50 protein-coding genes (1 of these 50 running past the window's edge) are annotated in these 56,705 nt (G+C 74.0%); 32 read left to right on the top strand and 18 right to left on the bottom strand.

Features of this window, described 5'->3' with window-relative positions; all coding sequences use genetic code 11:
- The 9 genes in view from dapA to ABT093_RS25150 are tightly spaced (at most 59 nt apart) and all read left to right on the top strand, a layout consistent with a single transcriptional unit that may run on beyond the window.
- Positions 1 to 691 carry the 3' portion of a 4-hydroxy-tetrahydrodipicolinate synthase gene (gene dapA, locus ABT093_RS25190; protein ID WP_350568328.1) on the top strand. 209 nt of this gene lie to the left of the window's left edge, so 691 of the gene's 900 nt are visible here — the last part of the coding sequence; its start codon lies beyond the left edge, outside the window; the stop codon is at positions 689 to 691.
- A 23-nt stretch (positions 692 to 714) separates the two neighbouring features.
- Positions 715 to 1,092, top strand: a complete 378-nt coding sequence (locus ABT093_RS25185; protein ID WP_350568325.1) for a cupin domain-containing protein — start codon at positions 715 to 717, stop codon at positions 1,090 to 1,092.
- A 5-nt stretch (positions 1,093 to 1,097) separates the two neighbouring features.
- Positions 1,098 to 2,345, top strand: coding sequence for a hypothetical protein (locus ABT093_RS25180; protein ID WP_350568323.1), 1,248 nt, complete (start codon positions 1,098 to 1,100; stop codon positions 2,343 to 2,345).
- Positions 2,345 to 2,854 (top strand): VOC family protein, encoded by a 510-nt coding sequence (locus tag ABT093_RS25175; protein ID WP_350568321.1) that lies wholly within the window; start codon positions 2,345 to 2,347, stop codon positions 2,852 to 2,854. Before ABT093_RS25180 ends, ABT093_RS25175 begins: the two co-directional genes overlap by 1 nt.
- Positions 2,851 to 4,032: a hypothetical protein gene (locus tag ABT093_RS25170; RefSeq protein WP_350568319.1), complete on the top strand. Its 1,182-nt coding sequence runs from the start codon at positions 2,851 to 2,853 to the stop codon at positions 4,030 to 4,032. Before ABT093_RS25175 ends, ABT093_RS25170 begins: the two co-directional genes overlap by 4 nt.
- 27 nt (positions 4,033 to 4,059) lie before the next feature.
- Positions 4,060 to 4,422, top strand: coding sequence for a putative quinol monooxygenase (locus tag ABT093_RS25165; protein WP_350568316.1), 363 nt, complete (start codon positions 4,060 to 4,062; stop codon positions 4,420 to 4,422).
- The gene (locus ABT093_RS25160; RefSeq protein WP_350568314.1) at positions 4,419 to 4,874 is read left to right on the top strand and encodes a VOC family protein; all 456 of its coding nucleotides are present in this window, start codon (positions 4,419 to 4,421) and stop codon (positions 4,872 to 4,874) included. The genes ABT093_RS25165 and ABT093_RS25160 overlap by 4 nt, the downstream gene beginning before the upstream one ends.
- A gap of 14 nt (positions 4,875 to 4,888) precedes the next feature.
- A complete protein-coding gene (locus ABT093_RS25155) occupies positions 4,889 to 5,443 on the top strand; it encodes a thioredoxin family protein (protein WP_350568312.1) in 555 nt (184 codons plus the stop codon).
- Between the two features lie 59 nt (positions 5,444 to 5,502).
- Positions 5,503 to 6,972, top strand: a complete 1,470-nt coding sequence (locus ABT093_RS25150) for an MFS transporter (RefSeq protein ID WP_350568309.1) — start codon at positions 5,503 to 5,505, stop codon at positions 6,970 to 6,972.
- On the opposite strand, the gene ABT093_RS25145 is transcribed toward ABT093_RS25150, so the two are convergent.
- Positions 6,956 to 7,267: an AzlD domain-containing protein gene (locus tag ABT093_RS25145; protein WP_350568306.1), complete on the bottom strand. Its 312-nt coding sequence runs from the start codon at positions 7,265 to 7,267 to the stop codon at positions 6,956 to 6,958. The genes ABT093_RS25150 and ABT093_RS25145 overlap by 17 nt on opposite strands.
- On the bottom strand, positions 7,264 to 8,070 hold the full coding sequence (locus tag ABT093_RS25140) for an AzlC family ABC transporter permease (RefSeq protein WP_350568304.1): 807 nt from the start codon (positions 8,068 to 8,070) through the stop codon (positions 7,264 to 7,266). Before ABT093_RS25140 ends, ABT093_RS25145 begins: the two co-directional genes overlap by 4 nt.
- Positions 8,071 to 8,182: 112 nt before the next feature.
- Here ABT093_RS25140 and ABT093_RS25135 point away from each other — a divergent pair, with 112 nt between their 5' ends.
- The 8 genes from ABT093_RS25135 (at position 8,183) to ABT093_RS25100 (ending at position 17,280) form a co-directional block, all read left to right on the top strand.
- On the top strand, positions 8,183 to 8,857 hold the full coding sequence (locus ABT093_RS25135; RefSeq protein WP_350568302.1) for a class I SAM-dependent methyltransferase: 675 nt from the start codon (positions 8,183 to 8,185) through the stop codon (positions 8,855 to 8,857).
- Positions 8,858 to 8,905: 48 nt separating this feature from the next.
- Positions 8,906 to 9,919: a pyridoxal-phosphate dependent enzyme gene (locus ABT093_RS25130; RefSeq protein WP_350568300.1), complete on the top strand. Its 1,014-nt coding sequence runs from the start codon at positions 8,906 to 8,908 to the stop codon at positions 9,917 to 9,919.
- Between the two features lie 54 nt (positions 9,920 to 9,973).
- Positions 9,974 to 11,731, top strand: a complete 1,758-nt coding sequence (locus tag ABT093_RS25125) for a hypothetical protein (RefSeq protein WP_350568298.1) — start codon at positions 9,974 to 9,976, stop codon at positions 11,729 to 11,731.
- 58 nt (positions 11,732 to 11,789) lie between these two features.
- Positions 11,790 to 12,260 carry a DUF2000 domain-containing protein gene (locus ABT093_RS25120; protein WP_350568296.1) on the top strand — a complete coding sequence of 157 codons (471 nt, stop codon included), beginning with the start codon at positions 11,790 to 11,792 and terminating at the stop codon, positions 12,258 to 12,260.
- An 87-nt stretch (positions 12,261 to 12,347) separates the two neighbouring features.
- A complete protein-coding gene (locus tag ABT093_RS25115; RefSeq protein ID WP_350568294.1) occupies positions 12,348 to 13,382 on the top strand; it encodes a 2,3-diaminopropionate biosynthesis protein SbnB in 1,035 nt (344 codons plus the stop codon).
- Between the two features lie 139 nt (positions 13,383 to 13,521).
- Entirely contained in the window at positions 13,522 to 13,848 is a 327-nt protein-coding gene (locus tag ABT093_RS25110) for a putative quinol monooxygenase (protein WP_350568292.1), read from the top strand.
- Positions 13,849 to 14,063: 215 nt separating this feature from the next.
- The gene (locus ABT093_RS25105) at positions 14,064 to 15,575 is read left to right on the top strand and encodes a purine-cytosine permease family protein (RefSeq protein ID WP_350568289.1); all 1,512 of its coding nucleotides are present in this window, start codon (positions 14,064 to 14,066) and stop codon (positions 15,573 to 15,575) included.
- Between the two features lie 259 nt (positions 15,576 to 15,834).
- Entirely contained in the window at positions 15,835 to 17,280 is a 1,446-nt protein-coding gene (locus ABT093_RS25100) for a glucose/sorbosone family PQQ-dependent dehydrogenase (RefSeq protein ID WP_350568286.1), read from the top strand.
- A 94-nt stretch (positions 17,281 to 17,374) separates the two neighbouring features.
- Here ABT093_RS25100 and ABT093_RS25095 read toward each other — a convergent pair whose 3' ends face one another.
- Entirely contained in the window at positions 17,375 to 18,640 is a 1,266-nt protein-coding gene (locus ABT093_RS25095; protein WP_350568283.1) for an MFS transporter, read from the bottom strand.
- A gap of 50 nt (positions 18,641 to 18,690) precedes the next feature.
- On the bottom strand, positions 18,691 to 19,377 hold the full coding sequence (locus ABT093_RS25090; protein ID WP_350568281.1) for an ArsR/SmtB family transcription factor: 687 nt from the start codon (positions 19,375 to 19,377) through the stop codon (positions 18,691 to 18,693).
- Positions 19,378 to 19,461: 84 nt separating this feature from the next.
- Between ABT093_RS25090 and ABT093_RS25085 the strand changes: the two genes are divergently transcribed.
- Positions 19,462 to 20,811, top strand: coding sequence for an MFS transporter (locus ABT093_RS25085; RefSeq protein WP_350568279.1), 1,350 nt, complete (start codon positions 19,462 to 19,464; stop codon positions 20,809 to 20,811).
- A 236-nt stretch (positions 20,812 to 21,047) separates the two neighbouring features.
- Here the strand turns inward: ABT093_RS25085 and ABT093_RS25080 are convergent, their stop codons facing one another.
- The 9 genes from ABT093_RS25080 to ABT093_RS25040 form a co-directional block, all read right to left on the bottom strand.
- Entirely contained in the window at positions 21,048 to 22,364 is a 1,317-nt protein-coding gene (locus ABT093_RS25080; protein WP_350568276.1) for an MFS transporter, read from the bottom strand.
- The gene (locus tag ABT093_RS25075) at positions 22,357 to 23,556 is read right to left on the bottom strand and encodes a cytochrome P450 family protein (RefSeq protein WP_350568274.1); all 1,200 of its coding nucleotides are present in this window, start codon (positions 23,554 to 23,556) and stop codon (positions 22,357 to 22,359) included. The genes ABT093_RS25080 and ABT093_RS25075 overlap by 8 nt, the downstream gene beginning before the upstream one ends.
- Positions 23,557 to 23,603: 47 nt before the next feature.
- The gene (locus ABT093_RS25070) at positions 23,604 to 24,275 is read right to left on the bottom strand and encodes a DUF5825 family protein (protein WP_350568271.1); all 672 of its coding nucleotides are present in this window, start codon (positions 24,273 to 24,275) and stop codon (positions 23,604 to 23,606) included.
- Positions 24,256 to 26,172 (bottom strand): RiPP maturation radical SAM C-methyltransferase, encoded by a 1,917-nt coding sequence (locus ABT093_RS25065; RefSeq protein ID WP_350568270.1) that lies wholly within the window; start codon positions 26,170 to 26,172, stop codon positions 24,256 to 24,258. The genes ABT093_RS25070 and ABT093_RS25065 overlap by 20 nt, the downstream gene beginning before the upstream one ends.
- A gap of 79 nt (positions 26,173 to 26,251) precedes the next feature.
- Positions 26,252 to 26,410: a hypothetical protein gene (locus ABT093_RS25060; protein WP_350568267.1), complete on the bottom strand. Its 159-nt coding sequence runs from the start codon at positions 26,408 to 26,410 to the stop codon at positions 26,252 to 26,254.
- Entirely contained in the window at positions 26,407 to 28,314 is a 1,908-nt protein-coding gene (locus ABT093_RS25055) for an alpha/beta hydrolase family protein (RefSeq protein ID WP_350568265.1), read from the bottom strand. Before ABT093_RS25055 ends, ABT093_RS25060 begins: the two co-directional genes overlap by 4 nt.
- Before the next feature lie 280 nt (positions 28,315 to 28,594).
- Positions 28,595 to 28,930 carry a hypothetical protein gene (locus tag ABT093_RS25050; protein ID WP_350568263.1) on the bottom strand — a complete coding sequence of 112 codons (336 nt, stop codon included), beginning with the start codon at positions 28,928 to 28,930 and terminating at the stop codon, positions 28,595 to 28,597.
- Positions 28,931 to 29,049: 119 nt separating this feature from the next.
- Positions 29,050 to 29,907: a thermonuclease family protein gene (locus ABT093_RS25045; protein ID WP_350568261.1), complete on the bottom strand. Its 858-nt coding sequence runs from the start codon at positions 29,905 to 29,907 to the stop codon at positions 29,050 to 29,052.
- 146 nt (positions 29,908 to 30,053) lie between these two features.
- Positions 30,054 to 31,118, bottom strand: a complete 1,065-nt coding sequence (locus tag ABT093_RS25040) for a class I SAM-dependent methyltransferase (protein ID WP_350568259.1) — start codon at positions 31,116 to 31,118, stop codon at positions 30,054 to 30,056.
- Between the two features lie 271 nt (positions 31,119 to 31,389).
- Between ABT093_RS25040 and ABT093_RS25035 the strand changes: the two genes are divergently transcribed.
- The gene (locus tag ABT093_RS25035; protein ID WP_350568257.1) at positions 31,390 to 32,439 is read left to right on the top strand and encodes an alcohol dehydrogenase catalytic domain-containing protein; all 1,050 of its coding nucleotides are present in this window, start codon (positions 31,390 to 31,392) and stop codon (positions 32,437 to 32,439) included.
- Positions 32,440 to 32,517: 78 nt separating this feature from the next.
- On the opposite strand, the gene ABT093_RS25030 is transcribed toward ABT093_RS25035, so the two are convergent.
- From ABT093_RS25030 to ABT093_RS25020, 3 genes are all read right to left on the bottom strand, one after another.
- Complete coding sequence (locus tag ABT093_RS25030; protein ID WP_350568254.1) at positions 32,518 to 34,977, bottom strand: glycoside hydrolase family 3 C-terminal domain-containing protein; 2,460 nt, start codon at positions 34,975 to 34,977, stop codon at positions 32,518 to 32,520.
- A gap of 81 nt (positions 34,978 to 35,058) precedes the next feature.
- Positions 35,059 to 36,366, bottom strand: coding sequence for an MFS transporter (locus ABT093_RS25025; RefSeq protein ID WP_350568251.1), 1,308 nt, complete (start codon positions 36,364 to 36,366; stop codon positions 35,059 to 35,061).
- Positions 36,367 to 36,391: 25 nt separating this feature from the next.
- On the bottom strand, positions 36,392 to 37,645 hold the full coding sequence (locus ABT093_RS25020) for a glycoside hydrolase family 1 protein (RefSeq protein ID WP_350568248.1): 1,254 nt from the start codon (positions 37,643 to 37,645) through the stop codon (positions 36,392 to 36,394).
- Between the two features lie 97 nt (positions 37,646 to 37,742).
- Between ABT093_RS25020 and ABT093_RS25015 the strand changes: the two genes are divergently transcribed.
- Positions 37,743 to 38,945: a TetR/AcrR family transcriptional regulator gene (locus tag ABT093_RS25015; RefSeq protein WP_350568246.1), complete on the top strand. Its 1,203-nt coding sequence runs from the start codon at positions 37,743 to 37,745 to the stop codon at positions 38,943 to 38,945.
- A 49-nt stretch (positions 38,946 to 38,994) separates the two neighbouring features.
- On the opposite strand, the gene ABT093_RS25010 is transcribed toward ABT093_RS25015, so the two are convergent.
- Positions 38,995 to 39,651, bottom strand: a complete 657-nt coding sequence (locus ABT093_RS25010) for a hypothetical protein (RefSeq protein ID WP_350568243.1) — start codon at positions 39,649 to 39,651, stop codon at positions 38,995 to 38,997.
- A gap of 184 nt (positions 39,652 to 39,835) precedes the next feature.
- On the opposite strand from ABT093_RS25010, the gene ABT093_RS25005 reads away from it, so the two are divergent.
- From ABT093_RS25005 to ABT093_RS24970, 8 genes are all read left to right on the top strand, one after another.
- Entirely contained in the window at positions 39,836 to 40,648 is an 813-nt protein-coding gene (locus ABT093_RS25005) for an LmbU family transcriptional regulator (RefSeq protein ID WP_350568366.1), read from the top strand.
- A 254-nt stretch (positions 40,649 to 40,902) separates the two neighbouring features.
- Positions 40,903 to 41,694: a phytanoyl-CoA dioxygenase family protein gene (locus tag ABT093_RS25000; RefSeq protein WP_350568241.1), complete on the top strand. Its 792-nt coding sequence runs from the start codon at positions 40,903 to 40,905 to the stop codon at positions 41,692 to 41,694.
- Between the two features lie 45 nt (positions 41,695 to 41,739).
- A complete protein-coding gene (locus tag ABT093_RS24995; RefSeq protein WP_350568238.1) occupies positions 41,740 to 43,632 on the top strand; it encodes an NAD-dependent epimerase/dehydratase family protein in 1,893 nt (630 codons plus the stop codon).
- A 101-nt stretch (positions 43,633 to 43,733) separates the two neighbouring features.
- Complete coding sequence (gene asnB / locus ABT093_RS24990) at positions 43,734 to 45,569, top strand: asparagine synthase (glutamine-hydrolyzing) (RefSeq protein WP_350568235.1); 1,836 nt, start codon at positions 43,734 to 43,736, stop codon at positions 45,567 to 45,569.
- 65 nt (positions 45,570 to 45,634) lie between these two features.
- Positions 45,635 to 46,858 (top strand): MFS transporter, encoded by a 1,224-nt coding sequence (locus ABT093_RS24985; RefSeq protein WP_350568232.1) that lies wholly within the window; start codon positions 45,635 to 45,637, stop codon positions 46,856 to 46,858.
- 68 nt (positions 46,859 to 46,926) lie between these two features.
- Entirely contained in the window at positions 46,927 to 48,240 is a 1,314-nt protein-coding gene (locus ABT093_RS24980) for a UDP-glucose dehydrogenase family protein (protein WP_350568229.1), read from the top strand.
- Positions 48,241 to 48,380: 140 nt separating this feature from the next.
- Positions 48,381 to 49,664 (top strand): esterase/lipase family protein, encoded by a 1,284-nt coding sequence (locus ABT093_RS24975; RefSeq protein WP_350568226.1) that lies wholly within the window; start codon positions 48,381 to 48,383, stop codon positions 49,662 to 49,664.
- 11 nt (positions 49,665 to 49,675) lie between these two features.
- Positions 49,676 to 50,704, top strand: a complete 1,029-nt coding sequence (locus tag ABT093_RS24970; RefSeq protein ID WP_350568224.1) for an alpha/beta fold hydrolase — start codon at positions 49,676 to 49,678, stop codon at positions 50,702 to 50,704.
- Between the two features lie 247 nt (positions 50,705 to 50,951).
- On the opposite strand, the gene ABT093_RS24965 is transcribed toward ABT093_RS24970, so the two are convergent.
- Positions 50,952 to 51,533 (bottom strand): transglutaminase-like domain-containing protein, encoded by a 582-nt coding sequence (locus tag ABT093_RS24965; RefSeq protein WP_350568221.1) that lies wholly within the window; start codon positions 51,531 to 51,533, stop codon positions 50,952 to 50,954.
- A gap of 207 nt (positions 51,534 to 51,740) precedes the next feature.
- Between ABT093_RS24965 and ABT093_RS24960 the strand changes: the two genes are divergently transcribed.
- The 4 genes from ABT093_RS24960 (at position 51,741) to ABT093_RS24945 (ending at position 56,362) form a co-directional block, all read left to right on the top strand.
- Positions 51,741 to 53,555, top strand: a complete 1,815-nt coding sequence (locus ABT093_RS24960) for a CocE/NonD family hydrolase (RefSeq protein WP_350568218.1) — start codon at positions 51,741 to 51,743, stop codon at positions 53,553 to 53,555.
- A 134-nt stretch (positions 53,556 to 53,689) separates the two neighbouring features.
- Positions 53,690 to 54,844, top strand: coding sequence for an inorganic phosphate transporter (locus tag ABT093_RS24955; protein WP_350568216.1), 1,155 nt, complete (start codon positions 53,690 to 53,692; stop codon positions 54,842 to 54,844).
- On the top strand, positions 54,841 to 55,107 hold the full coding sequence (locus tag ABT093_RS24950) for a hypothetical protein (RefSeq protein WP_350568214.1): 267 nt from the start codon (positions 54,841 to 54,843) through the stop codon (positions 55,105 to 55,107). Before ABT093_RS24955 ends, ABT093_RS24950 begins: the two co-directional genes overlap by 4 nt.
- Before the next feature lie 436 nt (positions 55,108 to 55,543).
- On the top strand, positions 55,544 to 56,362 hold the full coding sequence (locus ABT093_RS24945) for an SDR family NAD(P)-dependent oxidoreductase (RefSeq protein ID WP_350568211.1): 819 nt from the start codon (positions 55,544 to 55,546) through the stop codon (positions 56,360 to 56,362).
- The last annotated feature ends 343 nt before the right edge of the window (positions 56,363 to 56,705 follow it).

Raw genomic sequence — 56,705 nt, 5'->3', positions numbered from 1 at the left:
CGTCGAGCAGGCCGCCGGCCGCGCCCTGGTGCTGCCCGACATGGGCACCGAGAACCTCACCCGCACGCTCGAACTCGCCAAGGAGGCCGAGCGGCTGGGGGCCGACGCGGTGCTCGCCTTCACCCCCTACCTCGACCCGCCGACCGACCGGGGCCTGGTCGCCTACTACCGCACCCTGGCCGACGCGATCTCGGTGCCGCTGCTGATGCACAACCTCCCCGGCCGCACCACCGTCGACATCAGCCCAGCCCAGGTCGCCGAACTCGCCCAGCACCCCAACATCGCGGGCATCAAGGAGGGCAACCAGGACATCGTCCGGATGCGCCGGATGCTCCACCTCGTCCGGGACTCCGACTTCGTGGTGCTCTGCGGCAACGACTTCACCGCGCTGCCCACCCTGCTGCTCGGCGGCCACGGCCACATCTCGGTGGCCGCCAACGTGATGCCCCGCCAGAGCCGGTCCATCGTGGACGCCGCCCTCGCCGGCGACTTCACCACCGCCCGCGACCTCTACCTGAAGTTCGCCGAGTTCTACCGCGCGATCTACTTCGCGACCAACCCGATCGCCCTCAAGAAGGCGTTCTCGATCGCCCACTTCGACGTCGGCGACCCGCGCCTGCCGCTCACCCCGCTGGCCGAGGACAAGGTCGGCGAACTCGAACAGATCATGAAGACCTGCGAGCTGATCTGACGACCGGAACCGAGGAGAGTCCGATGGATCCCATGATCGACGTCGCGGCGGTCACCCAGCCGGTCTACGGCGGTGACGTCGTCAGGTCGCTGCTCTTCGCCGCGGCCGACCACCCCGACCAGCGCGTCGTCCGGGTCGCGATGGCCAGCGCCGAACCCGGCCGCGGCGGCCAGCTGCACCACCACCCGGAGACCGACGAGTACTACTTCATCATCGCCGGCCGGGCCCGCCTGCACCTCGACGGCCAGGAGTACGGGCTCGAACCCGAGCACTGCGTCCGCATCCCGCGCGGCTCGAAGCACCGCATCGAGTCGGTCGGCACCGAGCGGCTGCGCTACCTCGCGTTCCACGTCGGCGCCGCCGACAACGACCGCCCGGTCGAGCACGTGAAGGCCGGGTAGCGCCGATGGACATCGTCGTCGTCGGCGCCGGCAAGGCGGGCTCGCTGCACTACCGGGCCTACTCCCGGCTCGCCCGCGCCGGCCGGCTCGACCTGGCACGCATCCAGTTCGTCGACCGCACCGGCCTGCCCGGCGCCGAACTCGACCGGCTGCTGCGGGCGGACGGGCTGACCGCGCCGATCGCCCGCGAGCGGGCCCTCGCCGTCCCGACCGCGCCCGCGGACACCATCGTCGACCTGTGCCTGCCGAGCCGCAGCCTGGCCCCCGAGCTGATCGAGTGGTGGCAGGCCGGCTACCGCCGGTTCGTCGTGGAGAAGCCCTTCCTGGTCGCCCCCGAGCTGCGCGAGGAGGTCGGCCGGGTGCTCGCCGGCTCCCGGGTCGTCCTGGTGCGCAACTACCTGCACTCCAAGGTGCACCGCACCGTGCGCCAACTCGTCGAGCAGTACGAGCTGGACCCCTCGCTGTGCGTCACCAACTTCTCCAAGGACCGCCGGGCGGACAGCCTGCGCGGCCGGGGCGCCTCCGGGACCACCTCGCCGACCGTGTTCGAGGTCGAGCTGCCGCACCAGCTGTACATCGGCGCCGACCTGCTCGGCGAGCCGGTCTCCGTCGAGCACGCCGAGGACCTCGACCCGATGGGGAGCGGCGAGCACCCGATGCGCCTCGGCGAGGGCGTGGTCGTGGGCCGGGCGGCGGGCGGCGCCGCCTTCGTCCACTACTCCGACCTCCAGCACCCGACGACGGTGCGCACCCTCGACCTGCTCTGCCGCGAGCGGCTCTCCGTGCACGCCACCTACGCCCCGATCTGCGAGGAACTCACCGACATCAAGGCCGGGGTGTTCCTCTGCCGGGGCGAGACCGTCCTCGCCAAGAGCCTGTTCACGGTGGACGACAACATGCTGGCGATGATCTCGGCGGCGCACGCCGCGCTCACCTCGGACACCCCGGGGCCGCAGTCGCGGGTCGACCTGGACGAGGTGCTCCGGCCCTCGGAGCTGATCCACGCGGCGATCGCCGGACGCGCCGGCACCGCCCCGCCGGCGGCCCGTCCCGGCACGGTGCGCAGCGACATCCTCCAGGAGTGGGTGGTCGACGCGTTCCGCCAGGGCCTCGCCACCGGCGCCGGCCGGGCCTTCCTGGCCTTCCTCGAACAGCGCCGGCGCGACCGGATGACCCGGCTGCTGCCCGCGCTCGACCCGGCCTTCGACGCGCTCGCCCGGGCCGGAGCCACCGGAGAGGCGGTGGCGGTCTGATGGCGATCCGCACCGAAGCCCTGCTGCACGTCGCCGTCGTCACCCGGGACGTCGAACGCCTGTCCGCCTTCTACCAGGAGGTCCTCGGCGCCCAGCTGCTCAAGCGGCTGGAACTGCGCTCGCCCCGGTTCGCGGCCGGCGTGGGCGTCCCGGGCGCCGAGGCCGTCACCGTCCACCTGCGCGTCCCCGGCGCGGACACGGTCGTCGAGCTGACCGAGTACCGCCGGGGCGAGGACGGCACGCCGAAGGCGCCGGCCAACGCCGAGGGATGGCGCCACATCGCCTTCCGGGTGCCCGACCTGGCCGCCGCCGCCGAGGAGCTGCGCCGGCTGGGCCTGCCGATCGAGGGTGAGGGCCCGGTCGTGGTCGACCTGCCCGTCGAGGCCGCCGGCACCGGCTTCCTGTACTTCCGCGACCCGGACGGCAACATCATCGAGCTCATCGAGCCGCCGGGGCCGGGCACCTCCCGCACACCACCGCCACCGCACGCAGAAGGAGTTCACGCATGAGGCTCGGAAACGTCGAGCGCGTCACCACCGACGGCTCGGTGGAGCTGTCCGTCACCGTGACGAGCGAGGACGGCGCGTCGGCCGACCGCCTCTGGTACCGCTTCCCGCAGCGGTTCACCGACCGGGTGACCGACGTCCTCGACCCGTTCGTCATCGCCGCCCTGTTCGCCTCGATCCGCCGCGGCGAGGACCTGCACGCCGCCGGGCCGGTCTCCGCCACCCTGCTGGACAACCTGGAGGAGTTCCAGGCGGCCTGGGCCCAGTGGCGGCCGGGCCGCTACGCCCCGATCCGGGTCACCGCCGACGAGGAGGTGCCCGACCGCGAGGGCCCCGACGACCGCTCGGCGATCCAGACCTTCTCCGGCGGTGTCGACAGCGCCTTCACCACCGTGCGCCACGCCCGCCGCACGGCCGGCCGCTCCGCCCTGAACCTGACCGGCGCGGTCATGGTGCACGGCTTCGACATCCCGCTCGCCGACACCGAGGCGTACGACTCGCTGCAGCGCCGCAGCACCCCGCTGCTGGCCACGGTCGGCGTCGACCTGATCCCGGTGGCCACCAACTTCCGCGAGCTGTGGCACAGCGACCTCGCCGACTGGGAGGACGCCTTCGGCACCGGCATGGTCTCGGTGCTCACCCTGTTCAGCGGCTGGTACCGGCACGGCCTGATCGCCAGCTCGGAGCCGTACGGCTCGCTGCTGCTGCCCTGGGGCTCCAACCCGATGTCCGACTGGATGCTCTCCGGCGGGCGGCTGCGGGTGCACCACGACGCGGCCGGCGTGGACCGCAGCGACAAGGTCGCCGGGCTGTCCGTGGCCTGGCCGGAGGGCGCCGACAACCTGCGGGTCTGCTGGCAGGGCGAGCACAAGGACCGCAACTGCGGGCGCTGCGAGAAGTGCATCCGGACGATCCTCAACTTCCGGGTGGCCGGCCGGCCGCTGCCCAGGGCGTTCGGCCAGGACGTGACCGACGAGCAGATCCGCAGCCTGCGCGGCCTGTCCGAGGCGCACATCAACCCGCTGCGCCAGATCCTCGCCACCGCCCGGGAGAAGGGCGTCAAGGAGGACTGGACCCTCGCCCTGGAGGAGGCCGTCCGGGCGAACGAGGACGAGCTGGCCCGGGGCGTCTCCTACGCGGGCGGGTTCCCCCAGCTCGCGACCGGCCCCACCGCCGCGTAACCCGCCCCGCGACCGAGGAGGACGACCGTGTACGCAGTCGTGGCCCGCTTCGACCTGACGCCGGAGGGCGTGGAGGGGTTCGACGCCCTCGCCGCCTGGCGGATCTCGGAGGCCGCGCACGAGCCCGGCCTGGTCGGCTACGCGGTGCACCGCGTGGACGACGAGCCGCTGGCCCGGGTCTTCTACGAGATCTACCGCGACCGGGCGGCGTTCCTGGAGCACCGGGCGACCGCCCAGACCGCGGAGTTCGGCGCCCGCTACGGCCGGTACGCCCAGGGCCCGCCGCGCATCGAGTTCCTGGACGTCCTCCACTCCGCCGCCGGCCTCTCCGCCCCCGGGGCGGCCGGCGGCCCCGCCCAGCCCACCACCCTCCCGGGAGATGACCGATGACCATCAGGTTCGTTCCGCACCACACCGCGCTGACCGTCGGGGACCTCGACGCGTCGAAGTCCTTCTACGGCTGGTTCGGCTTCCGGCTGATCGCCGAGTGGACGAAGGCCGACAAGTCGCTGACCATCGCGCACCTGCAGCTCGACGAGGGCTGGGTGCTGGAGCTGTTCCACTACGCCGGCGACGGCAGCCAGGAGCCGCCGACCTTCACCCCCGGCAACAACCTGCCCGTCACGGGCGTCAAGCACATCGCCTTCACCGTGGACGACCTCGCGGCGGCCCGCGCCGAGATCGTCGCGGCCGGCATCGGCGAGGTGACCGAGATCGCCCGCGGGCGCACCCTGGTCTCCTACTTCTTCGTCCGCGACCCCGACGGCATGTACGTCGAGTTCGTCAACGACGCCCGGGGCGCCGACGCGGACAACCCGCTGATCCTCAACGAAGCCGGCTAGGAAGGCCCGTACCGATGCCCGTCTCCTCCCACATGGTGCCGATCGGCACCCCCGCCCCCGAGTTCGCGCTGCCGTCGGTGGACGGCAAGACCGTGCGCACCGGCGACTTCGCCGCCGCGCCCGCGCTGCTGGTGGCCTTCCTGTCCAACCACTGCCCGTTCGTCCGGCACATCGAGGCCGGCATCGGGGAGCTCGCCCGGGACCTCCCGCGGCTGGCCGTGGTCGCCGTCTGCAGCAACGACACCGGCGTCGCCCCGGACGACGGCCTCGACGGCCTGCGCGGCCAGCTCGACCGCACCGGCTGGACGTTCCCGTACCTGGTGGACGCCGACCAGTCGGTGGCCCGGGCCTACCGGGCGGCCTGCACCCCGGACTTCTTCCTCTACGACGCGCAGCGCCGGCTCGCCTACCGGGGGGCCCTGGACGCCTCCCGGCCGGGCAACGAGGAGCCGGTGGAGGGCGCGCTGCTGCGCGCCGCGGTGGCCGAGGTGCTGGCCGGCCGGCCCGTCCCCGAGCCGCACCGCGCCAGCATCGGCTGCTCGATCAAGTGGGCGCCCGGTACCGAGTAGGGCTTGTCCCGGACAAGCCCCGGCCCGCGCCGCGGACCGGATCCCCGAGGAGTCAACCCGTGACCCTGACCGGCTCGATCCAGGACGCGCAGAGCGAGATCGCCGAGCGCATGAACCGCCTCCCGCTGACCCGCACGCACCGCCGCGTGGTCCTGGTCGTGGGTGTCGCGCTGTTCTTCGACATGTTCGAGATCTTCATGTCGGGGGTGCTCGGCACCGTCATGCGGGAGGAGTACCACCTCAGCCGCACCGAGGTGTCGGCGGTCATCGCCTCGGTGTTCGTCGGCATGTTCATCGGCGTGCTGGCGATGGGCCGGCTCGCCGACCGGCTGGGCCGCCGCCGGGCCCTGATGGTGTCCGTCGCCGTGTACACGGTGTTCTCCGCGCTGGGCGGGCTGAGCCAGGGGATGGCCATGCTGGTGGCGACCCGGCTGCTGGCGGGGCTGGGCATCGGCCCGGTGCTGCCGCTGGCCGACGCCTACCTCAGCGACCTGCTGCCCGCCCGGCTGCGGGGCCGCTGGACGGCGGTGGCGTACACCATCGCCTTCCTCGGGGTGCCCGCGGTCGGTCTGACGGCGCGCTGGCTGGTGCCGCTCAGTCCGCTCGGGGTGGACGGCTGGCGCTGGCTGTTCCTGACCGGCGCGGTGGGCGGCTGCGGGGTCATGATGGCCCGCCGCCTGTTCATCGAGTCGCCGCGCTGGCTGGAGTCGGCGGGGCGGACGGCCGAGGCGGACGCGATCCTCGCCCGGCTGGAGCGGGAGGCCGGCCAGGCCGCCCCGACGGCCGCCCCGGCGGCCTCCGCACGGATCCCGGAGCCCGCCGGGGCGCCGGAGCCGGGCGGCGGCGGGCACGTCGAGGCCGGTCACGGCGGCACCGGTCACGGCGACCCGGAGGCCGGCCGCGCCAGACCGTCCCTGGGGGCGGTGCACCGAAGACGCGTCACGATGATGACGATCTTCCACCTGCTGCAGGCCTTCGGCGGCTACGGCTTCGGCACGATGGCACCGCTGGTGCTCTCGGCCAAGGGCTACTCGGTGGTCAACTCGCTGCTCTTCAGCGCGGTCTCGTTCGCCGGCTATCCGCTCGGCTCGCTGTTCTCCGTGCCGCTCATCGAACGGGTGGAACGCAAGTACCTGATCGTCGGCTCCTCGCTGGCGATGGCCTCCTTCGGGCTGCTCTTCGGCTACGCCTCCGACAACACCGCGATCGTGCTGGCCGGCGTCGCCTACACGGCCGTCAGCAACGTCTTCTCCAACGCCTACCACGTGTACCAGGTCGAGATCTTCCCGACCACGCACCGGGTGGCGGCGGTGAGCTGGACGTACTCGCTGTCCCGGATCGCCACCGCCGCCATGCCCTTCGTCCTGGTCCCGCTGCTCTCCCGGTACGGCCCCAACGCGCTGTTCGCCGTGGTGGCGGCGACGCTGGTGGCCATCGCCGTGGACATCGGGGTGCTCGGCCCGCGTTCCAACGGCTCGACGCTGGAGGACCTCAACGAGCGGCTCGCGCCGGTCAGGAGGCCAGGTTGAGCCAGCGCAGCAGGGCCGCGACCGCCGCCGCGCCGAGCACCACGACCAGGAACGGCGCCCGCACCCGCAGCAGGACGGCCGCCGCCAGCAGTCCGGCCAACCGGGCGTCGACGACCACCCGGTGGTCGCTGACGAAGGTCTGGGTGGCGATCAGCGCCGCCAGCAGCGCCACCGGGATGGCGTCCGACACCCGGGCGACCGCCGGGGCGGCCAGCACCCGGGCGGGAATGAGCAGACCGGCCAGCTTCAGCACGAAGCAGGCCGCGGCCGCGAGGAAGATCCAGGTCCAGCTCACTGGTGCTCTCCTTGCTTCTCGCTACGGACGGACCGCTGCCCGGTCCGCTCGGGTCGGCCCCCGGCCGTGTCGTCCTGGTGGTCCGGACCGGGTGGGGCGGCCCGGCCGCGCCCGGTGGGCAGGAACAGCACCCCGAGCGCGGTCAGCCCGGCCAGGACGACCGGCAGTCCGGAGCCGGCCACCACCGAGCAGCCCACGGCGACCAGACCGGCCGCCAGGAACACCGCCTGGTTGCCGCGCTCGCGCAGCCGCGGGGCGACCAGGGCGAGGAACGCCGCGGACGAGGCCGCGTCCAGGCCGAGCGCGGCCGGATCGTCCAGCACGGAGCCGACCAGGGCCCCGATCAGGGTCGCGGCGTTCCAGCAGAGGAACACCGCCACCCCGGTCGCCCAGTAGGCGTAGCGGGCCGTCTCCGGTGTGCGGCGGCCGGTCGCCATGGCCGCGCTCTCGTCGCTCATCAGGTGGGCCATCGGCAGCAGCGCCCGGCGCCGGGGGCGCAGCATCCTGGCCATGCTGACGCCGTAGAAGAGATTGCGGACGCCGAGCAGCGCGGCGGTGGTCCCGGCGGCCGCGCCGGTACCGCCGGAGGCGAGCACCCCGACCAGCGCGAGCTGGGAGGACCCGCCGTACATCAGCAGGGACAGCGCCTGGGCCTGCCAGACGGAGAGCCCCGCCGCGGTGGCGAGGGCGCCGTAGGACAGGCCGTAGGCGCCGACGGCCAGCGCTATGCCGCCGGCGGCCCGGAGCACGGCCGGCCTGTCCTCCTCTGCGGTTGCTCGTGGTGACGGACTGTCAGTGGCCATGGCTGGATTCCACCCTTCCCGGAGCAGGTGCGGGGACCACATGGCGAGATGCCCTTGCCATGTCAATTGGAACGCCTAAGATGCTAGTCGTAAGTCAACTAAGGGAGTCAAGATGACAAGCTCAGAGACCTACAAGGACCTCCAGTACGGCTGGGAGAAGGCCTACCAGGAGCAGAGCGAGGGCCCGCTCTGGCAGGAGGACCCGATCCCCGTCATCCCCGCCGCCGTCGAGGCGCTGCGCAAGCGGGAGATCGGCACCGTGGTCGACCTCGGCTGCGGCGACGGACGCAACCTCGCGGCGCTCGCCGCGGCCGGCTTCAACGCCCTCGGCGTGGACATCGCGCCGACCGGTCTCGCCCACGCCCGCCGGATCATCGAGCGCCGCTCGTTCCTGCTGCGCGCCGACGCCACCACCCTCCCGCTGATCGACTCCTCGGTCGACGCGGTCACCTGCTTCGACGTCTTCGGGCAGATCCAGGACCCGACCGACCTCGTCGCCGAGGCCCGGCGGATCGTCACTCCGGGCGGGCTCTTCGTCACCAACGCCTTCACCACCACCGACGGCACCTACGGCGAGGGCGAGGAGATCGGCAAGCACACCTTCGCCTACAAGGACACCCTCTTCCGCTACTACGAGGAGGACGACATCCGGGCCCTGTTCACGGACTGGACGATCCTCGAACTGGACCGCGTCTCCTGGGACGACCCGCCGCACGGCGACTTCCGTCCCTACCCGCACACCCACGACAACTGGGTCGTGTACGCCACCGTCGACAAGTCTGCGTGACGGCGTCCCCGTGAGACCGTGATGGAACGCACCGGGAGTACCCCTGCGATGCTCTTCCGACAACACCTCGACCGCTTCCAGACGTTACTCGGACTCACCCCGGTCAAGACGGTGACCATCGAGGTCGACGGCCGGCCCCGGAGGATCCACCTCAAGCTGGAGGGCCACAACCTCACCGGCTCCGTCAAGGCCCGTACCGCGTACGGCCTGGTGCGCGGGCTGGCCGAGGAGGGCCGGCTCCGGCCCGGGGTGGAACTCCTGGAGTCGACGTCCGGGAACCTCGGGGTGGCACTCGCGAGCATGGCGCGCTACCTGGGCGTCGGCTTCTCGGCCGTGGTCGATCCCATGATCACGGCCGAGTGCCGGGACCGGCTCGCCGAACTCGGGGCCACCGTCATCGAGGTCGACCGGCCGGACCCGGTCGGCGGCTACCTGCTCTCCCGGCTCGCCCGGGTCGAGGAGCTCCTGGCCGGCGACGACCGCTACGTCTGGGCCAACCAGTACGAGAACCGGCGCAACCCGGAGATCCACCGGACCATGACGGGCCCGGAGATCCTCGGCCAGTTCGGCGCCAACCCGCCCGACGCGCTGTTCGCCGCCGTCTCCACCGGCGGCACCTTCGCCGGCCTCGCCGAGTGCTTCCGCGAGCACAGTCCGAGGACCAGCCTGGTGGCCGTCGACATCAAGGGATCGGTCGCCCTCGGCGGCACACCCGGCACCCGGCACCTGTCGGGCATCGGTGCCAGCCGCCACACGTCCTTCGTGGAACCGCACATGATCGACCACGTGACGTACGCCGACATCGGCGAGGCGGCCTACTACTGCCGGCTCGTGCTGCGCGAGGCGGGCATCCACCTCGGCGGCTCCTCCGGCGCGGTGGTCGCCGCCTGCGTGCGGCACCTCGCCGAACACCCCGAAATCACCGACCCGTTGTGCATCTGCGCCGACGGCGGGGAGAAGTACCAGAGCACCATCTACAACGACGCATGGCTCGACTCCATCGGCGAATCGGTCACGCCGCTGAGCGTGTGCCGGCCGTACTGCACGGCCGGTATGGGATAGACAGTGGTCGGCCTCCCCGCAGGAGGACCGGAACCAGCCGATGAGGAAGACCAGATGCACGTACTGCCCGAGATCTACCGAGCGCTCGAAGCCTACGCCGACGGCAACGGTCCCCGCCCCGCCCTGGACGAGCTCGGCCGCCTGTCCGGCCCGGGGCTCGTCCAGTCGGACGAGCACGCGGTGGCCCGCACCCTGCTGCTGGCGGCCCTGTGCGGCCGGCTCGACGGCAACGGCTCGGTCGCCGACGGGTTGCTCAACGTGGCCCGGACCTACGAGGAGAACTCCTTCCTCCACACCGGCCGGATCATGCCGCGGTTCAAGGAGCTGATCGGGCTCCTCGACCGCGCCGTGGACGACCGCGATCCGCGGACGCTCGTGGAGGTCGCGGACCACCTCAGCCAGGGGTGGTCCGCCTACCCCGCTTCGGTGTTCCCCGCGGCCCTCGCCCGGCTGGCGGCCGAACTCGGCTTCGCCGGCGGCGAGGAGCCGTTCACCACGAGCTCCTTCAGCGTCTGGTGCGAGGCCCTCGACACGGCCGCCGACGACCGGGCCGAGCAGGCCGAGCCGCTGTTCCGGGACTCCCTCGCCCGTTACCGCGCCTACCGCTACCACGCCGACGCCGCCTGGCTGTTCACCGACATCGTGATAGTCCAGCTGACCCTGGGTCGGGACGACGAGGCAGCCGCGACCGTCGAGGAGCAGCGCCAGTACATCACCGAGGTGCTCGCGCGGTACCCGGTGGCCGAGGACGGCGAACCGGTGTTCCAGCTCGGCGACGTCCAGAGCGGCGTCTACAGCACCTTCGTCGAGTCGGTCACGCTCTGGCCGAAGGCCCTCGCCGAGCAGGACCGCACGATACTCCAGCGCTACCTGCGCACCAGCGAACTGCTGCTCTCCGCCTGCAAGTACCGCGCCCGGCGGGACTTCGTCGCCGCGCTGGACCTCTTCTCCTTCGGCTGGATGTCCTTCCCCGCCTCGCCCTACCCGTACATCTTCCAGCTGCTCGCCCGCCGCCTCGGCAGCCTGTCCCGCGACTGGAACGCCCAGCTCACCGCGTACGCCGGCTGGCACCGGATGCTGCGCGCCAGCCCGGTCGGCCCCACCTCACAGCACCTCATCGGCGCCGCGCTGGACCTGCACGACCGGCTCGGGCACTCCGGCCTCGGCCGGCAGGGCGACATCGCGCTGCTGGACGCCGCGATCATCCACGCCCGGCTGCACGGCAGGGCCGCGACGGTGGAGTGGATCGGCCGCTACACCAAGCAGTTGCGCAGCAAGGTCCCCGACCTCCTGAGGGCCGCGGTGGACTGCCTGCAGAGCGGCGGCGACGAACCGGCGCCGGCCGACGAGGCGGCGCGCCGCGCGCTCGCCCACTACATGGGTCTGCGTTCGCGCTACGCGGTGCCCGCGCCGATCCTGGAGCGCCCGCTCGCGAAGCTGCCGGACCAGCCCGTCCATGTCGAAGTGGCGCTCTACGGAAGGCTGCTGTCGATCGAGGGGATCACCGTCTACGAGCAGACGCCCGATCCGCTGACCGACATCCTGGACGTCCTGGGCGAGGAGTTCACCCGCTGCCGGACCGAGGGCCGCGACGTGCCGCTGCTGTCCGCGGCCGAGCTGTCCGCGCGCACCGGGCGGACCTCGGCCGCCCTGGCGCAGAGCGTGCGGCGCTTCCGGGGCGTCGCCCAGGAGCGCTTCCGGCAGGCCACCACGTTCACCTTCGACCCCAGCACGGTCATCCAGGGCCGGCCCGGCTACCGGATCAACCCGGCGGCCGTGGAGTCCTTCCTGCGCTACCCGGCGGCCCGTTGACCGACCGTCCCCGTCCTTCCTGTCCCACCCGTACCACCGATAGAGAAAGCGCACCGTCATGCACCAGCTCGACTCCCTCCTCGTGGACCCCTCCGCGGTCGACACCCGCTACAAGTTCGTGGTCGCGCTCAAGGCCAAGCTGCCCCCGGGCGTCGCCGCCAACGCCGCCTCGCACATGTGCCTGGCGCTCGCCGCCCGGGCCGCCGCCGAACGGCCGGAGCTGCTCGCCGACATGTCGTTCCTCGCCTACACCGATGGCGACGGCGGCCGGCACGCGCCGGTCTCCGGACTGTCCCTGGTGGTCCTGGAGGGGCGGCCCGCCTGGCTGCGGAAGCTGCGCGAGGAGTCCGCCGCGGCCGGGCTGCTGCACACCGACTTCACCGGCGAGATGACCGGTGGCGACTTCGCCGACCAGCTGGAGCGCATGAAGGCCACCCCCGAGGAGTCGCTCGACTACTACGGGGTCGCGCTGTTCGGGCCGCGCGAGCTGATCGACCCGCTGACCAAGAAGTTCTCGCTGCTGCGCTGATCCGCCCCCGGGCCGGCCGGTGACCACCGGCCGGCCCGTCCCCGCACGTCACCGCCCCCGTCCGTCCGCCGTCACCGAGGAGCACCGTTGAACGCCATACCGCCGAACGCCGAGCCGGACCCCGCCCACGAGCTGAGCGTGCTGCCGCGTGCCGTGGTGGACGCCGCGCTCGCCGGCCTCGCCCGGGAGTCCCGGGCCGTGGTCGAGCAGGTGTACGTCCACGCCGCCGAGGGGCGGCTGGTCAACCCGGACAGCCTCTTCCTGCGCCCCGACCCGGACCCGGCGCGCCGCGAGCGGATCATCGCGCTGCCCGCGTACGTCCCGGGGGAGAACCCGGCGATGGGCATCAAGTGGATCTCCAGCTTCCCCGGCAACCACGACCTCGGCCTGCCCCGGGCCTCCGCGCTGATCGTGCTCAACGACCTGCGCACCGGCTTCCCGACCGCCGTCATCGAGGGTGCCCGGATCAGCGGCTACCGCACGGCGCTGTCCGCGGTGGTCGGTGCGCACGCGCTGACCGGTGGTGAGCGCACGGCCGGGCGGCTCGCGGTGGTCGGCACCGGCTACATCGCCGAGACCACGGTGCGGGAACTGCTCGCCGACGGCTGGAAGTTCGACTCGATCGCGGTCCACGACCTGCTCCCCGAGCGGGCCGCCTCGTTCGCCGCCGCCTTCGCCGACCGGGCCGGCGAGGTGCTCGCCGTCGACAGCACCCGCGAGGCGCTGGCCGGCGCCGACCTCGTCCTGCTCGCCACCACGGCCGTGCAGCCGCACCTCGCCGATCCGGCCTGGTTCACCCCCGGCGCGGTGGTGCTCCACATGTCGCTGCGCGACCTGACCGCCGAGGCGATGGCGGGCGCCGTGCACGTCGTCGACGAGGTGTCGCACGCGCTGCGCGAGCGGACCTCGCTGGGCCTGGCCGTCGACGCGGGCCTGGTGGAACGCGCGGAGATCCGCCCGGTCGGCGACTACCTGCTCGGCCGGGCCCGGCCGGACCGCGGCCGGATCGCCGTCTACTCGCCCTTCGGCCTCGGCTCGCTGGACATCGCCGTCGCCCGCCTGGTCCTGGACCGCACCCGGGGCGGGGAGGGCGTCACCGTCGTCCCCGGCTTCACCGGCTGACGGCGGGCAGGCGGCGCGCTCCAGGGTGACCCGGACGCCTCCGTGGTGCGACCCGTGTCGCAGACAGGCCTCCTGACCTGCGACGATTGCTCCACCCAACCGCACCGCCACGTGTGAACGTGGAACGGAAGGAAGTCCCATGATCTTCATCACGGTCAAGTTCGCCGTCCGCCCCGAGCGCGCCGACGACTGGCTCGCCCTCGTCGACGACTTCACCCAGGCCACCCGCAACGAGCCCGGCAACCTCTTCTTCGAGTGGTCCCGCAGCGTCGAGGATCCCCACGAGTTCGTCCTGGTCGAGGCGTTCCGGGACGGCGACGCGGGCAAGGAGCACGTGGAGTCCGCGCACTTCGTGAAGGCCATGGACGACCTGTCCTACGCGGTGGCCGCCAAGCCGCGGATCGTCTCGATCGAGATCCCCGGCATGGACGGCTGGGGCGAGATGGGCGAGATCACCCCCCGCTGACCTCGGCGTCACCGGAGCACGGCCGGCAGGTCCACGGGACCCGCCGGCCGTTCCCGTTCCCGGGGCGCCCGGCGCCCGCTCCCGGCAGCAGCGGCTCAAACCGGTCACATCGTGAGCAAGTAGGATGACTCGACCGGAGCGCTACGCGCGAAGAGTTCCCTATAGATCCTTTTTGTCCGATCTATCGCCCGCTTGACCTGCACGGAGCCACCCTCATGGACAACCCGTCCACCGCCGACACCGACAGCGCGATAGAGACCCGCGGGATCGAGCCCGTCCCGGACCACGAGCGCCGGGGCAGAGTCCGTGAGCTCTTCCCGACCTGGGTCGCGGCGAACATCAGCGTCCTGCTGCTCACCATGGGTGCGGCCCTGGTGGTGTTCAACCGGCTGAGCTTCTGGCAGGTCCTGATCGTCGCCGCGTGCGCCGCGCTCGTCTCCTTCGGCATGGTCGGCCTGGTGTCGGTCTCCGGGAAGTGGGGCGGGGCCCCGGGGGCCACGCTCTCCCGGGCCACCTTCGGCGTGCGCGGCAACCTCTTCCCCGGCGCGGTGCTCTGGGTGGCCCGGTTCGGCTGGGAGACGATCAACGCCGTCACCGGCGCCTACGCCGTGCTGACCGTGCTCGACCTGGTCTTCGGCGTCAAGAGCAACACCGCGCTGATCGTGATCACGCTCTTCCTCTTCGTCGGCTGCACCTTCCTGGTCTCCGGGATGGGCCGCAAGGCGCTGAACGTCTGCAACACCTGGTCGACGTACCTCTTCGGTGTCTTCAGCGTCCTGGTGCTGGGCTACCTGATCGCGACCATCCACTGGAGCGAGGTCTTCGCGAAGCCCGCCGGCACCACCGCGATGATGATCGCCGGCATCGGGACCATCGCGGCCGGCGGCATCAGCTGGGTCCCCACCGGTCCGGACTTCGCCCGCTACCTGCCGCACGCCGCCTCCGGCCGGAGCATCGTCGGCGTGACGGTCTCCGGCGCCGGCCTGGTGGTGGTGCCCATGGTGCTGATGGGCGCCGTGATGGCGGTGGCCTCGCCCGGCCTGGCCGATGCCGCCGACCCGGTCTCCTTCCTCGGCGACCTGCTGCCGACCTGGCTGGCCGTGCCCTACCTGCTGACCGCCGTCGTGGGCATGCTGCTGATCAACAGCCTCTCCATGTACTCGGCCGGCTTCACCGCCCAGACCATGGGCGTGAAGCTGCCGCGCGCCCTCGCCGTCAGCATCAACGCCGTGATCTCGCTGGTCGGCGGCCTGCTGCTGATGCTGGTCGCCAAGAGCTTCCTGGGCTCCTTCATCACCTTCCTGACCCTGCTCGCGGTCTCCTTCTCGGCCTGGATCGGCGTCTACGCGGTGGACATGTTCCGGCGCCGGTCGCGTGCGGTGCGGTACGACGCGGCCGCGCTGATGGACACCGGCCGGAGCAGCCGCTACTGGTACGCGGGCGGCTTCTGCTGGCAGGCCATGGTGTCCTGGGTGCTCGCGCTGCTGACCGGGCTCGCCTTCACCAGGTGCGACTGGTTCGCCGGCCCGCTCTCCGACACCCCCGTCGGCCGCTACGGGCTCGCCTGGGCGGCGACGATCGTGATCTCCGCCGTGATCATGGCCGTGCTTCCCGCGCCCCGGGAGAACACCTCCGCCACCGCCGAGCAGAACGCCGAGCAGAACGCCGGGCAGAACGCCGGGCAGTCCGGCCTCCCGGCGGAGCACACCGAGCGGGTCACCGTCTGACGGAGCCGGACGCCGCTGGAGGCGGCCACCGGGCCGCCGTCGGCCGACCCGATCCGCACGAGGTGGCCGGGCCGGTCGGCTGCGGCGACCCGGGGCACGACGGAGAGCACCTCGGTCGGCCACGCCTCCGGTTCAGTGAGGGATGCGGACGCGAGAATGGCGACCTACGGTGATGGCGGGACGCCGGACGGTGATCGAGCCGCCGGATCCGGTCATTCGGAAACCATGACACCCGTCGTCACGGCGGGTGGGAGGTGCCATGAGAAGGCTCCCGGTCGCGCTGGCCCTGATCCCCGCCGCCGTGCTGGTCACGTCGGGCTCCGGCGGCGGGGGAGAGGCGTTCGGCGGCAGGACCGTCGCGCAGCGGAGTCCGCAGACCCGGGTGAGGGTGGTGACGGAGGGGTTGGGCGACCCGTTCGAGCTCGCCTACGCCCCCGACGGACAGCTGTGGGTCAGCGAGAAGTCCGGGCTCAAGGTCACCCGGGTCGACCCGCGGAGCGGTGCCAGGGCCACCGCCCTCGACCTCACGGGGAAGGCCTTCCACAGTCAGGGCGGGCAGGACGGCGTACTGGGATTCACGCTGCACCCCGACTTCGGCAAGGGCAAGCACAGCGACTACCTCTACCTCGCCTACACCTACAAGAACGGCGGCGCCTCGGCGACGAAGATCGTCCGCTATACGGCGAAGGACGGTGTGCTCTCCGACGAGCGGCCCGTCCTGACGGGGCTGCCGGGGCACAACGATCACCAGTCGGCCCGGCTCCGGTACGGGCCGGACGGCAAGCTCTACTACTCGATCGGCGACCAGGGCCACAACTACCTGGCCAACTACTGCCGGCCGAACCTCGCGCAGGAGCTGCCGACCGCCGAGCAGATCGCCGCGTCGGACTGGTCGCTCTACCAGGGCAAGGTCCTGCGCATCGACCCGGACGGCTCCGTCCCCGAGGACAACCCCGAGCTGAACGGTGTCCGCAGCCACATCTACGCCTACGGCATGCGCAACCCGGACGGCATGGACTTCGGCGGCACCACGCTCTACACGGCCGAGAACGGACCGCTCACCGACGACGAGTTCAACCGCATCGAGGAGGGCGGCAACTACGGCTGGCCGAACGTCGCGGGGTGGAAGGACGACCGGGCGTACGTCTACTCCAACTGGTCGCAGGCCGTCGGCGGCTGCCAGAACATCCCCTTCGACGCCGACCCGGGCTCGCCGCCGGCCCAGGTGCCGACGACGAAGGAGAGCGACTTCACCAGGGAGACGGTCTCCCCGCTCAGCACGTTCGGGACGACCGTCGACAGCGGGCACGACTTCGGTCCGACACCGGTCTGCCCCGATGCGGCGTCCGCCTACATGTGCTGGCCGACCATCGCCCCCGGCGGGCTCAAGGTGTACGGGGACGACGTGCTCGTCGCCTCGATGAAGAACGGCACCGTCTTCAAGCTCTCCAGGGACGGCAAGCACTACCGGGAGCTCTACCGGACGGTCAACCGCTACCGCGACATCACCCTCAGCCCGGACGGCAAGACGCTGTACATCGCCACCGACAGCGAGGGCCGGCACATGGTCCGCGGCGAGGGCGGCACCCCGACCACCCACCTGACGAATCCGGGTGCGATCCTCGCCGTCCCCTACGGCCAGGACCAGGGCCAGACCGGGAGCCCGACCCAGGATCAGACGCAGAACCAGACCCGGAACCAGTGACGTTCCGGCACGGAGGCAGGACCGGCGCCCGGTCTCGCCGCCCGGCAGGACGCGGACGCCGTCCTGCCGGGCTTCCGCGCGAGGTCCGGGGGATTCACCGGCGGTAGGCGGTGGCCGCGACGGCGGGCAGCAGGGCGAGGGCGAGGGCGCCGCCGGTGAGGGCGAGGGCGGGGTAACTGGTCGCGGCGACCACGAGGCCGGAGGCCATGCCGCCGGTGGCGCCGGCGATCGCGATCGAGACGTCGACCAGCCCCTGGGTCCTGGCGCGGGTGGCGAGCGGCACGGTGTCGGTGATGATCGCGGTGCCGGAGACGAGGCCGAAGTTCCAGCCCAGCCCCAGCAGGGCCAGGGCGAGCGCGAGCAGCGCGACGGAGCCGCCGGGCGCGGCGGCCGCGAGGAGGCCGGCCGCCAGCAGGGTGATCCCGGAGGCGGCGGCGACCGTCATCCGGCCGTAGCGGTCGACCAGCCAGCCGGTCAGCGGGGAGGGCAGGTACATGGCGCCGATGTGGACGGCGATGACGGCTCCGGAGGCGGCGGTGCCGTGGCCGTGGTCGTGCATGTGGACCGGCGTCATGGTCATGATCGCCACCATGACGAGCTGGGTGAGGACCATGACCAGCGCGCCGAGGAGCACGCCGCCGCGGCCCTCGCCGGTGCCGGCGGCACCGGAGCCGGCCGGGTGGGCCGCGGCGCCGGCCTGCTCGGCCCGGGCGACGGTGCGGGCCAGCAGCAGTGGGTCGGGGCGCAGCCGGAGGGTGAGCACGAGCGCGGCCAGCGCGTAGGCGGCGCCGGCGAGGATGAAGGGGCCGGCGAGGTTCGGGATGCCGAGTCGCTCGGCGAGGTGGCCGGTGGGCGCGGCGAGGTTCGGTCCGGCCACGCCGCCGAGGGTGGTCGCGACCAGGACGGTGGAGACGGCGCGGGCGCGGTGGCCGGGCGCGGCGAGGTCGGCTCCGGCGTAGCGGGCCTGGAGGTTGGTGGCCGTCCCCGCGCCGTAGACGAACAGGGCGAGGAACAGCAGGACGGGGTTGTCCAGAACGGCGGCGACGATGACGCCGGCCGAGCCGACGGCGCCGGTGAGGTAGCCGGCGGCGAGCCCGGGGCGGCGGCCGCGGGCCTGCGAGATGCGGCCGACCGCGACGGCGGCGAGCGCGGATCCGCCGGTGAACACGGCGCTGGGCAGTCCGGCGAGACCGGTGGAGCCGAGCATGTCCTGGGCCAGGAGGGCGCCGACGGTGACGCCCGCCGCGAGCCCCGCGCCGCTGAGGACCTGGGAGGCGACCAGGACGCGCAGGATCCGGGGCTGGGCGTCGGCGGGGTCGGGTACGGAGGCCCTCGTGCGGGTGGGCGCGGTGCTGGTCATGGTCTCTCTCGGAGCGGTGGTGAGCGGTGGGGGAGCGGTGGGGAGGGCTCCTACGCCTGGTCGGAGGCGTCGACGGGCAGCTCCGAGAGCCGCCACTCGAGCATGCCGTCGTCGAGCCGGATCGCGCGGCGGCCGAGGTCGGTCAGCAGCCGTACGGCGTCGTAGGCCAGGACGCAGTACTCGCCGCGGCAGTAGACGACGATCTCCGGGCCCTCGGGCAGCTCGCCGATCCGGTCGGCGAGCTCCTCGACCGGGATGGAGAGCGCGCCGGGGATGTGCCCGGCCCGGTACTCCTCGGCCGGCCGCACGTCGAGCAGGACGACGTCCCCGGCGGCGATGCGCAGCCGCAGTTCCTCACGGCTGACCTCGGCGGCGGCGTCCTCGCCGAGGTAGGCGTCCCGCGCGGCGGGCACGGCGGCCTGGTGGGCCTCGGCGACCTTGCGCAGCAGTGCGAACAGCTGGGCGACGTCGTCCCCGGCCAGCCGGTAGTGGATGCGCACGCCCTCGCGGCGGGTCGCGACGAAGCCGGCCTGCTTGAGCGTCTGCAGATGCGCGGACGCGGTGGTCAGGTTCAGCCCGGCCGCCTTCGCCAGCGCGTCGACGGTGCGCTCGCCCTGGGCCAGCAGATCCAGCAGCTCCAGACGCTTTCCGCTGGCCAGCGCCTTTCCGCTGGCCGCGAACGCGTCGTACAGCCGCGCCTTCGTCGCGCTCTTCGCGTTTCCCGTGTTCTCCGGCAAGGCATCCTCCATAAATCCATGGATTATCGTAGGGGAGTCTGGTGGAGGTGACCAGCACCCCGCTCCCGGATCCTGGAGGACGCCGTGGGCCTCGCGCCCGTGACCACCCCGCCCGCCGCCACCCCGCCCGCCATCACCGCGAGCGACGCCGCCGCGAGTGACGCCGCCGGGCGGACCGTGCGGCTCGGCCTGCGGGAGAACCGGCTGCAGTTCACCCTGCTGGTCATCGTCAACGTCTGCGTCGGCGGGCTGGTCGGCCTGGAACGCACCACCGTCCCGCTGATCGGCTCCGAGACGTTCGGCCTGACCAGCGCTCCGGCCGTCTTCTCCTTCATCATCGCCTTCGGCCTGACCAAGGCGTTGACCAACCTCGCGGCCGGGGCGCTCACCGCCCGCTTCCGCCGCAAGCGGCTGCTGGTAACCGGCTGGCTGATCGGCGTCCCCGTCCCCTTCGCGCTCGCCTGGGCGCCGTCCTGGGGCTGGATCGTCGCGGCCAACGTCCTGCTCGGCCTCAACCAGGGCCTGACCTGGTCGATGACGGTCACCATGAAGATCGACCTCGTCGGCCCCGCCCGCCGGGGGCTCGCCACCGGCCTGAACGAGGCCGCCGGCTACACCGCCGTCGGCACCACCGCGCTGATCACCGGCTACCTCGCCACCGGCTACGGCCTGCGCCCCGTCCCCGAGCTCATCGGCGTCGTCTTCGTCGTCGCCGGCCTCGCCCTGGCCCTGGTCGTCCGCGACACCGCCGCCCATGTCGCGCTGGAACTGGCCCACCACACCGAGCCCCTGCCGTCCGGTGAGGACACCGGTCTGAAGGCCACCTTCACCCGCACCTCCTGGCGGAACCGCTCGCTGCGCGGTGCGAGCCAGGCCGGCCTGGTCAACAACCTCAACGACGGCCTGACCTGGGGAGTCTTCCCGCTGCTCTTCACCGACCACGGACTCGGCCTGGCCGCCGTCGGCCTCATCAAGGGCCTCTACCCCATCCTGTGGGGCCTCGGGCAGATTCCCACCGGCCACCTCGCCGACCGCGTCGGCCGCAAACCGCTCATCGTCCACGGCATGCTCGTCCAGGCCGCCGGCCTCCTCCTCGCCCTCGCCCTGCTCGACCGCCCGCTGCTCGCGGGCATCCTCTCCGCCGTCCTCCTCGGCCTGGGGACGGCCATGGTCTACCCGGCGCTGATCGCCTCCGTCTCCGACCACGCGCACCCGGCCTGGCGGGCCAATGCCCTGGGGACGTACCGGTTCTGGCGCGACATCGGCTACGCCGCCGGAGCCCTGGTCGCGGGTGTCCTCGCCGACGCCCTCGGCCTGAACGCCACCGTCATCGCCGCGGCCGGCCTCACCGCCGTCTCCGGCCTCCTCGCCGCCCGCTGGATCACCGAGCACCGGCCCGAGGGGCAGGGCCGCCGGTTGCCCCGCGCGGGCTGAAGCGTTGCGCCGTCCCGGTGCACCGGCCGTCACCCGTGCTTGTCACCGGTGGCCCGGCGGGAATTGCCCTGCCGTAGCCCCCGACCGGCTACTCGATATCACCGATGGGAGACGACGACCAGTGCGGCGCGGAGCGCGAGGTGGTCACGGCCGGCTACTGGCGGGTCACCCTCACCTGTGCGAGCTGACCGACTCCCGGTGCCCCGGCCCGGCGGCGCGGCCCACCGCCGCCGGGCTCACAGCTCGCGGATCTCGCGCCTGGTCAGCGCGTAGCCGAAGGCGCCCAGCAGGCAGAGGCCGGTGGCCGCGAACACGCCCTGGCTGCCGAACGCGTCCACGGCCGCGCCGGCCACGATCACCGAGACCGGGAAGACCCCCAGCCCGCAGAAGGTGACGGCCGCCATGACCCGGGCCAGCAGCGCGGGCGGGGTGCTCTTCTGCACGCCGGTGACGACGAGCACGTTGGTCACCGTGCTGGCGCCGCCGGCCAGGCACAGCAGCAGGACGGCGCCGACGAGACCGGTGAACGGCACCAGGCCGATCGCCGCGCCCATCACCAGGCCGGAGCGCATCGCCGTGCGGCCCCGCGAGCGGACCCCGGTGAGGCCGGCCGCGAAGAGGCCGCCGACCAGCGCGCCGCCGGTGAACGCGGCCAGCAGCAGGCCCAGCCCGACGGCGCCGGCGGCGAAGCCGTCGGTGGCCAGGGCCGGCAGGGCGACCCGGGTGGCGCCGCCCACCGTCAGGTTCGCGATCACCGTCACCGTCAGCACCGCGCGCAGCAGCGGCGACTCCCGCAGGAGGACACGGAAGTTCCGGGGCACGGAGGCGCGTTCGGAGATCGGGCGCGGCGGTGCGACGAGGCTGCGGCGGCCGATCAGCAGCAGGGTCGCCGCCGACACGGCGAAGGTCGCCGCGTCCAGGCCCAGGGCGGCGGCCGGGTCGAGCCAGGCGACCAGCGGGCCGGCCGCCGCCGGGCCGAGCAGACCGGCGGCGAAGGTGACCGTGCTGTTCAGCGCGTTGCCCGCGTGCAGCTCCTCGGCGGGCAGCAGGGTCGGCGTGATCGCCCAGGCGGCCGGCAGGAACACCCCCGCCCCGAGGCCGACCAGCAGCGCGAGCCCGCCGATCAGCCAGTACGCCGCCGCCCCGCCGGCCGCGACCGCGCACAGCCCGGCAGTGGCGAGCAGCCGGCCGAGGTCGGCGGCCATCATCACCCGCCAGGCGCCGAACCGGTCGGCGAGCACCCCGCCGAGCGGCGTCGCGGCCAGCCGTCCCGCGCCGTAGGCGGCGACCACCAGGCTCAACTGGCGGGCGCCTCCGCCGAGCGAGTAGACCAGCAGCGGCAGGGCGACCACCTGGAAGGCGTTGCCGAACTCCGAGGTGCCCTGCCCGATCACCAGCAGCCGGTAGCCGCGCGAGCGCAGCGGCGCCAGGCCGATCCGGGGGCGGAACCGCGACAGCCCCGCCGCACGGCCCGTCCCCGCCGGGCCCGCCTCCGCCCCGCCTGCCTCCGCCTTGCCCGTCCCCGCGTCGCGGGCCCCCGTGCTGCTAGCCATCGAGCGAGACCGGCAGCGATTCGAGGCCGCGCAGCATGACCGTGTTGCGCCAGGGCAGGGTCTCCTCCTCGGCGGCCAGCTCGATCCGGGTGAAGCGCTCCAGCAGGCCGGTCAGCGCGACCTCGCTCTCCAGCTTGCCGAGGAAGGAGCCGAGGCACCGGTGCAGGCCCTGCCCGAAGGCCAGGTGGCCCGGATCGCCCCGGTCCAGGATCAGCCGGTCGGGATCGGTGAAGCGGGCCGGGTCCCGGTTGGCGGCGCCGAGCGAGAGCAGCACCAGCTCGTCCGCCGGGATCTCCACGTCGTCGACCATCACGTCGGCGTTGGTGAAGCGCAGCGTGGCCATGCTCACCGGGGACTCGTAGCGCAGGAACTCGTCGATCGCGACCGGCATCGCCGCCGGGTTGGCGCGCAGCCAGGCGAGCTGGTCGGGGTGGTGGAGCAGCGCCAGGGTGGCGGTGCCGAGCAGGTTGACGGTGGTCTCGTGGCCGCCGATGAGCAGCAGGAAGACCATCGAGAAGACCTCCTGCTCGGTGAGTTCACCGGCGTCGCTGGCCCGCACCAGGTCGGTGAGGATGTCCGCGCGCGGCGAAGACCTCCGTTCGGCCATCAACTCCCGCAGGTAGTCGTTGAGTTCGGCGGTGGCCTGGTGGAACGACAGCTCGCCGCCCTGGGTGAGGATCGCCGTCGACCAGGTGCGGAAGGCCCGCATGTCCTCCGGGGGGAAGCCCAGCAGCTCGCAGATGACCATGATCGGCAGCGGGAAGGCGAAGTCGGTCACCAGGTCGGCGCTCTCCCGTCCGACCAGCCCCTCCAGCAGGCCGCCGGTGATGCGCTCGACCATCGGCCGCATCAGGTCGACCCGCCGGCGGGTGAAGACGCCCTGGATCAGCCGGCGCAGCCGGGTGTGGTCCGGCGGGTCGCTGTTGAGCATGTGGACGACTTCCGAGCCGAGCGTCAGACCGGAGCCCCGCCCGCTCGCGATGGCCTGGCTGCGGCGGACGTCCTGGCCGAACCGCGGGTCCATCAGCGCGGCCCGGACGTCCTCGTAGCGCGTCACCAGGTAGACCGGCAGGCCCTCGCCGAACTCCATGACGGAGACCGCGCCGGCCTCGCGGATCCGGGCCAGCGTGGGGTAGGGGTCGCGGATGAACGCGGACATCCGCGCGGCGGCGTCGTCGACCGCGGTGCTCATGGATCTCTCCTCGGATTCGGAACTCTCTCGACCACGCGGCCGCACGGCTACACCGTCAGCGACGGGAACGGCCAGCGGCGCACCCGCATCGGCAGGAACCACGCGCGGCCGGCCTGTTCGGCGATCAGACCGGCCGCCGCGAAGTCCCGGTGGACGGCGTCCGGCAGCAGGCTGGCCTCGACGCCCTCGGCCAGCGCGTCCAGCTGGGCCAGATGGCCCGGCTCGTCGACGGTGAACAGCTCCAGCGTCCCGAACCGGCGGTCGCGCACCTCGACGAAGCCGGGGCCGCGCCGGTAGACGCACTTGCTCGGGAAGTACGTGGCGCGCCAGTCGGCGAGGACCTCCGGCGCGGCGCCCGTCAAGTCCTCGGGCGGGTAGAGGTGGTGGAAGCGGCGCCGCGCCGCGCAGCCGTCCGCGCAGACGGCCTGCCAGAGCACGGCCAGCCCCTGTCCGGTGGCCTCGCGCAGCAGCATCAGCGCCCGGGCCGAGGCCGCCGGCGCGTCCGCGCAGAGCCGCACCGGCTCGGTCAGCCGCAGGCAGCGGACCCCGGCCCGGTGCAGCTCGGTCACCTCCGTCCGGGCCGGGCCGGGCAGGGCGCGGCGGCCGAGCGCGAAGCCCGGCAGCTCCCGGGCGGCGGGGTCGTAGTCGAGCCAGAGCTCGGCCTCGGGGGCGGCCGCGTGCCAGGCGGCGTCGGTCCGTTCAGCCGACCGTGACGGCATCGGGCACCTCCTCGGTGCGGGGACGGGCGGCGGCGGGGCCGTGCCGGTGCTGCATCCGCATCAGCACCTGGTTGTCGGACTCGACGGCGACCTGCAGGAAACTGTCCCCGTCGTGGAACAGCAGACCGAGCGCGGTGAAGCGCTCCAGCACCGGCTCGACGGCCGCCGCGCCGCCGGGGAGTCTGGCGGCCAGCGCGGCGGTCGAGCGGGGCTGGGCCAGCAGCCGGAAGGCGGCGAGCTCCACCGGATCGGTCAGCTCCACCACCCGCCAGTCGTACCCGGGCCGGGTGTTGACGAGCACGATCCGCCCGTCCGCGTCCCGGTAGCTGAGCCGGCTGTCGGGGAACCGCTCCAGCCAGGTCTCCACCGCGGCGCTCAGCCGCTCCGCGAGCCCGCCGCCGATCCCGCGCGGCGGCGCGGTGAACACATAGGCCAGCTCGGCCAGTTCGCTCTCCGGGAGGCGGTAGGTCGCGCGGTACTGGTAGGCCGGGCGGGTGATCGCGAAGCCCAGATCGGGCCGGTCGAAGTACGGGCTGAACCGCTCGATGGCGATCCGGCCCGCCCCGGTCGGCGGGTCCAGGTGGTGCAGCACCGGCAGCTGGCGGATCACCGACTCGTAGTCCTCCGGCTGCTCGCCGGGGAAGCCGTAGAGGTAGTTCCAGGTCACCGAGACCCCGGCGCTCTGCGCGTCCCGCAGCGCGCGTACGTTCTGGCAGCCCGTGACCCCCTTGTCCATGATCCGCAGGACCCGGGTGCTGAGGTTCTCGATGCCGGGCTGCACCTGGGCCGCGCCCGAGTCGCCGAGCAGCTGGAACTGGTGGCGGCGCAGGTTGGCCTTGATCTCGAAGTGCAGCCGCAGATCGACCGGGAGTTCGGCCAGCGACTTCAGGACGGTGTCGAAGTACCCCATGTCCAGGATGTTGTCGACCACGTAGACGTCCAGCAGCTGGTGGCGTTCGGCGAGCGCGAGCACCTCGGCGAGGAAGTCCGCCGGCGGCTTGGAACGGAACTCCATCGAGGAGCCGTTGAGCCCGCAGAAGGTGCAGTGGTGCTTCTCGCCCCACCAGCAGCCCCGGGAGCCCTCCACCACCAGCTTGGGATCGACCCAGCCGGCCGCGACGGAGGCGTCGAGCCGCTCGAAGAAACCGTCGAAGCGGGGCGCCAGGATCGCCGCGGGCGGCAGCGGACGTCGCGACATCTCGTTGGCCGTCGACTTCCCGGAGGCGTCGCGCCAGCACAGCCCGGGGACGGCGGAGAGGTCGCCGCCCTCCAGCAGCGCCGGGAAGGCGGCCTCGCCCTCGCCCCGCACCACGTAGTCCAGGAAGGGGAAGTTGCGGTGCAGCGCGGCGCCCTGCGGGCCGTCGCAGTTCGCGCCGCCGAACACCGTGCGCACCTGCGGGCAGCGCCGCTTGAGCAGCCTCGCGGCGGCCAGGCTCGCGGTGTTCTGCTGGAAGGTGGTGGTGAAGCCGACCAGGTCCGGCGGGTCGGCGGCGAGTTCGTCGACCAGCCGGGCGATGAACGCGGGGGCGATCGCGCGGGTGGCCCGGGTCAGCGCGATCTCCTGCTCGCTCGCGCCGTTGGCGGCCAGGTACTCGACGTAGTCCGCGAACCCGGCGCCGTCGTCACCGCTGCCGTCGTCACCGCTGTCGCCGTCGCCGTACAGCGCGCCGGCGAACGCCCAGTCGCCCGCGCCCTGGAAGTAGGACTTCTCGGAGAAGTACTGGTAGTCGTCCACGCCGAAGCCCGCGGTCTCGGCCGCCCAGTCCGCGAAGTCCAGGTTGGCGTACCGCACGTCGACCTGGTGGCCGGCCCGCGCGGCCGCGGTGTGCAGGATCCCGAGCGCCAGCGACGGCACGTCGATCGCGCCCCAGGGCATGTGCAGCAGGACGATACGCATGATGGCCGTTTCTGTCGTTCGCGGGCGGTCGGCGAGGTGTCGCTCCGGGGCGCCTGCGGTGCCCCGGAGCGACGGTGCATCACTTCTTGGACTCCGGCTTCGGCTTCGGCTGCCCCTTCAGGGCAGGCGCGACCGGCGCGGCCTTGGTGATGTCGAGCGCGAAGTTCTGGACGATGACGGCGCCCCGGTCACGCTCCGGGGTGCTGATCGGGTCGTTCTGAATGCTGCGTCGCTTCATGGCTGTTCACCTCCTTCCATCGGTTCGGCGGGAACCCCGGGACGGTCGCCCCGGGGTGGTCGGGGGAGCGGTGCCGGCCAGGCCCGCTCGGCGAAGCGGACCATCGCGGCCAGCACCGACCGGTGGTCGGCGGTCCGGCGGCTGTAGTGGCCGCCGTCCACCCAGAGCAGCTCGTACGGCACCGCCAGCCGGCGCAGGTCCGCGGCGTATCCCGCCACCTGGTCGGGCGGGCACCGCTCGTCGGTCCGCGAGGCGACCAGCAGGACGGGCGAGCGGACCCGGTGCACGTACGACCTCGGGTCCGCCGCGCGGTAGCGCTCGGGCACCTCCTCCGGCGTCCCGCCGAAGAGCTGCCGGTCGAGCGCGCGCAGCGCGGGGGTGGTGGCGCGGTAGGCGGCGGGGTAGTCCGCGATCGGCTGGGCGGCCATGCCGAGCGACCACAGCTCCGGCTGCGCGCCCATCGCCAGCAGGGTCAGGTAGCCGCCCCAGGAGAAGCCGCACAGGCCGGTGCGCCGCGCGAGCGCCGTACCGTCGGCGACCAGCTCCGCGCGGACGGCGGCCAGGTCCTCGATCTGGGCCAGCCCGACCCGGTGGCCGTAGTCGTGCTGCCAGCGGGCGCCGTAGCCGGTCGAGCCTCGGTAGTTGGTGCGCACCACGGCGAAGCCGCGGCCGACCAGGGCGTTCACCCGCGGGTCGTAGGAGTCCCGGTCGTGGGTGGCGGGGCCGCCGTGCACCAGGAAGAGGGTCGGCCAGGGGCCGGGGCCGGCCGGGGTGCTGACGAAGCTGTGGATCCGCCCGTACGGGCGGGGCGTCCAGCGCCGGCTGCGGGAGGTGTCGTCCCGGTCCGGGCCGGGGTGGTCCGCCGGCTGCGTACCGGGGCGCAGGACCAGCGGGCGGGGCGGTGTGGACTCCCGGCTCCAGACGCAGTGCAGGGCGCCGTCCGGGGCGCAGGACAGGTCGTGGATGGTGCCGCCGGGGGTGCTGATCTCCCGGACGGGCGGGGCGTGTTCCGCCTGTCGCCGTGCTGTGGGGCCCGGTTCGGTCGGTCCCGGCTCCGTCGGCCCCGGTGCGGTCGGGCCCGGTGCGGCCGGCAGGCCGAGGTCGGCGAGGAGCAGCCGGCTCCGCCCGGCCCGCTCGTGCTGGATCAGCACCCCGCGCGGCCCCCGGTACCAGCCGGCCGTGATCTGAGAGTCGAAGGACAGGCCCGGGTACCCGCGCAGCCCCGTGCCCGCCCGCCAGGTGGCGACGGTGTACCGCTCGTCCTCCTCGACCACCAGCAGCAGTTCCGGCTCGGATATCGCGAGCGGGTTGAACTCGATCGGCCAGAGCCGCCGGCGGCGGTCCCCGGCGAGCCGCAGCCGGCCGTCGGCCCGCGCGTCCGTCGGCCACAGGACCACCGCGTCGTCCCCGTCGGGCCGGCCACCGAGGGCGAGCAGCCGGCCGTCCGGCGACAGATCGGCCAGGCCCAGGTAGCCGGGCGCGGAACCGATCAGCCGCGCCTCGCCCGCGGGCGGTCCGACGTAGCAGTGCGAGGTGTCGTCGACGCCGACGGCCACCGCCGCGAGCGCGCCGGTCCGGTCGAAGGCGACGCCGTACGGCCGCCCCGGCGGTACGCCGAGCAGTGCCGAGCCGTCCGTGCCGTCGGAGCCGTTCGCCGCGCCGGTGAACGGCTCGCGCCGCCAGCGTCCCTCCCCGGCGCTGTCGGTGTCGAACCACCAGATGGCCTCGCCGTCCGGCTCGATCTCGCTCAGGTGGACGCCGCCCGGCCGGTCGGTGACCACCCGGCGCCGGCCCGTCCCCAGGTCCCAGGCGACGGCCTGCCAGCGCTCCTCGACGAGCCGCGTCTCGACCGCGCGGTCGGCCGCGAGCGCGGCGAAGCCGGGGGACTGGAACGCCTGCGTCACGGGCCCGGCCTTTCCGCCTCGATGGTGGGAACAGGCTGCGCTGAACGTTCCGGGGCCAGCGAACTGGCGTGGGGGAAAGACCGTTTGTGGAGGATCGCGGACACTCTAGGGGGGTGCCGTGGCGGTGTACAGACACCTCGCACGGTTGGCCGAAAGGCGGCCGGGGTGAAGACCGTCCGGCGGAGGTGTGAAAGCACCGGGAACGTGCGGTGGGGGAACGTGAAGGCCGGCGGGTGGCGGACCGGAACCACCGTCCCCACCACCCGCCCCGTGACGGGGTTCAGCGGATGCACATCACCGTCGAGGTGGCCGTCCACCACCCCATGGACTGCCGCACGTCGGAGCCCCAGCGGTAGCACTGGCTCCGCTGCCAGCCGGCGATCTGGGCGTGCGTGAGGGCCACGTTGGTGGCGCTCGTGATGGCCGAGTCCATCGAGCCGCCGGTCCCGCTGCCGGTGAAGGACGCCGACTCGGTCGCGGTGATCGCCTCGCTCGGGCCGCCCGCGCGGGCACCGGCCGACGCGGCCTGGGCGGAGCCCACCCCGGCGAGGAGACAGGCCGAGGCGGCGAGGGCCCCGGCGGTGACGCGCAGACGGAGGGTGGAGGTACGGCCCATGGGAACTCCTCGATGCTGGGGCAGCCGGCGGTCGGCACCTGGAGACAGGTTCGCCGCGGGCGCCGTGCCGGGCCAAGGCCCTTCGACCACCGTCGAATTCGGACCGCCGTGCCCGGGGCTCAGCTCTCGGAGTAGACGGTGTCCTCGGGTTGCGCGGTCATCCGCACGGCCGAGCCGTTGATGATCTGGACCAGGGGCACGAGGCTCAGCTGCTTGGTCCTCGTCGACAGGACCTCGACGTTGTCCTCCTTGCCCGCGAGGTAGGCGGGGAAGCAGGTCAGCGACTGCTCGACCAGGTTGAAGTGGTCGACCAGCCGCCGGAACAGCTTCGGGAGGATGACCACCTCGGTGAGGGAGGCCATGCCGTTGACGAACGCGCCGGCGGGGGCGGTGGTCGCGTCGAGCGGCCACAGGCCGAGGCCGGCCTCGCGGGCCTGGCGGGTGACGGTGGCGAGTTCGTTCCGGAGGTCGCGGAGCAGCTTGTCGTAGAAGCCGGGGTAGACCAGGCCGGTCTTGAGCAGGTGGTGGTTGGCGGTGGTCTGCAGCAGCGGCACGTCCACCTGCAGGTCGGTGCCGTCGGCGCCGGGCGGGGTGCCGGTGCCCAGCAGGGCGACGCAGCGCTTGAACGGGTCCCCGCCCTGGGTGAGGATCCACCCCGGGGTCTGCGGCGGGGTGGCGGAGACGACCTTCTGCCCGACGCGCTGGACGTTGCTGAACCCGAGGAAGGTCAGCAGCTCCTGCGCGGCCTTGTCGCCGAACTCGGCGGGCTGGCGGATCCGCGGCCCGGTCCGGTCGTAGTGGGTCTCCAGGGCGTCGACGCCTTCGAGCCTGACCCTGGCGACGCCGTTCTTGACCTCGACCGGGGCGTCCTTGAGCTTGTCGAAGGCGAGCGGATCGGTGGGGACGAAGTGAATGGTGTCGCCGTCCGGTTCGGTACCGATGATCCGGTACTCGCCGACGACCAGCAGCATGGCCATGGCAGCCCCTTGGTGGTGGGAGGGCGGCGCCAGGGATGCGATCGGCGTCCGCCGGTTCGTACCCGGTGGGAGTTCACCGTGAGTCGTCACTTCCCCGCGAGGCGGGAAGGCGTCGCCACTGTACGTTCACGTTCGATCGGCTTCAATCACTGCCGCCCCGGCGCGCCGCCCGCCGGCACGCCCGGCGGTCCCTGCGCCGGCCCTGCGCCGGCGACGGCGACGACGGCGACGCGGGGGAGTTCGGCGACGAAGCCGGTGGTGGCGGGGCGGACGAGGGGGCGGGTGGGGGCCGTGAGAGGGGTGGGGAGGGCGGCGAGGTGGGCGGTGTGGTCGAAGACGGTGGTGATCAGGTGCCAGGCCGCCTCGGTGCCGAGGCCGGTGAAGTGGTCGGTCAGCCCGTAGGTGTCGGCGAGGTAGGTCACCAGGGCGGCCCGGGCCTGCTCCGGGGTGGCGGCGTGGACGGTGACCGGGTCGTAGACGTCGAGCAGTCGCGGCGTGAGCGGGTGGGGCGCGAACAGGTCGAGCAGTTCGGCGCGGGTGAGGTGCGGGTAGTCGTGGCCGGTGGCACCGTGGCGGTCGACGACGGTGCGGAAGAAGTCGGCCATCGGGCTGTGCGGCTCGAAGTCGTGCACGACCACCCGGCCGCCGGGCCGCAAAACCCGTACCGCCTCCGCCACGGCCGTGGGCCGGACCGCCGCCGGGATGTGGTGGGTGCCGTAGGCCAGGAGGACGGCGTCCACCGTGCGGTCGGCCAGCATCAGCCGGTCGGCGGACTGCCGCACCGCCGGCAGGCCGTGGGCCAGGGCGGCGCCGACCATCGGGCCGCAGATGTCGCCGGTGAGCACCCGCAGGCCGTCCGGGGACTCCCGCGGGCGGGCGGCCACGGCGCGGGCCAGCAGCCCGTCGCCGCCCAGCACGTCCAGCAGCCGCACCTCGCCGCCGCCGGCGGCGGGACGCGGGGCGGCCAGGTGCAGGAGGCGGCGGGCACCGGTCCAGCGGACCAGCGGATCCCGGTGGGCCTGCCGGTAGGAGTCCCCGCGCCCGGTGCGGTCGGAGTCGAACTCGTTGGACAGCGCGCAGAGCCGCTCCACCTCGCCGGCCCTGCCGAGCCGACCCTCGTCGAGGAGGGGGCGCCAGTGGGGATGCGCGGAGGCGATGTGCCCGAGGTACTCCTCCAGGGTCATCGCGGGCAGATAGGACGGCGCGAGCATGGGGGCTTCCCCTTGTCGGGTGCGGACGGTGGTGCTTTGTGTACATACGGTGCCACCGTTCGCGCTCCGGCACCATCGGGGGCGGCGGACCGCGCGCCGGGCAGGCGGATGGGCCCCGACCTATCCTGACGCAAGGGACCGGGGAGTTTCCGCCGTCCGGCTCCGCGGCGGCACCGGCGCACCGGGCCCGACCTCCGCACCCCCGCCGGGCACGGCACGGCCGGCCGGGTGCGGCCACCGCTGCCCGAGCACGAAGGCTGAGGACTCCCCGATGACGGCCACCCCCACCCCCACCCCCGCCGGCGGCGCCGGGCGCGCCGTTCGGCTCGCCGCCCCGGGCGCGGCGCCCGAACTGGCCGAGGTCCCGCTGCGCGAGCCCGGGCCCGGGGAGGTCCGCGTCCGCGTCCAGGCGTGCGGCGTCTGCCACTCCGACCTCCTGATCGCCGGCGGTCACCTGCCCGGCACGACCTTCCCGGTCACCCCCGGGCACGAGATCGCCGGGCGGATCGACGCGCTCGGCGACGGCGTGCGGGGCCGGCGGGTCGGCGACCGGGTCGCCGTCGGCTGGTACGGCGGCAGCTGCGGGCACTGCGACGCCTGCCGCGAGGGCGACGGCATCCACTGCCGCGAGCTGCGGATCCCCGGCGTCGCCTACCCGGGCGGCTTCGCCGACAGCGTCGTCGTCCCGGCCATGGCACTGGCGGCGATCCCCGACGGGCTGACGGCCGTCGAGGCCGCGCCGCTCGCCTGCGCGGGCGTGACCGTCTTCAACGCCCTGCGGCGCAGCGCCGCCCGCCCCGGTGACACCGTCGCCGTCCTGGGCGTCGGAGGCCTCGGCCACCTGGGTGTCCGGTTCGCCCACGCGATGGGTTTCCGGACCGTCGCCGTCGCCCGCGGTACCGAGAAGGAGCCGCTGGCCCACGAACTCGGCGCGGACCACTACGTCGACAGCACCGCCGGTGACGTGGCCGAGGCCCTGCGCTCGCTCGGCGGCGCGAAGGTGGTGCTGGCCACCGTCACCCACGCCGGCGCCATGTCCGCCACCGTCGACGGCCTCGCCCGCCGGGGCGAACTCGTCATCGTCGGCGTCACGGCCGAGCCGCTCTCGATCAGCCCCCTGCAGCTGATGACCGGCGACCGCCGGGTCTACGCCCACTCCTCCGGCACGGCCACCGACACCCAGGACACCCTGCGCTTCGCCGCGCAGAGCGGCGTCCGCGCGTGGACCGAGGAGGTGCCGCTGGAGGACGCCGGCGCCGCCGTCTCGAGGATGGCCGGCGGCCGGGCCCGCTTCCGCATGGTCCTCACCACTGGCCACTGAGCCCTTCCGCCCCGCGCCCGCGTGGGCCGCCGTGGGACCGGTGGCGGACGCCGGTCCCACGGGCGGCTCCACGGGTGGTTACGCCCGGCCGGCCGCGGGGGCGACCGTGACGGTGTGGCCGGGATCGGCGGCGGAGGTCGCCAGCCGCAGGGTGAAGGCGCCGGGCTCGGTGGTCCAGGCGTGGGCGTCGGTGTCCCAGTGCTGGAAGGCCCGCGGAGCGATCTCGATGCGGGCGAGCACCCGCTCGCCGGCCCGGGCGCGGACGGCGGTGAAGCCGGCGAGCCAGGCGACCGGCCGCTCGACGGTCGACTCCGGGCGGGACAGGTAGGCCTGGAGGACCTGCTTGCCCGGCCGGGCGCCGGTGTTGGTGACGTCCGCCAGCACGACGACGCGGTCCCCGTCGAGGCTGACGGTGGGCCCCTCGATCCGCCAGGTGGTGTAGCCGAGGCCGGAGCCGAACGGCAGCGCCGGCCCGCGGCCACCGGCCCGCCCGAGCTTGAGCCAGGCGCGGTAGCCGAGATGGAGGCCCTCGGCGTAGGTGAGCCGGCCCTCCTGCGGCTCGACCCGCCAGACCGGCACGTCCTCCTCGCGGGCGGGCCAGGTGGTGGGCAGCCGCCCGCCGGGCTCGCGGGCGCCGGTGAGGACGTCGGCGAGCGCGGCGCCGAACTCCTGGCCGGGGAACCAGGACAGGACGACGGCGGCCACCTCGTCGAGCCAGGGCATCAGCACCGGGGCGCCGGAGTTGACGACCACGACCGTGCGGGGGTTGACCTCGGCGACGCGGCGCACCAGTTCGTCCTGGCCCTCGGGCAGGCCGAGGCCCGGACGGTCGAAGCCCTCCGACTCCAGGGTCTCGGTGGTGCCGACGACCACGACGGCGACGTCGCTGGCGGCGGCCACCTCGACCGCCCGCCGGAACTCCTCGGCCGGGTCGCCGAAGAGGTCCCTGTAGCCGAGCTGGACCATCGCGACGGGGAAGCCGCCCGGGAGATCCGGGCGGTAGGTCAGACGCAGCTCGACGCTCCGGCCCTGGCGCAGGTCGCGGGAGAGCGTCCGGGCCGGGGGGTTCAGGATCGCGGTGACGGGGTCGCCGCCGGGGACGGCGAGCGTGTCGGTGCTGACGGTCTCGCCGTCGATCTCGAAGGTGAAGCCGCCGACCCCGGCGAAACCGAGGTCGTGCCGGCCGTCGCGCTCGGCGGTGAGGCGGGTGGTCAGCTCGACGCGGTCGGCCGTGGCCAGGCGCGGGTCGCCGAGCCAGGCGAGGCGGCCGGAGGGGATGATCTCCTCGGCGAACGCGGTACCGTCCTGGTCGAGGTAGCGGACGCGGACCCCGTCGGCGCCCGAGACCGGGTCGGTGACCGTGCCCCGGGCGAAGGCGTGCAGTTCGTCGGCCGGCGGCAGGCCGGGCGCGAAGGTGACGGCGTGCTCGCCGTAGGCGTTCCGCAGTCCTTCGAGCGGCGTGACGACGTGGTACGGGAACACCGACGCCGATCCGCCGCCCTGGGCCCGGGCGCGCAGGGCGTGCTGCCCGATCACGCCGACCGTCAGCCCGTCCCGGGGCTCGACCGGCAGGGTGCCGTCGTTGCGGGCGAGCACCATGCCGTCGGCGGCGGTCTCGCGCAGCAGGTCCGCGACGGCGGTCCGGTCCCAGGGCTCGACCGGGGCGGCCGCGGGGCCGCTCTCCAGGGCGCCGACCCGCGAGGCGAGCAGCAGCAGCCGGGCGACCTTCTCGTCGATCGCGCTCTCCGGGACCCGTCCGGCCTTCACGGCCCCGACCAGCGCCGCGCCCCAGGGCCCGTCCGGGCCGGGCATGACGAGGTCCTGTCCCGAGGCGGCCGACGGCTCGGTGTCGCGCACCGCCCCCCAGTCGGAGACGACGACGCCGTCGAAGCCCCACTCGTCCTTCAGCGGGTCCCGCAGCAGTGGGTTGGCGGACATCGTCACGCCGTTGACGGTGTTGTAGGCGGACATCACCAGCCAGGCGCCCTCGTTGACCATCCGCTCGAAGGGGGCCAGGTAGACCTCGCGCAGGGTCCGCTCGTCCGCGTGGACGTCGACGGTGAAGCGGTCGGTCTCGGAGTCGTTGGCGACGTAGTGCTTCGCCGTGGTCGCGACACCGTGCGCCTGCACGGCGGCGACGTAGGCCGCGCCGAACTCGCCGGTGAGGTAGGGGTCCTCGCTGAACGCCTCGAAGTGGCGCCCGCCGCGGGGCGAACGGTGCAGGTTGACCGTCGGGCCGAGCACGACGTCGACGTTCTTGGCCCGGGCCTCGGCGGCGATCAGGGCGCCGAGCCGGCGGACCTGCTCCAGGTCCCAGGTGGCGGAGACGCAACTCGCCGAGGGAAGGCTGGCCGAGGGATCGCGGTCGTCCATCGCGGTGCCGCGCACGCCGGTCGGACCGTCGGAGACGACGATGGAGCGCAGGCCCACGGCGGGTTCGTCGTGCAGCGACCACATGGACGCGCCGGTCAGCAGGCGGACCTTCTGCTCAAGGGTGAGGCGCTCGACCAGCGCAGTGATGGGCGGGGTGGTGAACATCGCCGCGTCCTTTCACAACAGGGGGAGGGTGGGTGGTTCGGGTGGTCCGGGTGGTTCGGGGGTCCCGGCGGGGCGATCCGGTCAGCGGACGCTGCGGATCGGGAGGACGGAGAGCGCGCCGAGCAGCGCGATCACCCCGACCACCGGGTAGAGCGCGGCGTAGCTGCCGAAGGCGTGGACCACGCCCGCGGCCACGACCGGTGCGACGGTGTTGGGCAGGGTGGCGGCGAGGTTGAGCACGCCGAGGTCCTTGCCGAAGTCGTCCGGGTTCGGCAGCACGCTGCTCATCAGCGCCTGGTCGACCGCGATGAACGCCCCGAAGCCGGAGGCGACCACGAGAGCGGACAGCGCGAGTCCGAGCACCGACGGCAGCAGGAGCGGGATCAGGGCACCGGACGTGATGAGCAGCCCGGCGGCGAGCACCACGGGCTTACGCCGGCCGATGCGGTCGGAGAGGGGACCGGCGACCGCCGTGGCGACGATGACGCCGGGCAGTGCGGCGAGCCCGAGCAGCGGGACGGTCCGGGTCGCCTCGTCCAGGCTCAGGCCGAGGTAATCCTGGGCCAGGTACAGCTGGTAGGTGTTCAGCATCGCGTAGCCGCCGAACAGCAGGAGGCGTCCGGCGAAGCCCCAGAAGAAGTCGGGATGGCGGACCGGGTTGACCCAGAAGGCGGCGAGGAAGGCCCGCGGCGAGAACGGCTTGCGTGGTTCACCGCGGTTGTCCCGCTCGGGCACGAGGACGACGAACAGCACGATGCCGAGCAGGACGGCACCGGCCATGAGCGCGTAGCCGAGCGGGAGGTCGTCGGCGAACGCCGAACCGACGGCGGGGCCGGCGACGGAGCCGAGGAGCACGCCGAGGCCCACGCCGGTCGAGTACCGACCGCGCAGCCGTTCCGGAATCCGGTCGGGCAGCAGCGCGGAGAACGGTCCCTGGGAGGCGTTGAACCCGAACTGCACCAGCATGACGCAGACGGTCAGCGCGGCCACGTTCGGCGCGAGCCCGGCGGTGAGCAGCGCCACGGAGCCGATGAGGGCGCCGCCGAGCATCCACGGTCTTCGCGCGCCGTACCGGCCGCGGGTCCGGTCGGACAGCACGCCGACGATCGGCTGGGCCAGCATCGCGGCCACGGCGCCGAGGGCGTTGATCAGCGCGAGGTTGGAGGTCTTGGCGTCCGGGGTCAGGTGCTCGACCTGGATGGCGGCGTAGTACGTCGAGACGGCGTAGGCGACCGGGGCCGCGGCGGCGACGAACGGGGCGGCCCGGAACAGCCGCCGCAGCTCCGGCGGCACCTTGCCCTTCGGTTCCCCAGCCCGGACGTCTACCGGCGCGGGGCCGGTGACCGGCGGGGGGTCGTACGCGGGCCCGGGGTCGGTGTGCACGGACATCCTGGTCTCCGATTCGTCTGCCGGGTCACTGCGGACCGTTGCGGTGGGCGCGGGCGCGGGCACCGAGCCAGGCCAGGCTCGGCTTGGGGGTGCGGACGAAGGTCTCCCGGTCCACGGCGATCAGGCCGAAGGTGGGCGCGTAGCGGCCCCACTCGTAGTTGTCGAGCGCCGACCAGTGCAGGTAGCCGCGCACGTCGAGGCCGTCCGCGACGGCGGCCTCCAGGTGGCCGAGCGCCTCGGTGGTGTAGGCGATCCGCCGGGTGTCGTCGTCGGTGGCGATGCCGTTCTCGGTGACCAGCAGGGGCACGCCGCCGGCCTCCTCCCAGGCGCGGCGCAGCGAGGTGCCGAGGGCGTCGGGGCGGTACGCCCAGCCGGTGAGGGTGTTCTCGGGGTGCTCCGGGTGCGGCACCGGGCCGTTCGCGTCGACCGGCTGGCTGGTGTACGCCTGCACGCCGACGAAGTCGTCCTCGCGGGCGACGTCGAGGTAGAAGCCCTCCCAGCCGTGGTGGACGCGCCCGAAGACCTCTTCGTTGCCGGGGGTGGGGGTGAAGGACTGCTGCGCGACCGTCCAGCCGGCCTTGGCGTTCGTCGTCCCGCGCACCACCTCGACGGCGCGGCGGTGCACCTGGGCGAGCGTGTCGCCGAGTGCCTGGTCGGGGCGGACTCCGGCCAGCGCCGTCGCCAGCTCGGTGGCGGCCTGCCCGTCGGCCTGCCCGCCCTCCTGGCCGCCGTCCGCCGTGCCGGCCTGCCGGCTGCCCGTGGCGTTCAGGAGGACGTCCTGGATGCTCGCGAACACGGCGAGCATGTTCGGCTCGTTGATCGTGCAGACCCACTCCACGTCCCGCAGCGCGGTGGAGACGAACTCGATGTAGCGGGCGAACCGGTCGGCCGCGTCGGGGCGCCGCCAGCCGCCGGACTCGGCGAACCACCGCGGCAGGGTGAAGTGCTGGAGCGTCACGACCGGCGCCAGGCCCAGCTCGTGGGCGGTGTCGACCATGCGGCGGTAGTGGTCCCGCTCGGCCCGGGAGAACTGCCCGTCCGCCGGTTCGATCCGCGCCCACTCGAAGCCGAAGCGGTAGGCGTTCAGGCCGGCGTCCGCCAGCAGCTTCATGTCCTCGGCGTAGCGGTGGTAGCTGTCGACCGCGTCGCCGCTGCGGTCGGGGAACGGGGAGCCGGGGGCGTTCTCCATCGCCCACCAGTCCGCGTTCACGTTGTTGCCCTCGATCTGGTGCGGGGAGGTGGAGGCTCCCCAGAGGAAGTCCTCGCGCAAGCCGGCCATGCCGGTCTCCTTCGGTCGCAGGTCCGCCCGTGGGCCGAAAAGTTACCACGTTGGTGGTAAGGTTTGGGAAGGGTAACACAGGCGCGATACTGGAGCGATGGCGATGAAACGGGGCAGCTATCGGACCGGGCGCGAGCGCGTCGAGCGCATCCTGGACGCCTCCCACGAGCTGTTCGTCCAGGCGGGCTACCGGGCCACCTCGCTGCGCGACATCGCGGCGGCCTCGGGGATCTCCCATCCGGCGCTGCTGCGCCACTTCGGCTCCAAGGAGGAGATCCTCACGGCGCTCGTCGAGCGCATCGACCGCCGGCACGGGAACTGGCTCGAGAACGGCGTGGACGACGGGGGGCCGCGGGTCTCCGTGGTCGCGGCGGCCCGGCGCAACGAGGCCGAGGCCGGGTGGATTCCGCTGTTCACCGCCCTGCTCGGCGAGGCGACCAGCCCCGAGCACCCGGGCCACGAGCTCATGCGGACCCGCCGGCGGCTCGGCAGCCGGCTGGGCGTCCGGCTGCTCGGCGGCCAGGGCGGCGACGAGCGTTCCGTGAAGCTCGCCGTCCAGCGGCTCGGCGCGGTGTGGGACGGCCTGCAGATCCTCTCGCTCTACTTCCCCGGGCGGATCGACATCCCCGGCCGGCTGGCCGACTTCGAGGACGACCTGAGGGCGAACGGGATTCCCCCCGCGCCCCCGGCGCCGGTGCGCGGACCCGACGCGTCGCCGGGGGGAGAGGCGACCGGGGAGGCGGCCGCGGGGCCGGAGCCGACGCCGCGCGCCCGGGCGTTCGAGAGCGCGGCCCGCCTCTACGCGGCCCACGGGTACTACGGGACCTCGATGCAGGCCGTGGCCGACGGGGCCGGCCTGACCAAGGCGGCGCTGGTGCACATCGCCCCGACGAAGCGCGCGCTGCTCGACCTGGTGGTCGCCGAGCTCACGGCCCCCGCGCCGGACGAGGCCGATCCCGGCAGCCGGCTGAAGGCGCTCCTCGACCGCCCCCGCTGGCAGTCGGCCGCGGAGATGGTGCTGATGTGCGAGGCCACCGTGCCGTCCCACCCCGCACACGCCCTGATGGCCGGTCGGCTCGAGTACAGCCTCTCCAGCACCGTGCGTGACCTCGCGTCAGCCGGATCGCCGGCGGAGGAGGGGGAGCGGCAGGCGGCGGCGCAGTGGCTCGTCGCGCTCGCGCTCGGCGCGCTGATCGCCTGGCTCTACGAACCCGGGGACGTCGAGTTGGGCACCCTCATCGAGGAGGCGGTCCCGCCGCGCCCGCGCGCCCGCGTCGCATGCGAGGCGCCGGCGGGCTGACGGCGAAGCGCCCGGGGGCCGCCGCGGCCCCCGGGCGCTTCGGCGGCGGCTACCGGGCCCCCGCGCCGGGGCCCTCGGCCGGCTCCAGGGCGAAGGCGACCATCTCCCGGTAGGCGGGATCCGGCACGTCGTCGGCGGAGAACCAGTCGCCGGCGCCGGTCCGTTCCTCCCAGGCCAGCTGCGCGCGGCCGAGCGCGTCGACCAGCTCGGAGGCCAGCCGTCCGGCCTCGAAGAGGTCCTGGTCGGTCGACTGCGAACTGGCGCCGACGATCTGGCCGCGGATCTCGGCGGAGTGCCCGTAGCGGAACCCGCCGGCGCCGCACAGGTGGGGGTCGGTCAGGACCGCCTCGCCGTAGTTGCGCCCGAGCCGGCGGTGGCCCGCGGCCTTGGCCGCCGCCTTGGGCAGGAAGCGGTGGGCGTCCTCGCCGACGGTGATCACCGCCATCACCGACCGGGCGTCGGGCACCCAGGGCCCGGCCGTCGGGTCCAGCAGGACGAAGCCCATGCTCGCCCGGGGGTAGGGGTCGCGGGGCGCGGCGCCGGCGGCGGCGGTGTGGTTGCGCCAGATGCCGGCGGCCCGCCGCAGCCCGAGGTCGAGCAGCAGTCCGGCGAAGCCCGCGTCGTCGAAGAGGTGGTGGTACGGGTTGTACCGGTGCTGGGCGCGCACGGTCAGGCCGTGCTCCGAGACGCTCTCCCGGGTGGTCACGTCGGCTCCTTCGGCAGCTCAGGGTGCCCCGGCCGCTCCGGTGGGGTCCGGGGCGGTGCGATTGTGACCACAGCGACCAGCGGGCCGCCAGATCCTTCGCCCCGGGACGGGTGACCGGCGGTGGCGGGCCGTCCCCGCCGCGGGCCGGGCGCACCCGCTCTGGTCTGCGGTTTCTGACGTGGCCATGTCCCGCCGGCGGGACGGCGGGCGGTCGCCGGGTGGTCCCCGGCCGGGGGCCGGTGCGGTGCGCCGGCGGTGGACCGCGATCCGGCCGTTCTCGATTGCTGGTCTAGACCTTGAAGCGGTGCGGTTCGTTCCCCAGAATGATCGACTGTTTCTGGACAACGGGGAGGACAGCATGCGAGGTGCGGATCGGCAGGATGTTGTGAGGATTCTGGGAAGGCGTGCCGGCAGGGGCGTCGAACTCTCCCGGGACCAGACCTCGCTCACCCTCCCGGCGCGCATTCCGATCGACACGTGGATGCGCATCGGTCAGGACCTCGGGGCTGCCGCGGATTCCACCACCTGGTGGCTCGGTGACTGGCTCGTCTACGGCCAGGACCGCTATCCCGAGCGTTATCGGAAAGCCATCGACGAAACCGCGCTGGATTACCAGACACTGCGGAACTACGCCTGGATCGCCCGGAAATTCCCGCCCGGCCGCCGACGCCCGGCGCTGAGCATGCAGCACCACGCCGAAGTCGCCTCCATGGATCCCGAAGTCCAGGACAACTGGCTCGACCGGGCCCAGCAGGGCGGCTGGTCGCGCAACGAACTGCGCCGCCGGATCCGCGCCGCCACGACACCGGGCACGGGTGCGCGGCCCATCTCCGTCGAGCTCAGGCTCGCCGTCACCCAGGCCCGCCGAGGCCTCTGGGAGGATGCCGCGGACCGCGCCAACTGTGACCTGTCCGCCTGGGTGCTGGACGTCCTGGACGCCGCCGCGCGCCGCGGCACCGAGGACCGCGACCGGATGCGGATCGCCGAGGCCGGCTGACCCGGGGCCGGCACGGGCCGGCTTCCGGGCCGACGGACGACGGGCATTGACCCCGGCGAATTCCCCGCTATTTGATGGCGGGGCCGGGAAATCGGGCCGGCCCGGCCGGCGCGAATGCGGGCGGACCGTCGGCCCGCCGGCGAATCGCGAAAGGCGGCGGCGGAATGCGGCCGCCGTTCTCCGGCATGTCCGCGCGGCCCGGCCGCAGCGGATATCGACCGGCCCCGGAACCGTACACGGGAAAGGAACCAGTCATGACAGTCAGCGCACACCTCGATCTGGCGGGCGCGTTCCGCGAGGACGGATTCGTCTTCGCCGGGACACTGCTCTCCGCCGACGAAGTCGAGGCGTACCGGGAGATCTACGACCGCTTCCTCGCCGGTGAGATCGAGAGCGGCGACAAGCGCTCCGACCTCGGCTCGCACGCGCCGCGGGCCGAGGGCGCCGAGGCCGGCGTCGAGAACATCACCCAGATCATGTGGCCCTCCGCGCTCCACCCGCCGATCCTCGAACTGCCGCTGCACGAGCGGGGCCTGGCGCTCGCCCGCGAGCTGATCGGCGACGACGCGACGCTCGACTTCGACATGCTGATCCACAAGGCCCCGCACACCGCGGTGCCGACGCCCTGGCACCAGGACGCCGCGTACTGGATCGACCTGCCGGACACCCGGGCCGTCTCGATCTGGGTCGCCCTCGACGACGCCGGGCTGGACAACGGCTGCATGTGGTACGTCAAGGGCTCGCACACCCGGCCGCTGCGCCCGCACCGCCCCACCGGCGACGGCAAGAACATCGAGACCGACTGCTCGGAGGACGAGCCCGGGGCCACCGCCGTGCCGGTGACGGCAGGCCAGGGCGTCGCGCACTCCGGCAGCACCCTGCACTACTCCCGCGGCAACACCAGCGACCGGGTGCGTCGGGCGTACATCCTCAACTACCGCCCCGCGGCGATGATCCGGCTGGAGCGCGAGCAGGGGTCCGACCACGGCCTGAACGACAACGAGCGCAAGGTCCGCAACGCCGGGGCCGACCGGGCCACCGGCTGACCCGTCCTCACCGACCCCCCCCACACCCCACAACGAGGTAGCCCGATGGATGCCAGTAACGAACCGGCGCAGGTGCGGCTGAGCGGCGCGGTGATGAGTCACCCCAAGCGCGCGGAGGAGGCCCGCAGGCTCGCCGAGGCCGACCCCGGCGGCCGCGTCCGCGTGATCATGGACCCCGAGCCGGAGGGCCGGCCGACCGCCCTGCGGGTGGCACCGCTCTCCTGGTCCTGCGTGGCGCCCGACACCACCCACCACCTGGTGCTGCAGGACGACGTGGTGCTCGCCGAGGGCTTCTACGAGCACGCCGAACGCGCCGCCGCGGCGGCCCCCGGCGAGGCGATCGCCCTCTACGCGGGCTGGGAGGCCCGCAACGGCGCCGTCGCCCGGCTCGCCGCGCTCACCGGCGCGCCCTGGGCGTACACCCTCCAGGAGCACGTGCCCTGCCAGGCGCTGATGCTGCCCGCCGAGGCGGCCCGCGGCTACGCGGCCTACCAGGAGGAGCACGGCGGCGGCTGGCCGTACGACGTGGTGGTGCAGCGCTACCTGAACGCGATCGGCATGCCGGTGCGCTTCTGCACCCCCAGCACGGTGCAGCACGACGACCTGCCGAGCCTGGCCGGCAACACCTACCACGGCTTCCGCCAGGCGACCCTGTTCACCGGCGCGACGGGCCCGGCGGCCGGCGACGGACCGTGCCCGCGCTTCCCGGTGGTCCCCTTCTACCAGTACGGCGAGGCCCGCTGCGCGGTCCTGCGGGGCACCGAGTGGGAGTACCTGGAGACCGAACGGCAGCTCGCCCGCACCGGTCTGCTGGACGCCTGCCTGGCCGCCCTGCGGGCCGCCGGCCCGAAGGCGACGGCCGGGCTCCCGGCCGGCGCCGGCCGGGCCGTGTGGCTGACCGCCTTCGCCCTCGGCGCCGTCAGCGCCGACGCGCCGGAGCCGGACCCGCAGGTCGCCGCCGCCGTCATGGAGACCCTCGGATCGGGCGGCCTGTGCGAGGAGTTCACCGCCGTCGAACTGCTCGCCACGGCCCCCGCGGTGCGTGACCTCGCGCTCACCGCCCTCGCCGCCGGCCGCCGCGCCGGCGCCGACCCGGGCACCCGCGCGCCCCGCCCGGCGCCGCTCGCCCGGGTGGCCGTCACCGGTGGCGACCCGGCCTTCGCCCGGCAGCTGGCCCGGCTGCTCACCGACGCCGGCCACGAGGCCGGGCACCTGGCCGGCCGCCCGTCCGCCGGGGACCTCGACGGCGTCCGGCACGTGGTGCACCTGGGCCGCCCCGAGGAGGACGGCCTGCTGGACGACGTGCTCGCCGCCGCCGCCAAGGCCGGGACCGAGCGCGTGGTCTACGCCGGCTCCTCGGCCGTCTACCGGGGCAGCCGCGAACGGACCGTCACCGAGCAGGCCCCGGCCGACGCCCCGGCGGACCCGGTGGCCCTGGCCTGGTGGCGCGAGGAGCGGGCCGCCCTCGCCTGGGGCGCCGAGCAGGGCGTCCCCGTCCAGGTGCTGCGGCTCGCCGACCCGGTCGGCCCGCACGCGCCGCAGGACAGCCCGCTGGTGCGGTGGGTGAACCTGGCCTGGACCAGGCGCCCGCTCGCCCTCAACCCGCTGGGCCGTCACCAGGTGCTGGACCACCGCGACCTCGCCGACGCGCTGCGCGCCGTCCTGGCGGCCCCGCCCGCGCAGCCGGTGCTCAACGTCGCCTCCGCGGCCTTCGACGAGCAGGAGCTCGCCGGGTTCCTCGCCGATGTCTCGCGCCGCACACCCTGGGAGTGGGTCCAGGACCCGACGGTCGACCGCTGGACCATGGCGACCGGGCTGATCGAGACCGAACTCCACTGGCACGCCTCGGCCGCGCTCCGCGAGAGCATGCGCGCCCTCGCCCAGTGGTGGGCCTGCGACATCCACGGCGACTACACCGTGCCGGACCCCCGCGCGTAGCCGCGCGCCGGCCGGCGGCGCCCCGCCCGGCGCCGCCGGCCGCCCGCGCACCACCCGTCACCCCTCCTTCACCCGCCACCGCGCACCCCTGGGAGTACCGCATGTCCGCCATAGCCGGCTGGGTCGACTTCTCGCACGAGACCGCCGACGGGCAGGCCGTCGTCCGGGCCATGACCACGGCACTGGCCCGGCGCGGGCCCGACGGCGAGGGGCAGTGGAGCTCCGCGCACGCCGCCCTCGGCCACCGCCGCACCGCCCGCGACCCGCACCCGCAGCCGCTGACCGCCCCCGGCGACACCGGCCCGCGCGCCGTCCTCTCCTTCGCCGGCCACCTCACCAACCCGCGCGAACTGCGCGACCGGCTCACCGCCGCCGGGCACCGCGCGGTCACCGGCGGCGACGCCGAGGCCGTCCTCCAGGCCTACCTCGCCTGGGGCGAGGACTTCGTCACCCGGATCGAGGGCGGCTACGCGCTCGCCCTGTGGGACCCGCGGCGCGAGGAACTGCTGCTGGTCCGCGACCGGATGGGCGTCAAACCGCTCTTCTACGCGACCACCCCGGACGGCGTGCTCTTCGGCTCCGAGCCCAAGGCCGTCCTCGCCCACCCCGGCTTCCGGCCCGCCCTCGACGCCGACGGCCTGCGGGACATCCTCTCCGTCGCCCGGGTGCCCGGCCACGCCGTCTTCCGGGGCCTGCGCGAGGTCCTGCCCGGCGCGCTGCTGCGGGTCACCCGCGCCGGCGCGACCGAGCGCCGCTACTGGCACCTGCGGGTCGCCGGGCACGCCGACGACCTGGACACCACCGTCGACACCGTCCGCGCGCTCCTGGAGGCGGCCGTCGCCCCGCACCTGGACGGCGAGGAGCTGCCCTGCTCGCTGCTCTCCGGCGGCCTCGACTCCAGCTCGCTCACCGCGCTGGCCGCCGCCCTCGCCCGCCGCCAGGGCCGCGGGCCGATCCGCTCGCTCGCCGTCAACGACCAGGAACCGGGCACCGACGGCGCCGCCGCGCAGGGCAACGAGGACCACCTCTACGCCCGCCTGATGGCCGACCACGCCGGTACCGAGCACGGCGAGATCTCGCTCGCCGGCCTGGACCTGCTCGACCCCGCGCTGCGGGCCTCGGTGCTCGCCGCGTACGACATCCCGATCAACAAGGGCGACCAGTACGCCTCGCTGCGGCTGCTGTTCGGCGAGGCGCGCGGGCACGCCGCCGTCGCGCTGTCCGGCGAGTGCGGCGACGACGTCTTCGGCGGCTACAACTGGAACCGGCTGCCCGAGTGGATCGCCCGGCCCACCTTCCCGTGGGTGGCGGAGGGCCGCCCGCGCTTCCTGGGCACCGACGTCGTCTTCGACGCCGACCTGCTCGGCAAGCTCGACCTGGCCGGCTACGAGCGGGACTGCCACCGCGCCGCCGTCGCCGAGATCGCCGCCGCCGACGCGCTCGACGACCCGGTCGAGGCCCGCTACCGCGAGGTCACCTACCTCGCGCACACCCGGCACACCCGGGTGCTGTTCGACCGGCTGGACCGCCTCGGCACCGCCGCCGGGCTCGACATCCGGGTGCCGTTCGCCGACCCCCGGCTGGTCGAGTACACCTTCAACATCCCCTGGGCGATGAAGGCGTTCGACGGGCGCGAGAAGAGCCTGCTGCGGGCGGCGATGAAGGACCTGCTGCCCGAGCCGGTCGCGATGCGGGTCAAGACGCCGTACCCCAACCTGCGGGACGCCGGCTACGACCGGGTGCTGCGCGAGCGGCTGGCCCGGGTCGCGCTGGACCAGGACAGCCCGCTCGCCCCGCTGCTCGCCCCCGGGCTGCGCAGCGCGGTGGCCCGCGACGGCGCCGACGCCCTGGTCGAGGGGGTCGGCCGGGCCGCGTTGGAGACCGCCCTGCAGACTGACGCCTGGCTGCGCGCGTACCGGGTCGAACTCGACCTCTGAGCCCGGCCGACACCCCGCCGACCCCGAGCACCCGCCCGCCCCCGCGGACGTCCCGAAGGAGCCCCATGGCCGCGACCCTGGCCGCGCCGCCCGCCCCGCCCGCCCGACTGTGGACCCGCAACTTCGGGCTCTACTTCACCGCCCGCACCATGGCGGTGCTGGGCGACACCATGATCCCGGTCGCGACGGCCGTGGCGATGCTCGCCCTCGGTTTCGGGGTGGGCGCGGTCGGCGTCGCGCTCGGCGCCTGGATGGGCGCCTTCGCCCTGTTCGTGGTGTTCGGCGGGGTGTTCGCCGACCGGTTCCACCCCCGGCCGCAGATGATCGCCGCGGACGCGCTGCGCTGCGCGGTCCAGCTCGGCCTCGCGGTCTGCCTCTGGAGCGGCCACCCGCCGCTGTGGCTGCTGGTCGGCGCGTCGGTGCTCGGCGGGCTCGCCACCGCGATGTTCCAGCCGGGGCTGACCAGCCTGGTGCCCCAGGTCGCCGCCGACCCCCAGCAGGCCAACGGCGTGCTGAGGGTCAGCCAGGGCGTCGCCACGATGGCAGGTCCGGCGCTCGCCGGCACCCTGGTCGCCGCGGTCTCCCCGGCCTCGGTCTTCGCGGCGACGGCGGCCACTTTCGTCTTCAGCGGGCTCTGCCTGGCAGCCCTGCGGCTGCCGCACGTCGAGCCCGACCGCACCGCCTCCACCCTGCAGAACCTGCGCGAGGGCTGGACGGAGTTCCGCTCCCGCTCCTGGCTGTGGTCGGTGATCCTGATCTGGTGGGTCCTCGGCGTCGCGGTCTGGGGCCCGATCACCCCGGTCGGCGCGGTCTCCATCATCGACGCCCACGGCAAGGCGGCCTTCGGCTGGGCGGAGAGCGCCTTCGGCGTCGGCTGCGTGCTCGGCGGCCTGGTCGCGATCCGCCTGCGCCCGGCCCGCCCGCTGTTCGGCGGGGCGGTGGCGATGCTGCTCTTCCCGCTCATGCCGCTGTCCGCCGCCCTGGTGCCGGCGGTGCCGCTGCTGATGCTCGGCTACCTGGTCAGCGGCATCGGGTGGGCGTTCTGGGGCGTCCAGTGGGCGACCTGCGTCCAGACCCGGATCCCCGAGGACAAGCTCAACCGGGTCGCCGCGTACGAGATCGCCGGATCCATCCTGGCCGTCCCGCTCGGCCAGGCGGTCGCCGGGCCGGCCAGCGAACTCGTCGGCGTGCACCGGCTGCTGCTGCTCGGCGCGCTGGTCGGCCTGGGCTGCGCCCTCGCGCTGATCGCCGTCCGGCCCGTCCGCCGGCTGGACCGGAGCACCTGCTGAACCGGAGCACCGGCTGAACCGCCGCCCCGGCGACGCCATCCACTCCCACCCACGACAGGAGACCGCCCATGCGCCACCGCCTGACGGTGATCGGCAGCGGCTACCTCGGCATCACCCACGCCGCCTGCATGGCCGACCTCGGCCACCAGGTCCTCGCGCTGGACATCGACGAGGACCGGGTCCGCTCCCTCAATCAGGGGGAACTCCCCATCCACGAGAAGGGGCTGGAGGAGCTGCTGCGCCGCGGCCTGGCCGCCGGCCGGCTGCGCTTCGGCACCGACCCGGAGGAGGCCGCCGCCTTCGCCGACCTGCACTTCCTGTGCCTCGGCACACCCCAGCGCAAGGACTCCGGCGCCGCCGACCTCTCCCAACTCGACGCCGCCGTGGACGCGCTGGCCCCGCACCTGCGCCGGCCCTGCCTGGTCGTCGGCAAGTCCACCGTCCCGGTCGGCACGGCCGAGCGGCTGGCCGCCCGGCTCACCGCCCTGGCACCCGCCGGGGAGGCCGCCGAACTCGCCTGGAACCCGGAGTTCCTGCGCGAGGGCCACGCCGTGCAGGACACCCTGGCGCCCGACCGGATCGTGCTCGGGGTGCGCCCCGGCCGGGCCGAGGGCCTGTTGCGCGACCTCTACGCGCCGCTCGGCGACATCCCGACCGTGGTCACCGACTACGCCACCGCCGAACTGGTCAAGGTCGCCGCCAACGCCTTCCTGGCGACCAAGATCTCGTACATCAACGCGATCGCCGAGGTCTGCGAGGCGGCCGGCGCCGACGTGGTGCGGCTGGCCGACGCGCTGGGGTACGACGAGCGGATCGGACGGCGCTTCCTCGCCGCCGGACTCGGCTTCGGCGGCGGCTGCCTGCCCAAGGACATCCGGGCCTTCGTCGCCCGCGCCGAGGAGCTGGGCGCCGGCGAGTCCCTGGAGTTCCTGCGGCAGGTCGACGCGATCAACCTGCGCCGCCGCACCCGGGCCGTCGACCACGCCCGGGAGCTCGCGGGCGGCTCCTTCACCGGCCGCCGCGTCGCCGTGCTCGGCGCCGCCTTCAAGCCCGAGTCGGACGACATCCGCGACTCGCCCGCGCTCGACGTCGCCACGGCGATCGCCCGCGAGGGCGGGCGGGTCTCGGTGTACGACCCGGCGGCCCTGGACAACGCCCGCAAGGCCTGCCCCGACCTGGGCTACGCGACCTCCGCCGCCGAGGCCGCCCGTGGGGCCCACGTGGTGCTGGTGCTGACCGAGTGGCGCGAGTTCGTGGAGCTCGACCCGGCCGAGCTGGGCGAGCGGGTCGCCGTCCGCGCCGTCGTCGACGGCCGCAACGTGCTGGCCCCGGAGGCGTGGCGCGCGGCCGGCTGGAGGTACCGCTCGCTCGGCCGCCGCTGACCGGGACCCGGGGCGCCCTGGCCAGGTGGCCGACCCCCATACCGGGGCGCCCGAGGTGTGGGCCGCCGCCATGGGGACGGCGCGGCGGGATCCGTAGCCTGGCGCCCACTGGAGCCTCGGCGTGGAGGAGTGGGCGCGGTATGTGGAGAAGAAGTGGACGTGGCGGGCGCGCGGGCGCGGGCTGGCTGCTCGCGGGTGTGCTGGCGCTGATCGGCGCGGTCGTCCCGGCGGTGCCGGCCTCGGCGGCGGTGCCGGCCCACCTGACCCTGGAGGCGACCCACACCAGCGTCGCCAACGGCTGGGACCGCGTCGAGCGCTACCTCGACACCACCACCGGCTTCCGCCAGGAGCAGTATCCGCCGGACGGCCGGGGCAACCAGGACGGCCAGCGGCTCACCTTCTTCGGCGGCGTCAAGCAGCCCTACTCCGGCCGCTTCCTGCTCTACTCCGCGCCGGGCTGGAACACCGGCGCGCACCAGGTCCCGGTGCTGCTGGTGCACGGCGCCAACGACAACCCGGACCGGGCCTGGGCCAACCCCGGCGAGGGCGGCGCCTACGGCTGCGGCTCCGTCTCCTGCCCGAACACCGGTCTGATGCAGTACCTGTCCGGCCGGGGCTACCGGGTCTTCGCGGTCGGCTTCGCGCACAAGCAGGGCGACAACCTGCTGCAGGCCCAGGCGGTCGGCGACGCCGTCGCGCTGATCCGCGCCAAGCTCGGCGTCCCCCAGGTGGACGTGGTCGGCTGGAGCAAGGGCGAGATGTCCGCCCGGTCCTACGTGTCCTCGGTCAAGCCCTCCTGGGGCCGCCCGTACGCGGGCGACGTGCGCAAGCTGATCACCATCGGCGGCCCGAACGGCGGCTACGACTACCCCTTCGCCCACGGGTGGGCGCACGACTTCTCCATCTGGCCGCAGTGCGGCGGCCAGATCAACGCCCCCGCGCCGCACCTGCGGATGACCTGCTACGGCACCTACACCGCGCACCCGGAGTTCTCCTTCGCCCCCGCGAGCGGCTACGACGTCTACCCCGGGCAGCGCCAGATGCTGGCCCGCTGGGACTCGGTCTTCGGCATCGACCAGACCCAGCAGGACTGGTACACCACCTACTACGGCGGGCAGGGCTTCTACACCGAGGGCGGCGGCATCCAGGCCGCGATCGACGCCGGCTCGCTGATCGCCCCGCTGCACCAGGCCGGGGTGCCCGCCTCGGTGACGACCTACCTCATGGCGGGCGGCGCGCCCACCGTCGTCGGCATCTTCAACGAGAACCGCGCCCCCAGCGACGGCGTGGTCTTCGTGTCCAGCGCGCTGGACACCACCGGCATCGCCACCGTCGGCGGCACCGCGGTGATCACCCTCGCCAACCACCTGCAACTCGGCTGGGACGGCGCGGCGAACGCGCAGGTCGCCGGCTGGCTGAACTGAGGAACCGCCGGATGATCACCGACCGCCTGATCGCCACCGACCGCCTGACCGTGAACCACGCCGAGATCGAGGGCCGCACCGGGGAACCGGTGGTCCTGCTGCACGGCAACGTCTCCTCCGGCGTGTTCTGGCACCCCACCATGGCCGACCTGCCCGAGCGCTACCGCCCGCTGGCCCCCGACCTGCGCGGCTTCGGCGACACCGAGCCGCTGCCGGTGGACGCCACCCGGGGCCTGCGCGACCACAGCGAGGACCTGCTCTCCTACCTGGAGGCGCTGGCCCTCGGCCCGGTGCACCTGGTCGGCTGGAGCATGGGCGGCGGCGTGGCGATGCAACTGCTGCGGGACCGGCCGGAGCTGGTCCGCTCGCTCACCCTGGTCAACCCGGTCTCCCCGTACGGCTTCGGCGGCACCCACGGGGTGGACGGGAAGCTCAACTCGCCCGACGGCGCGGGCTCCGGCGCGGGCGGCGCGGCCCCGGAGTTCGTCCGGCTGCTGAGCGAGGGGGAGCGGGGCGCCGACTCGCCGTTCGCGCCGCGCTCGGTGCTGGACACCTCCTACGTCAGCGAGCCGCTGGCCGAACCGGACCGCTACGTGGCCGCCATGCTGTCCACCCGGACCGGGGAGGACCACTACCCCGGCGACAGCCGTCCCAGCGACACCTGGCCGGGCTCCGCACCCGGCGGGCGGGGCGTGCTCAACTCCATCGCGCCGGTCCACTTCCGGATCGACGACCTGGAGCGGGTCGAGCCCAAGCCGCCGATCCTGTGGATCCGCGGTGCGGCCGATGTGATCATCTCGGACACCTCGCTCTTCGACCTCGCCCACCTGGGGGCGCTCGGCGTGGTCCCGGGCTGGCCCGGCGAGGACGTCTGCCCGGCGCAGCCGATGGTGGCGCAGACCCGCGCCGTCCTCGACCGCTACGCCGCCGCCGGCGGCCGGGTGCGCGAGGTGGTCGTCGAGGGCGCCGGGCACAGCGTGCACCTGGAGCGGCCGAAGGAGTTCCTGGCCGCCCTGGTGGAGACGCTCGCCGGCGCGTAGCGGACGCCGGGCCCGCTCGGCGGCCCCGGACTCGGTGGCCCCGGACGAGGAGGTCGACCCTCGTCCGGGGCCCGGTGGTGCCGCCGGCTCGGTGGTCCGCACCGCTCGACCGGCGCGGCGAGCCGTGCCGCCCGTTCCGGGGCGATGCCTCGCACGTCGTCGGACACGGGAACTCCTCGGGGGAGGCGGGCGGTGCGGGGCGAGCTGCGGTGCCCGCGTCCCGGGGGCCCTGCTCTTCCGGACGTGGTCACCCGTCGGCCGGCGGCAGCTCGCTCGGGAGGTGGGCGTAGCCGGCGTGGCCCGGCCGGGCCTGGGCGAGGGCGTGGCGGAGCCGGGCTGGCGGGGTGCGGTGGATCGTCGGATAGTCGCGTTCGCCCAGCTCGGGGCGGACCGGCCAGGCCAGCCGTTCGCGCTCCAGGTCGTACCGCGTGTCGACGCCCTCGCGGTTGCCCCGGGCGTCCAGCCGGGCCCAGCGGTCGTCCAGGTGCACGGCGTTGAGGGCGTGCAGGGCGAAGCCGCCCTCGCCGTCCTCCAGGCGCTGGTAGCCCAGGCCGGTCGGCACGCCCTGGGCCCGCAGCAGGGCGGCGAGCAGGTGGGACTTGCCGTGGCAGATCGCGTTGCGCGCGGCCAGCACCTCGGAGGCGCGGTACGCCCCGCTGTACGCGCCCGCGTCGGCGGAGTGCCGGACCTGGTCGCGCACGAAGCGGAAGGCCGCCTCGGGGGAGGCGAGTTCGGCGGCCAGCAGGCGCAGCTCGGGGTGCTGGTGGTCGATCACCTCGTCCGCGGCGAGGTAGCCGGTGAGGTCGTCGGTCTCCGGTCGCAGGATCATGCCGCCCACCGTGCCCCGGACGGCGGTACGTGCGGGCGGAATTCCAGCATCCGGACCTGCGGGGCGGGGCCATGTCAATGCGAGGCTGCGGCATTCGCTCGTTCGAGCGTATCTGACTTCACGTCAGTTTACCGGTGCCGCTCGGGAGCAGGATCCGCCGGGATGGCGCCCCCCGGGTGCCCTGTCTGCCTCGAAAGGGCGGTTCGTATGACTATTGCTGGTGGAGACCCGACCCCGTCGGTCACCGAGGCGACCCTCGGTGACATCGCCACCCACGGCATCTGGCGCGGCGCGGGCCTCGACATCAGCCCGTCCGTGCTCGCCGTCGCGGGCGCCCTGCTCGCGGCCCTCCAGGGCACCGCGCCGGCCGGCGCGCTGCCCGAGGAGTTGCGCGAGCTGGTGGAGGGCGTCCGGCAGCGTGCCGGCGCAAGCATCCAGCAGGTCCCCGTGACGGAGGACCTCAGCCTCTCCGCGTTCCTGATCAAGCAGAACACCCCGGAGCGGCGTCCGGTGGTGATCGTCCCCGCCGGCTGGAACCCGTACGGCTGGCTGCCGTTCATGGTCGGCTACCTCACGCTGGCGGCACGCGGCTACCACGTGCTGGCGTACACGCCGCGGGGCATGGGCCAGCCGGGCAAGTTCTACTCCTCCGACGGGTTCATCGACGTCGCCGGGCCGAACGACTGGGCGGACGGCTCAAGGGTGATCGACCACGCGCAGGCCGAGTTCGCGCCGAGCAAGGTCGGGTTCATGGGCCTGTCCTACGGTTCCGGCATCAGCCAGCTGGTCGCCGCGCACGACGAGGGCGAGCGGGTCGCCGCCGTGGCCGCCCTGAGCACCTGGGGGAACCTCGCCACCAGCCTCTACGACAACGGCACCCGGCACTCGGAGGCCGTGGAACTGCTGATCAGGTTCACCGGCGCCGAGGAGGGCAAGGAGGCGGAGAAGTTCGACGAGGAGACCTGGCGCATCCTCCAGTCCTTCCGGGCCGGCGAGGACATGGACGAGGTGGTGAAGTGGGGCACCCGGCGCTCCCCGGAGACCCATGTCGGCCGCACCAACGCCCGGGGCATCCCGACCTTCTACTCGAACACCTGGCACGAGAGCCTGTTCCCGGTGGGCGAGGCGATCGCCACGTTCGAGCAGCTCACCGTGCCGAAGCACCTGAACCTGTGGATCGGTGACCACGGCGCCCCGGAAGGCCTCGGCATCACCGGCTTCCCGGGCGGCGTGCCCTTCGTCGGCTCCCTGACGCCGGCGCTGGAGGCCTACGCCTGGCTCGACCACCACCTGCTCGGCGAGGCCAACGGGGTTCCGGACTGGCCGGTGGTCAACAGCCAGGTCATGTTCACCTACGAGACCGCCCCCGTCATCGGTGGCGGCCGGCGGATCACCAAGGCGGCCCGGCGCGAGCCGCTCGGCTCCTGGGCCGGGGCCACCACCGGCGGCGAGGCCTGGTACCTGAGCGGCACCAACGGCAACGGCGACGGCACCCTGTCCGACAAGCCCGCCGCGGGATGGAGCCGTGACTTCGTCGCCGGGCACCTCACCACGGCCACCGCGATGGACGGCGTCATGGAGACGGGGCAGAAGGAGTGGTTCGGCAGCCCCAAGGCGTACGACCCGGCCGGCTTCGACCGGACCCGTCTGCTGGTGTGGTCCACCGAGGAACTGGCCGGCGGCCGCCGGATCCGCGGCGCGGCCACGCTGCGGCTCGCGGTCCGGGTCGAGGAGGGTAACGCCGCGACCCTCGTCGCCTACCTCTTCGACGTGGCCCCGGACGGCACCGCCCGGATCATCACCCACGAGCCCCGCACCGTCGAGGGTCTGACGGCCGGCACGGACAGCATCGTCGGCTGGAGCCTCCAGCCCGCCGCCTACGACCTGGCCGACGGCCACCGCCTCACCCTGGTCGTCAACAGCTCCGACAAGCTCTACGCCTTCACGGGCACGAAGGACAGCACCACCACCATCACCTCGCTCACGGGGGAGGAGGCCGTCCTGGAGCTGCCGCTCGGCTGAGCGACGCCCTGACCGGCAGGTGCGAGGAACGGTGCGACGGCGCTGGTACGACCGGGTGACGGCCCTTCGGCCGTTCGGTGTGCCGGGGCGCCGTCGCACCGGGCCCGCCCGGTGCGCGGGCTACGTTCGGGTGCGTGACCGGCAACAACGCGGTCCTGGCGTTGATGGTCCTCACGGCGCTGGGCTTCGACTTCACCAACGGCTTCCACGACACCGGCAACGCGATGGCCACCTCGATCGTCACCGGGGCCCTGTCGCCGCGCGTCGCGGTCGCCGTTTCGGCGGTGCTGAACCTGGTCGGCGCGTTCCTGTCGACCGCCGTGGCGGCGACCATCGCCAACGGCCTGGTCTCCAGCGGGGAGGTGACGCTGACCGTGGTCTGCGCCGGTCTGACCGGCAGCATCCTGTGGAACCTGGCCACCTGGTACCTCGGCATCCCCTCCAGCTCCTCGCACGCGCTGATCGGCGGGGTGATCGGGGCGACGGTGGCGGCGGCCGGCTCCTCGGCCGTCAAGTGGCAGGGCCTGGTCTCCAAGGTGATCGTGCCGGCGGCGCTGTCGCCGTTCATCGCCGGCATGGTGGCCGTGGTCGGCACCCTGCTGGTCGCCCGGATCACCCGGGAGGTGTCCGAACGCCCGCGCGAGCGCGGGTTCCGGCTGGGCCAGATCGGCTCGGCCTCCATGGTCTCGCTCGCCCACGGCACCAACGACGCGCAGAAGACCATGGGTGTCATCACCCTCGCCCTGATCGCCAACGGCACCCTGGCGCCCGGGGCGAAGGCCCCGGACTGGGTGATCGCCTCCTGCGCGCTGGCGATCGCCCTCGGGACGTACGTCGGCGGCTGGCGGGTGATCCGCGCCCTGGGCAAGGGCCTGGTGGAGATCGCGCCGCCCCAGGGGATGTCCGCCGAGTCGGCCTCGGCCGCCGTGATCCTCTGCTCCACCGACTTCGGCTACTCGCTCTCCACCACGCACGTGGCCACCGGATCGATCCTGGGCTCGGGGGTCGGGTGGAAGGGGGCCGAGGTGCGCTGGCACCTCGCCCGCCGGATGGTGACGGCCTGGCTGTTCACCCTGCCGGCCGCCGCGCTGGTCGGCGCGTTGGCCTACTGGCTCGCGAACGGGATCGGCGGGACGGCCGGTGTGGTGGTGGTCTTCGCCGTGCTGGTGCTGGCGTCGGTCGCCTTCTTCATCGCCTCCCGCCATCCGGCGGTGACACCGGAGAACGTCAACGCCGCGTGGACCGGTTCGGTGATCCCGGAGCCCGCCCCGGACAAGGTGGCCTCGTGAACACCTGGATCAACCTGCACGCGGTGTGGAAGATCGTCGTGGTGGGCCTGCTCACGGGGGCCGGCCTGCCGGCGCTGTTCGCCCTGGGCCTGCGCCTGCTCAACCCTCCCGCCCCGGCCGGCGGACCGGCTGCCGGGCCGGCTGCGGGGGCGGCCGACCGGCCCACCGCCGGACCGGTCGGCTACGCCCTGGCCGTGCTGATCTTCGCGGTGGTGCTCGCGTCGATCGGCTGGGGCATCTCCGTCATCGTCAACCACCGCTGACCGTCCGCCGGCCCCGGTGACCGGCAGGGTGCCCCGGCGTCAGGGTTCCGTCAGGGCAGGCCGGCCGGGCTTGCCCCGCGGGGTGCGGCTGGCTTTGATGAGGGACGTGAACCGCTCGACACGCCACCACGACCGCCCGCCGCATCCGCGGCGACGGGTCGTCGCCGTCGCGGCCCTCACCGCGGTCCGGTAAGCCCAGGCCTCCCCGCCCGCTACCGGTCCCGGACGGCCGGCCCGCGCGATCCGCCGGGTCCGGGCCGTTCCCGGCCGTCCGACCCCCGCGCTCCCGCCGCGCACGTCCGCGGCGGGAGCGCGGGCCGGCCGCCGGCTCGCATCACCTCTCGCACCACACCCGCACCCGCCGGCGCCCGCCCGGGCGCGTCCACCGACGCGCCCGGGCGGCACCCCGGTGGTGCCCTTCACCCCTGGATGGGTCATGTCCGACGCAGTTCTGTCCGCCTCCACCGCCCTCGTCACCGGCGCCTCCTCCGGGATCGGCTGGGAGACCGCCCGGCTCCTCGCCGGTCACGGGGCCACCGTGCTCGTCCACGCCCGGACGGCCGCCGAGGCCGGGGACGCCGTCGAGCGGCTCGTCGCGTCCGGCGTCCGGCGCGACCGGCTCGTCGAGCTGGCCGCCGACTTCACGCACCTCGCGGAGATCGCGGTGCTGGCCGGTACGGTGGTCAAGCACTACCCGGCCCTCGATCTGCTGGTCAACAACGCCGCCGTGCTGGCCCCGGAGCGCTGCACCCTCACCGACGACGGCAACGAGGTCTCGCTCCAGGTGAACTTCCTCGCCGCCCACCTGCTCGCCAAGCTGCTCCGGGCGCCCCTCGCGGCGGCCGGCGGCGCCCGGATCGTCAACGTCTCCTCCTCGCTGCACCGCACCGCCTCGATGAATTGGTCGGACCCGCACCGGATCAGGAAGTACTCCCGGGTCGCCGCCTACGCGCAGTCCCAGCTCGCGCTCACCATGGACACCCGCGACATGGCGCCCGAGGGCTCCGGCATCACCGCCGTCAGCCTCAACCCCGGCCAGTGCGCCACGGCGCTCCTCCCGCTGTACGGCAGGGTCGGCGCCCCGGCGGCGGAGGGCGCGCAGGCCGTCGTCCGGCTCTGCCTGCCGGGGACGGCGCTGGTCAACGGCGAGTACTACGACGGCGGCGACCTCGCCGCGACCGCCGCGATCGCGCAGGAGGAGCGCTCGCAGCGCCGCCTCGCCAAGCTCGCCGACCAGCTCGTCGCCCGCGGCTGACCCGGCCGGACCGCCGCGAGGGGTCCGTCAAGATCGACGCCGGGGGCGTCAGGGAGACGTCAGGGAGGCCTGGCACCGGGCCCCGGCCGCCTAGTGTCGGTGGTGCAGAAACGGTCCGCCCCTCGGTCGTGGGGGCCGCAGGGGCGGACCGTGCCGAATCCCGGCACCGGCGGTTGTGCCGGGGCCGGGGCCACCTTCGGCGGCCAGTGAAAACAGGGGAGGGGAGGCGGGGGGGGGGGCGGGGGGGGCGCCCCCGCCGCCGCGCGGAGGCGCCCCCGACCCCCCGCCCGGGGGGGGGCGGGCGCGAGGCGCGGGGGGCGGGGGCGGGGTTATAGGTCTGAGG

Origin of the sequence: Kitasatospora sp. NPDC002551 (assembly GCF_040296005.1) — a bacterium.
Classification (GTDB): Bacteria; Actinomycetota; Actinomycetes; order Streptomycetales; family Streptomycetaceae; genus Kitasatospora.
Note: the sequence above shows the minus strand (reverse complement) of the source record. Positions and strands in the feature narration are given on the sequence as shown.

Bases quoted from the DNA above. Each gene is read 5' to 3' on its own strand.
- ABT093_RS25185 (WP_350568325.1), top strand. From the start codon at position 715: ATGGATCCCATGATCGACGTCGCGGCGGTCACCCAGCCGGTCTACGGC.
- ABT093_RS25180 (WP_350568323.1), top strand. From the start codon at position 1,098: ATGGACATCGTCGTCGTCGGCGCCGGCAAGGCGGGCTCGCTGCACTAC.
- ABT093_RS25175 (WP_350568321.1), top strand. From the start codon at position 2,345: ATGGCGATCCGCACCGAAGCCCTGCTGCACGTCGCCGTCGTCACCCGG.
- ABT093_RS25170 (WP_350568319.1), top strand. From the start codon at position 2,851: ATGAGGCTCGGAAACGTCGAGCGCGTCACCACCGACGGCTCGGTGGAG.
- ABT093_RS25160 (WP_350568314.1), top strand. From the start codon at position 4,419: ATGACCATCAGGTTCGTTCCGCACCACACCGCGCTGACCGTCGGGGAC.
- ABT093_RS25155 (WP_350568312.1), top strand. From the start codon at position 4,889: ATGCCCGTCTCCTCCCACATGGTGCCGATCGGCACCCCCGCCCCCGAG.
- ABT093_RS25140 (WP_350568304.1), bottom strand. From the start codon at position 8,070: ATGGCCACTGACAGTCCGTCACCACGAGCAACCGCAGAGGAGGACAGG.
- ABT093_RS25135 (WP_350568302.1), top strand. From the start codon at position 8,183: ATGACAAGCTCAGAGACCTACAAGGACCTCCAGTACGGCTGGGAGAAG.
- ABT093_RS25130 (WP_350568300.1), top strand. From the start codon at position 8,906: ATGCTCTTCCGACAACACCTCGACCGCTTCCAGACGTTACTCGGACTC.
- ABT093_RS25125 (WP_350568298.1), top strand. From the start codon at position 9,974: ATGCACGTACTGCCCGAGATCTACCGAGCGCTCGAAGCCTACGCCGAC.
- ABT093_RS25120 (WP_350568296.1), top strand. From the start codon at position 11,790: ATGCACCAGCTCGACTCCCTCCTCGTGGACCCCTCCGCGGTCGACACC.
- ABT093_RS25110 (WP_350568292.1), top strand. From the start codon at position 13,522: ATGATCTTCATCACGGTCAAGTTCGCCGTCCGCCCCGAGCGCGCCGAC.
- ABT093_RS25105 (WP_350568289.1), top strand. From the start codon at position 14,064: ATGGACAACCCGTCCACCGCCGACACCGACAGCGCGATAGAGACCCGC.
- ABT093_RS25100 (WP_350568286.1), top strand. From the start codon at position 15,835: ATGAGAAGGCTCCCGGTCGCGCTGGCCCTGATCCCCGCCGCCGTGCTG.
- ABT093_RS25095 (WP_350568283.1), bottom strand. From the start codon at position 18,640: ATGACCAGCACCGCGCCCACCCGCACGAGGGCCTCCGTACCCGACCCC.
- ABT093_RS25080 (WP_350568276.1), bottom strand. From the start codon at position 22,364: ATGGCTAGCAGCACGGGGGCCCGCGACGCGGGGACGGGCAAGGCGGAG.
- ABT093_RS25075 (WP_350568274.1), bottom strand. From the start codon at position 23,556: ATGAGCACCGCGGTCGACGACGCCGCCGCGCGGATGTCCGCGTTCATC.
- ABT093_RS25070 (WP_350568271.1), bottom strand. From the start codon at position 24,275: ATGCCGTCACGGTCGGCTGAACGGACCGACGCCGCCTGGCACGCGGCC.
- ABT093_RS25065 (WP_350568270.1), bottom strand. From the start codon at position 26,172: ATGCGTATCGTCCTGCTGCACATGCCCTGGGGCGCGATCGACGTGCCG.
- ABT093_RS25060 (WP_350568267.1), bottom strand. From the start codon at position 26,410: ATGAAGCGACGCAGCATTCAGAACGACCCGATCAGCACCCCGGAGCGT.
- ABT093_RS25050 (WP_350568263.1), bottom strand. From the start codon at position 28,930: ATGGGCCGTACCTCCACCCTCCGTCTGCGCGTCACCGCCGGGGCCCTC.
- ABT093_RS25045 (WP_350568261.1), bottom strand. From the start codon at position 29,907: ATGGCCATGCTGCTGGTCGTCGGCGAGTACCGGATCATCGGTACCGAA.
- ABT093_RS25040 (WP_350568259.1), bottom strand. From the start codon at position 31,118: ATGCTCGCGCCGTCCTATCTGCCCGCGATGACCCTGGAGGAGTACCTC.
- ABT093_RS25035 (WP_350568257.1), top strand. From the start codon at position 31,390: ATGACGGCCACCCCCACCCCCACCCCCGCCGGCGGCGCCGGGCGCGCC.
- ABT093_RS25030 (WP_350568254.1), bottom strand. From the start codon at position 34,977: ATGTTCACCACCCCGCCCATCACTGCGCTGGTCGAGCGCCTCACCCTT.
- ABT093_RS25025 (WP_350568251.1), bottom strand. From the start codon at position 36,366: ATGTCCGTGCACACCGACCCCGGGCCCGCGTACGACCCCCCGCCGGTC.
- ABT093_RS25020 (WP_350568248.1), bottom strand. From the start codon at position 37,645: ATGGCCGGCTTGCGCGAGGACTTCCTCTGGGGAGCCTCCACCTCCCCG.
- ABT093_RS25015 (WP_350568246.1), top strand. From the start codon at position 37,743: ATGGCGATGAAACGGGGCAGCTATCGGACCGGGCGCGAGCGCGTCGAG.
- ABT093_RS25005 (WP_350568366.1), top strand. From the start codon at position 39,836: ATGTCCCGCCGGCGGGACGGCGGGCGGTCGCCGGGTGGTCCCCGGCCG.
- ABT093_RS25000 (WP_350568241.1), top strand. From the start codon at position 40,903: ATGACAGTCAGCGCACACCTCGATCTGGCGGGCGCGTTCCGCGAGGAC.
- ABT093_RS24995 (WP_350568238.1), top strand. From the start codon at position 41,740: ATGGATGCCAGTAACGAACCGGCGCAGGTGCGGCTGAGCGGCGCGGTG.
- asnB (WP_350568235.1), top strand. From the start codon at position 43,734: ATGTCCGCCATAGCCGGCTGGGTCGACTTCTCGCACGAGACCGCCGAC.
- ABT093_RS24985 (WP_350568232.1), top strand. From the start codon at position 45,635: ATGGCCGCGACCCTGGCCGCGCCGCCCGCCCCGCCCGCCCGACTGTGG.
- ABT093_RS24980 (WP_350568229.1), top strand. From the start codon at position 46,927: ATGCGCCACCGCCTGACGGTGATCGGCAGCGGCTACCTCGGCATCACC.
- ABT093_RS24975 (WP_350568226.1), top strand. From the start codon at position 48,381: ATGTGGAGAAGAAGTGGACGTGGCGGGCGCGCGGGCGCGGGCTGGCTG.
- ABT093_RS24970 (WP_350568224.1), top strand. From the start codon at position 49,676: ATGATCACCGACCGCCTGATCGCCACCGACCGCCTGACCGTGAACCAC.
- ABT093_RS24965 (WP_350568221.1), bottom strand. From the start codon at position 51,533: ATGATCCTGCGACCGGAGACCGACGACCTCACCGGCTACCTCGCCGCG.
- ABT093_RS24960 (WP_350568218.1), top strand. From the start codon at position 51,741: ATGACTATTGCTGGTGGAGACCCGACCCCGTCGGTCACCGAGGCGACC.
- ABT093_RS24945 (WP_350568211.1), top strand. From the start codon at position 55,544: ATGTCCGACGCAGTTCTGTCCGCCTCCACCGCCCTCGTCACCGGCGCC.